The following is a 54,400-nucleotide window of genomic DNA, read 5'->3' on the forward strand; positions in this document are numbered from 1 at the left end:
TGCGGCGGACGGTGGTGATAGGGTTCACCGCGAAACAGGATGCTGCCGCCATCCGGCCGGTAGATGCCGGCAAGCGTCTTGATCAGCGTCGACTTGCCGGCGCCATTCTCGCCGAGCAGCGCCAGGATCTCGCCCTTGCCGAGATCGAGCGTCACGTCGGAGAGCGCGCGGGTGCCGCCGAACTCCTTCGTAATCGACTTGAACTCGATCAGTTTCTCTGCGGCCAAAACGCGTTCCTCCCGAGATCGCCAAATGATGTTATCGATAACATTTCTGAGCGTCAAGCAACAAAATCAGGGGCTCCCGATCAGCCGGTCTTGCCGTCGAGCAGCCGCATCATTTCGGCCGAATCCTTCGGTCCCAGACCGGCCGCGCAAAGCAGGCGATGGATCTCGACCAGCTGGCCGGTCATCGGCAGCGGCGTCTTCGTCTTCAGCGCAAAGGACTGCAATGAATCCAGATCCTTCAGCATGTTGTCGATGCGGCCGGTCGGCGAGAAATCGCGGGCGGCGAACTTCGCCATGAACTCCTGCATGATGCTGGAATCGGCGCGTCCGCCCTTGAGTGCGGCGGGGATTGCCTTGGGATCGACGCCACCGGCTTCGGCGAGTTTCACCGCTTCGGCGACGGCCTGGAACAGCACCGCGCAAAAAAGCTGGTTGATCAGCTTGGTCGTCTGCCCGGCGCCGCTCGGCCCCATCAGCGTGTAGTTGGCGCAAAGGTGCTGCATCACCGTGCGGGCGCGTTCGAAGTCCGCCGTTTCGCCGCCCGCCATGACCGTCAAACGACCGCCGAGCGCGCCCGGAACGCCACCCGAAAGCGGGCAGTCGACCCATTTCATGCCGGTCTCGGCCGCGAGCTTGCTGGCCATTTGCGCAGTGTCGGCGGGGTCGATCGACGACATGTCGATCAAGAGTTTTTCAGGCGAAGCAGCCGCCGCGACGCCGCCGTCACCGAACGCCGCCGAACGCACGATATCGGCATGGTTGAGGCTGAGAATGACGAAGTCGCTGGCCCGCGTCGCCTCGGCGACTGAACCAGCAGCGGCAGCGCCTTTCGCGGTCAGTGCTGCGACCTTGGCCTTGTCGAGATCGAACACCGTCACCGCCTGCTTGGTCTCGATCAGCCGGGTGGCGATCGCCGATCCCATTATGCCGGCGCCGACAATGGCGACCTTTGCTGGTGCTTCTTTCACCTCAACGAGCCTCTTTCCTGGTCCTGGCAGCGGGTGCGGCGCCGAGGGCGTCAAGTCGGTTCAGCGCCTGATCGACGATCCTGTCGACCGGAGCGTCGATGTCGACAGTGACGACCAGTTCCTCGCCGGTCGGAACTTCCAGTGCCGCCAGCTGGCTGTCGAGCAAGGCCGGCGGAAAGAAGTGCCCGCGGCGGTCGGCCATCCTGGCCTGCAGGACACTGCGCGATCCCTCTAGGAATACGAAGAACACAGGCCCACCCGCAGCGTGGCGAAGCCGATCGCGATAGGATCTCTTCAACGCCGAGCAGCTTATGACGAGCCCGCGCCCCTCCTCACGCGCCTGCCGCAAAGCCGCGCCCACCAGATCGAGCCAGGGCCATCGGTCATCGTCGGTAAGTGGGATACCCGCCGACATTTTCTCGACATTGCCGCGCGGGTGCAGCGTGTCGCCTTCGACGAAGGCAAAGCCGAGCCGCGCGGCGATGCCGATGCCGACGCTGGTCTTGCCGCAGCCGCTGACGCCCATCACCACGATGAGCCAAGGCTCAGAGGCAGGTTGTGATGCCGCCATCGACATAGAGCGTGTGTCCGTTGACAAAGGATGAAGCCGGGCCGGCCAGAAACACCGCCGCGCCGACCAGTTCGCCGACATCGCCCCAGCGTCCGGCCGGCGTGCGGTTGGTCAGCCAGGCCGAAAATTCGGGATTGTCGACCAGCGCCTGGTTGAGCGGCGTCTTGAAATAACCCGGCGCGATGGCGTTGACCTGCAGCCCGTGCTTGGCCCAGTCCGCGCACATGCCGCGCGTCAAATTGCGCACGGCGCCCTTCGTCGCCGTGTAGGGCGCGATGTTCGTCCGCGCCAGTTCGCTTTGCACCGAAGCGATGTTGATGATCTTGCCGCACTTGCGCGGGATCATGTGCCGCGCCACCGCCTGGCCGACGAAGAATACGCTGGAGATGTTGGTGCGCAGCAATTCGTCCCATTTATCGGCGGGAAAATCTTCCAGCGGCGTGCGGAACTGCATGCCGGCATTGTTGATGAGGATATCGATGGCGCCGATGGTGGTTTCGATTTCCTCGACACCTTTGGCGACCGCGGCATGATCGGTCACGTCGAAGACCGCGCCGTGGGCCTTGTGCCCCCTGGCCGTCAACGCTTCGACTGCGGCGGCGACCTTTTCGGCGCTGCGCCCGTTGAGCACGATCTCGGCGCCATGCTGCGCCAGCCCTTCCGCCAGCGCCAGGCCGATGCCTTGCCCCGAGCCGGTGACCAAAGCACGCATCCCGGTCAAATCGAACAAAGAACTGCTCACCTGCTCCTCCTAGGAATGTCGCCTGAAGCGGATACGATTTCCGCCGCGCCACCGCCAGTGCCTATTGACATGAATGTTATCGATAACATAGTCAATGGAAAAATTGCTGCAGGAGGAGACGACGCCGTGACCGAGATCTTGATGACCGGCCCCTATCCGGATTGGGACATGGCGGACCTGGAAGCGAGATATCATGTCCACAAGCTGTGGCAGGCCGAGGACAAGGACGCGCTGATCGCCCGCCACGCCGGCGCAATCCGCGCCATCGCGACACGCGGCGAGCTCGGCGCGAGTGCCGTGCTGATGGCAAAGCTGCCGAAGCTGGAGATCGTCTCATGCTACGGCGTCGGCACCGACGCCATCGACCTTGCCTATGCCAGGGAAAACAGCATCCGCGTCACCAACACGCCCGACGTGCTGACCGAGGACGTGGCCGATATCGGCATCGGGCTGCTGCTCTCCGTGGCCCGCAAGATCCCGCAGGCCGACGCCCATGTGCGCAATGGCAGCTGGCGCAAGGGCAACATGCAGCTGGTCACCCGCGTCTGCGGAAAGCGGCTGGGCATTGTCGGCATGGGCCGCGTCGGCGCCGCGGTGGCCAGGCGCGCGGCCGCCTTCGACTGCGCGATAGCCTATTTCGACCGGCACGAGCGCGACGACCTGCCCTACGCATTCGTCGGCGATCTGGTCGAACTGGCGCGGCAGAGCGAATTCCTGATCGTGACGCTCGCCGGCGGCGACAGCACCAGGCACATCATCGACGCGGCGGTTCTGGCCGCGCTCGGAGCGGACGGCATCCTGATCAACATTTCGCGTGGCAGCACGGTCGACGAGACTGCTTTGCTCGCCGCCCTGGAAACCGGCGCCATCAAGGGTGCCGGGCTCGACGTGTTCTGGAACGAACCGACCATCGACGAGCGCTTCCTCAAGCTTGCCCATGTCGTGCTACAACCGCACCACGCCAGCGGCACGGTGGAGACCCGCAAGGCCATGGGTCAGCTCGTGCGCGACAACCTTGCCGCCCATTTCAGCGGTCAGTCCTTGCTGACGCCGGTGGTTTGAGAAAGGATCGCGGTCATGAAGTCGATCGTCATCCACGCGGCAAAGGATTTGCGGATCGAAGAGACCGACCCGGGCACCCTTGGCACCGGACAGGTCGAAATCGCGGTCGAGGCCGGCGGCATCTGCGGCTCGGACCTGCACTATTACAACCATGGCGGCTTCGGCGCGATCCGCCTTCGCGAGCCGATGATCCTCGGCCACGAGGTCGCCGGCACGGTGAAGGCTCTTGGCGATGGCGTCTCAAGCCTCGCCGTCGGCGACCGCGTCGCCATCTCGCCCAGCCGGCCCTGCAATGCCTGCCGCTACTGCCTGCAAGGCATGCAGAACCAATGCCTCAACATGCGCTTCTACGGCAGCGCCATGCCGATGCCGCATATCCAGGGCGCCTTCCGCCAGCGCCTCGTCGCCGAGGCGTGGCAATGCCACAAGATCGCCGACCATGTTTCCATCAACGAAGCCGCTTTTGCCGAGCCGTTCGCGGTCACGCTACATGCCGTGAACCGCGCCGGCTCGCTGCTCGGCAAGCGGGTCCTGGTCACCGGCTGCGGGCCGATCGGCGCGCTGTGCATCCTCGCCGCGCGCGCTCATGGCGCGCGCGAGATCGTCGCCACCGATGTCATGGACGGCGTGCTGGCCAAGGCTAAGGAGATCGGCGCCGACCGCACCATCAATGTCGCCACCGACGGCGACAAGCTTGCCGCCTACAATGTCGAGAAAGGCAGTTTCGACGTGATGTTCGAAGCCTCCGGCAACGAGCGCGCGGTGCGGGCGGGGCTCGATGTCCTGAAGCCGCGTGGCGTGCTCATGCAGCTCGGCCTTGGCGGCGACGTGTCCCTGCCGCAAAACTTGATCGTCGCCAAGGAGATCGAGATGCGCGGCAGCTTCCGCTTCCACGGCGAGTTCGCCCTTGCCGTCGACCTGATCAACCGCCGCCGCGTAGACGTTAAGCCGCTGCTGACCGGCATCTATCCGATGGACGAGGCGGTCGCGGCCTTCGAGATCGCCGGCGACCGCAACAAATCGATGAAGGTGCAGATCGCATTTAGCTAGAGCATGGGCGCATTGCTCGACGGCAAGCGTCTTGACCAGCTCACCAGGTGGGATCCCGACCTTCGAGATCATCGTCCGGGACGACCTGCGGCTGGCGACGGAGACTGGTGTAGGGGGCCACGTAGGTCATGTTGAGCGCATCAGCCACCAAACCGGATATGGCGGCAAGCGATGCACCGATTTCGAGCCTCGGGAAGCTTGGCCGTGGCAGGTCAAGGCGGCGGATGATCGGGGCGGCGGTGGAGATGTCGGTCATGGTGTTCTCCCGTGACGGTGAGGATGACACCGCATCCCACTCAGGTCCTTGGCTCGGACCTGAATAGTCCTGAACAACCCTGAAGTTCGCCTTCAGGACCGTCTTGGGTTATCCTAGCCCCCGAGGGACGGGTTCTTGGCAATGGACTTGGAGTTCGGGAACTATCGCCTGAAACGCGCCGAACGGCTGCTGCTTGGGCCCAAGGGGCCGATGGTGCTTTCGGCGCGATCCTTCGACATCCTCGCCATGTTGCTGGAGAGACCGGACGAGGTGATCGGCAAGACCGAACTCTTCGATGCGGTCTGGCCCGGCCTGGTGGTGGAGGAGAACACGCTGCAGGTCCACATTTCGGCGCTGCGAAAACTGCTGCCCGCCGAGATGATCGTAACCGTGCATGGTCGCGGCTATAAATATGCCGGCCCCAAGCCCCTCGTGGCCACGACGGAAGCTCCGGCGCCGCCCAGACCCTCCATAGCCGTTCTTCCCTTCGACAACATGAGCGGCGACCCGGAGCAGGACTATTTCAGCGACGGGATTACCGAAGACATCATCGCCGAGCTCAGCAAGTTCAGGGAGTTCCTGGTCATTGCGCGGAACTCCTCCTTCCAGCTCCGCGGCAAGGCGAATGACGTGGCCGAGGTGGCGACGAAGCTTGGCGTCCAGTATGTCGTCGAAGGCAGCGTGCGGAAGATCGGCAACCGGGTCCGGGTCACCGTGCAGCTGATCGACGCGTCCTCAACGGCTCATATCTGGGGCGAGCACTACGACCGCGAACTCGATGACATTTTCGCCATCCAAGACGAAATCACCCAGATGATTGCAGCCCGCCTGGCCCGGCAGGCCAGAACCGCGATTGCATCGCGCGCCAGGGCCCGGCCGACCGACAATATGTCGGCCTATGAGTTTTACCTGCGGGCGCTGCAACTGGCAGCAGTCTATGAAACGGTGCTCGAGGCGGAACCGTTTCTGCGCCAGGCGGTAAAGCTCGATCCGCGGTTTGCTGCCGCCCACGCCATGCTCAGCTTTGTGGAGTCCTTCAAGTTCTACTGGGACTACAACAATCCCGGTCATTTGCATTCCGGACTGGAGATCGCAAGAACCGCATTTGGCCTTGACCCCGACGAGGCCTATGGGCATCTCGCCACCGGCTTCGCTCACTTGTACTTGCGCCAATTCAGGCAAGCTGAAATCAGTCTTGACCGGGCGGTTGCGCTCAATCCGAACGATCCGTTCATTCTTAGTATCCGTGCGATTCACCTGAACTACACGGACAGGCCGGATGAGGCACTTGTTGAAATAAACGAAGCCCAGCGCCGCGACCCATACGCTGTGGGATGGTATGAAGACTTTCGCGGCATCATACTGACCACGACTGGACGATATCGCGAGGCAACGGCCTGCTACGCGAAAATGGCAACTGTACCACCGTGGTCGCTCGTTCGTCTTATCGTCTGCCATTCCGAACTCGGCGAAAGCAAGCAAGCGCAAGACGTCCTGGCAAAAGTCAAGGCACATTATCCCGGACTAGGCCTTGACGAGATCGTTGATACGGAAGTGGACTTCTATGAGGACCCCGCCGTGTGCAGCCATTATCGCGCGATCCTGCAGCGCGTTGACAAGGAGGAATAGGCTTCACCACGGCCGCAGCCCGGGATGACCGGTCGGCAGATGTCGGCCCGACGGCGAGAAGTCCGAGCATAAACGCAGCGACCTTCGCCCACGGCCCATCGCGTCATTTCGCTGCGCGGCGAAATTTGGTCGCTATCGGGGCATAGCGGACTCTGACGAGCCGTTCACGCGACAGATTTATGGGTACTCAAGTGCTCTCACGCTCGACGATGCGGTAGCTGGTCAGGACGATTTCCTGTCCGCGCTGCTTCTCGCCGCCACGGATGACCTTGATGAGCCGGCGCGCCGCCTCGCGGCCGATTCCATAGCAATCGACGTTCACGGTGGTGATGCCGGGATGGCAGAAGGCGGCAACCTCGTAGTCGCCGAAGCCGGCAATGGCGATGTCCTGCGGCACCCGCATGCCCCGGCGCTTGCATTCCATCAGCGCGCCGAAAGCCGAAAGATCGGAGACGCAGAGCACAGCCTCGGTGTCGGGCCAGCGCTCGAGCATGGAGACGACGGCCTGGCCGCCCTGCTCGATGGAGATGGGCGGCACGCCGAAGGAAACCAGCCGGCCCGGCGGCAGGCCGAGTTCCTCGATGGCCCTTACAAAACCCTCGCGCCGCTGGCTGCCGCGCGTATCGCGCGACGTCGTGCCGCCGATATAGCCGAACTTGCGGTAGCCCTTCCTGGCCAGCGTCTTGACCAGTAGCCCCATCGCTTCCTCGTTGGAGAACCCGACCACCTGATCGATGGGCTTGGCCGGCAGTTCCCAGGTTTCGACCACCGGGATGCCGGCGCTCTCCAGCAGCCGCCGGGCGCGGTCGGTATGGGCGCCGCCGGTCAGGATGATGCCTTCCGGCCGCCGCCGCAGCATGGCTTCGATCAGCCTCTCTTCCTTCTCGACCGTATAGTCGGTGTAACCGAGCAGCAGCTGCAGCCCGGTGCTTTCCAGCTCATCGGTGATGCCGCGCGCCGTGTCGGCGAAGTTCGAATTGTTGATCGAGGGAACGATTGCCGCGACAAATCCGGTCTTGCGCGACGACAGGCTGCCGGCCGACTGGTCGAGCACGTAACCGAGCTCGTTGACGGCGGCCATGATCTTTTCGCGTGTCGCCTTGGAGACACGGCTGCCTTCCTTCAGCGCGCGCGAGACCGTCATCGCGGAAACACCGGCCCGCTCGGCCACGTCGGCCATCGTCGGCGCCTGGTTCTCCCCCGGTCTCGGCGATGCTGCCCTGCCCATCAGTCCTCCCCGCACGCCGACGGCGCCGGCCTCGAGCAATTCCAGGAACAGTGCGTAGCGGTTTTCCGTCCGGAATTGCGCAAAAACAAAGAATTGGGCCACGCGGATGCCGCGCCAGTGGACGGCAGCAGCATCGGGCGTCCGGCGTCGTTCATACATCCCCCTTGGAAATCGGATTGGGTTAGGTATGTTATCGATATCATATCGATCTGACAACAACCACGCCGCGAAGTTCGATCCCGGATTAGCAAAGCGCGCGGCAACGGGAAAGTGAAACGCGGCAGAGAGGCAATCGCAATGTTCGGAGAAATCGAGGGTACGGGATTCGAGGTGCTGGATCCGCGTTTCGGCAGCTGCTTCGTCGGCCATGCACGGGTCGAACGGCTGTGGACGGGCGGACGCTGGCACGAAGGGCCGGCGTGGTTCGCGCCCGGCCGCTATCTGGTCTGGTCCGACATTCCCAACAACCGCATGATGCGCTGGGACGAAACCTCCGGCGCCGTCTCGGTGTTTCGCCAACCCGCCAACAACTCGAACGGCAACACGGTCGACCGGCAAGGGCGGCTCGTCACCTGCGAGCACCTGACGCGGCGGGTGACGCGCACCGAGTTCGACGGGTCGGTGACGATTGTCGCCGACCGCTTCGAAGGCAGGCGTTTCAATTCGCCCAACGACGTCGTGGTGTCTTCCGACGGCGCAATCTGGTTCACCGATCCGTCCTACGGCATCATGCACGACTATGAGGGCGAGTATGGCGACGAGGAGATCGGCGGCTGCCACGTCTACCGGGCCGACCCGGCGAGCGGTGAAGTGGCGCGTGTTGCGGATGATTTCGCCAAGCCGAACGGCCTCGCTTTTTCACCCGACGAAACGCTTCTCTATGTCGCCGACACCGGCGCCTCGCATCTGCCGGATGGGCCGCGGCATATTCGCCGCTTCAAGGTCGGCAATGACGGCAGGCTGAGCGGCGGCGAGGTTTTCGCCGAATGCACGAACGGGTTGTTCGATGGGTTCCGCGTCGACATCAAGGGGCGCCTCTGGAGCAGCGCCGGCGACGGTGTCCATTGTTACGACCCGGACGGCACGCTGATCGGCAAGGTCCGCATCCCCGAGGCCGTCTCCAATTTGACCTTCGGCGGTGCCCGCCGGAACCGGCTCTTCATCACCGCGACGACATCGCTGTACGCGGTTTACGTCACCGCAAACGGTTCAACGCTGGGGTAACGGCAGACAAAACAAAGGGAGGGAACACGCGCGTGCTCCCTCCCTGAAAATGCCTCGACGAAAAGACTTACGCCGCGCCGACCACTTTCGCCGACTTCTCGAAACGCTTGCGCTCGTTCGGGTCGAGATAGAGCTTGCGCAGCCGAATGGTCTTCGGCGTCACCTCGACCAGCTCGTCGTCCTGGATCCAGGCCAGCGCGCGCTCCAGCGTCATGCGGATCGGCGGCGTCAGCTTGACCGCCTCATCCTTGCCGGCGGCGCGGATGTTGGTCAGCTTCTTGCCCTTCAGCACGTTCACTTCGAGGTCGTTGTCGCGGCTATGGATGCCGATGATCATGCCCTGATAGACCTTGACGCCCGGCTCGATGACCATCGGGCCGCGGTCTTCCAGGTTCCACATCGCATAGGCGACCGATTCGCCCTGTTCGTTGGAGATCAGCACGCCGTTGGTGCGGCCGGGCAATTCGCCCTTGTAGGGCTCGTAGGCATGGAACAGCCGGTTCATGACGGCGGTGCCACGCGTGTCGGTCAACAGTTCCGACTGGTAGCCGATCAGGCCGCGCGTCGGCGCGTGGAAGACGATGCGCTGGCGGTTGCCGCCGGACGGGCGCAATTCGACCATTTCGGCCTTGCGCTCCGACATCTTCTGCACGACGACGCCGGCGTGCTCCTCATCGACGTCGATGACGACTTCCTCGACCGGCTCCAGCAATTCGCCATTGTCGCCCTTCTGCATGACGACGCGCGGCCGCGACACGGCGATCTCGAAGCCCTCGCGGCGCATCGTCTCGATCAGCACGGCCAGCTGCAATTCGCCGCGCCCGGAGACGAAGAACGAATCCTTGTCCGGCGATTCCTCGATCTTCAGCGCGACATTGCCTTCGGCTTCGCGCAGCAGGCGGTCGCGGATGACGCGGCTGGTCACCTTGTCGCCTTCGGTGCCGGCCAGCGGGCTGTCGTTGACCAGGAACGACATGGTCACGGTCGGTGGATCGATTGGCTGCGCATGCAGCGGCTCGGTCACCGCCGGGTCGCAGAAGGTGTCGGCGACGGTGCCCTTCGACAGGCCGGCAATGGCGACGATGTCACCCGCCTGTGCCTCGTCGATCGGCTGGCGCTCGAGGCCGCGGAAAGCGAGGATCTTCGAGACGCGGCCGGTTTCGATCTGGGTACCGTCATGGTGCAGCACCTTGACCGCCTGGTTGGACTTCAGCGTGCCGCTCTCGATACGGCCGGTGATGATGCGGCCGAGGAACGGGTTGGCTTCAAGGATGGTGCCGATCATGCGGAACGGTCCGGGATGAACCGTCGGCTCCGGCACATGCTTGATGACGAGATCGAACAGCGGCGCCAGGCCCTGGTCCTTCGGGCCTTCAGGATTTTCCGAGACCCAGCCGTCGCGGCCCGAACCGTAGAGGATCGGGAAGTCGAGCTGCTCGTCGGTGGCGTCGAGCGCGGCAAACAGGTCGAACACCTCGTTGACCACCTCGACATGGCGGGCGTCCGGGCGATCGATCTTGTTGATGACGACGATCGGCTTCAGCCCGACCTTGAGCGCCTTGCCGACGACGAACTTGGTCTGCGGCATCGGCCCTTCGGCGGCGTCGACCAGCACGATGGCCGAATCCACCATCGACAGGATGCGCTCGACCTCGCCGCCGAAGTCGGCGTGGCCGGGTGTGTCGACGATGTTGATGCGGGTGTCCTTCCAGTCGACCGAAGTCGCCTTGGCCAGGATGGTGATGCCGCGTTCCTTTTCGAGATCGTTGGAATCCATGGCGCGTTCGGCGACGCGTTGGTTGTCGCGGAAGGAGCCGGACTGCTTCAGCAGCTGGTCGACGAGGGTGGTTTTTCCATGGTCGACGTGCGCGATGATCGCGATGTTACGAATTTTCATTTTACGGTCTCGGGAGCGTTACAGGCAGCAGGCCCAAAGGCGCAGCCTCTTTCGGTTGCGCGGCTCATACAGGGTTTTTCGCATTTGCGAAAGAGGAGGCTCGTCACCAAATACTCATCAAATCTTAAACATCCGCGTGTGAAATGATTTTGTTAACCAAGGCGGAACCTTTCAGGGCCCGGGCAGTTCGAACGTCATGACCGATCACGTCAGCAAATTCCGGCCGATTCTCGCTTGGGCGGCGCTCGCCGTCGTACTTGCGGCAGGTGGTGCGCAGTCCGCCGCGACGCTCAAGGGAAATCCCGCCTTGCCATCCGACACGCAGACGGCCGAGCAGCTCTACGCCGACGCCCCCGATGGCGTCGACCCGATCGTGACCGGCCCGGTCAGCGCCGCCTTCAAGCAGCAGCAGAAGGCATCCGGCTGCGACAGCGCGGTATGGCCTAAGATTCCCGTCGCCTGCTATCCTGACTAGAGCGCCGCGCGCCCCCTGGGCACGCGAATGGGAGGCTCCAGCACCTTTGAATCCCGCCACTCCGCAGCCTTACGCCGACCGCACAGGATCGAGGGTGACCTTGTAAAGCTCGTTGTCGTCGCGATCCATCAGCCGCACCGTCATCTGTTCGCTGGCGCCGTTGATGTCGACGAGGCCGAAGAACTGCAGCCCGGCCGACGGCGGCAGGTTCTGGCCCTGCTCGGCGGTCGGCGCCTTGATGAATTTCAGCTCCGGCCCGAAGGTCATGTCGAAATCATTGGGGCCGAACGTGCCGGCGTGGATCGGGCCGGCGACGAATTCCCAGAACGGGTTGAAGTCCTGGAACTGTGCCTTGTCCGGGTTGTAGTAATGCGCCGCCGTGTAGTGCACGTCGGCGGTGAGCCACACCGTGTTGCTGATGCCGGCGTTCTTGATGTAGCGCAGCAAATCGGCGATCTCGAGTTCGCGACCCTTTGGCGCACCATTGTCGCCATTGCTGACCGCTTCGGCGCCGGCCTTCTTGGCGGCATCGTCCCAGACGACGAGGCCGAGCGGCATGTCGGCGGCGATGATCTTCCAGGTCGCGTTGGAGTTGGCCAGCTCGCGCTTCAGCCATTTCGTCTGCTGTTCGCCAAGCATGCGCGACTGCGGCGTCATCGTGTCCTGCATGTCCGGGCTGTTGGGGCCGCGATAGGAGCGCATGTCGAGGAAGAACACGTCGAGCAGCGGCCCATAGGCGATCTTGCGGTAGACGCGGCCGGGTTCGGACGGCTCGTAGCGGATCGTCGTCATTTCGTGGAAAGCGCGCGCCGCGCGAGCCGCCAGCACATGGATGGATTTTTCCGTGTAGCGGTCGTCGGCGCTCAAATTCTTCGAGTCCGACCAGTTGTTCAGCACCTCGTGGTCGTCCCACTGGTAGAAGGTCGGGCAGATGGCGCTGAGGCCCAGCACGTGTTTGTCCATCATGTTGTATTTCCACTGGTCCCGGTATTCGTCCAGCGTCTCGGCGACCTTGCGCTTGCCGTCGATGAGCACGACGTTCTTCCACTTGCCGCCGCCGGGCAGGTCGACCTCGTCCTTCATCGCGCCGTCGGCATAGATGGTGTCGCCGGAATGCAGGAAGAAGTCGGGCGTGTGCTTGCCGATCGTAGCGTAGGTCTTCATGCCGGTCTCGTCGATGCCCCAGCCCTGGCCGGCGGTGTCGCCCGACCAGGCGAACTTGATATCGCGCTTGGAGGCAGGCGCCGTGCGGAAGCGCCCGACGATCGGCTCGGAGACGGCGTTGATGTCGGCGAGGTCGGCCGCCGTCATGCGGTAGAAGATGTCCTGGTCGGAGGCAAGCTCGGTGAGCAGCCGCTTCACCGTGTAGTCGCTGGCCGGCGACGTATCGAGCGGCGCAAGCCGCGTTGCATTGGCGAAACTCTCCGTCGTCGAGACTTCGAACATGACGTGCGACGGACGGTCCGTGCGCGTCCAAACCATGCCGCTGGTGGCATCGACATCGCCCGACTGGACGCCATTGGTGAAGTCCGGCCGCTGATTGGCGCGCGAATAATAGGGCAGCGCAAGACCCGATGCGCCGACCAGGCCGAGGGCGCTGGCGGAGGTGACGAAAGCGCGGCGGGAAATTCTGTTCATGGCTGTCTCCTGGATGGCTTCGAACGGTGCCCCCAAGGTCAAGCCTCAATGTTTCAGCCACATCTCCAAACCATGAAGGTTTCGTAACAACCAACAGGCGGGTGCGATCTGCTGATCTCCCCCACGAGGGGGGAGATTGGCAGCTTGACCGCCGCGCCTTAAGCCGCCTGCGGCTCCGGGTCGAACGCCGGCCTACTGGTGTTGATCAGCAGCGAGATACAGGCGGCGGCTATTGCCGTCATGCCGGCGATCATGAAGGCCAGTTCGTAATTGCCTTGCAGTTCGCGCATGGTGCCGCCGAAGAAGGCGGCGCTCGCTGCCCCCACCTGGTGCCCAGCGACGATCCAGCCGAACACGATCGGGCCGCTGCGGTCGCCGAACGCCTCGTTGGCAAGCCTGAGCGTCGGCGGCACGGTGGCGATCCAGTCCAGCCCGTAGAGCACGGCGAAGATGATCAGGCTGGTCGCCGAGAAACCGGAATAGGGCAGGTAGATCAGCGACAGGCCGCGAATGGCATAGTAGACGCCGAGCAGCTTGCGCGGATCGAAGCGGTCGGTGAGCCAGCCCGACAGCGTCGTGCCGATCAGGTCGAAGATGCCCATCATCGACAGCAGGCCGGCAGCCTGCACCTCGCCGATGCCCATGTCGCCGCAGAAGGCGATCAGATGGGTGCCGACCAGCCCGTTGGTGGTGAAGCCGCAGACAAAGAAGGTGGCGAACAGGTACCAGAAAACGCGGGTGCCGGCAGCACGACGCAGCGTGCCCAGCGTATGCGCCAGGAAATTGCCTTGCGATGCCGGCGATGTCGGGGGCACGTCGTCGGCCTCCGCACCGTAGCGCACCATGCCGATCGAGGACGGGCGCTCCGGCACCAGCAGCCAGACCAGAGGCACCAGAGCGGCAGTGGCGATCGCGATGGCGATGGCGACCGGCTTCCAGCCGCCCGCCTGCGCCAGCGCGGCGAGCAGCGGCAGGAACACCAGCAGGCCGGTGGCGCTGGAGGCCGACATCAGCCCCATCACCAGGCCGCGATTGGTCTTGAACCAGCGATTGACGATGGTGGCCCCGAGCACGGTGGCGACCGCGCCCGAACCGATGCCGGAAAACACGCCCCAGGTGATCAGCAGATGCCATGGCTTGGTCATCAGCAGGCTGAGCGCCGTCGAACCCGACATGATCAGCAGCGAGGCCAGCAGCGTGCGGCGCAGGCCGATGCGCTCCATCAAAGCCGCGGCAAACGGCCCGGTCAGGCCGTAGAGGAAGATACCGATGGCGGCGGCCAGCGAGACGACATCGCGCCGCCAGCCAAAACTCTCCTCCAACGGCAGCATCATGACCGAGGGTGCCGAGCGAAGCCCGGCCGCGATCAACAGGCAGAGGAAGATGACACCGACCACGACGAAAGCGTAGCGCTGGCCAAACGGACGGGATTGAGCTATCATGTTACTGACCGGTACGTTGCAATTGGGTGGCACTATCCATACGTACCGGTCAGTAACATTGTCAAGCGAGTCTTTTGCATGCCATCGGACAATAAAATTGAACCGTCCATCAAGGACCCGCACGCGTCGGCCCTGCCGAGAGCCGGCGAGAAGATCCTCGACGTGGCCCGCGACCTCTTCTACCGGCAAGGCATCAGGGCGATCGGCGTCGACGAGATCGTCAAGCGCGCCGGCGTCACCAAGCCCAGCCTCTACCGCAGCTTTCCGTCCAAGGATGAATTGGCCGCGTCCTACCTGCGGCAATACGACCTTGAGTTCTGGGGGCGCTTCGACGAAGCGGTCGATGCCCATCCCGGCAATCCGCGCGCCCAGATCAACGCTTTCCTGACCCGCGTCGGCAAGCGCACGCAAAGACCCGATTACCGCGGCTGCGGCATGACCAACGCGGCGGTCGAATATCCCGAGCACGGCCACCCGGCGCGCGTGGTGAGCGAGGCCAACAAGCAGGAACTGCGCCGCCGCCTGCGCGCCATGGCAACCGCCATGGGCGCTGCCGATTCCGACACGCTGGGCGATGGACTGCTGCTCCTGATCGAGGGCGCCTATATCAGCGGCCAGCTGTTCGGGTTAGGCGGGCCGGCGGCGTCGGTTGCCCGCAACGCGGACCTGCTGATCGAAGCCAGCTTGAAGAAATAGCGTTTGACGATACGCTGCGGCGGCTCAAAACGGAGTTGTCCGCATGCGCTCTCTTCTGATCCAGCTTGCCCTCGCCGGTCTCTGCCAGGCGGCCCACGCCGACGGCATATCCAGCGCCTACACCGACCTCGACTGGAAGAAGGATTGCGTCACCTATGCGAAGGCCGAGGAAGGCGAAGGCGACTGGGCCAATCTCGCCTGCTCGGGCTATCGTGGTTATCCGGTGCTGGTCGCCTATGACGACGCCCGCGAGTCGCTTTACTACGGCTTCCCGTCCGACGACATGACTGCGGTCTGGGAGAGCTTTTCCGGCTTCAACTCGGCCGGTCCCAAGGTCGAATGGCGCATCGAGACCAAGGGCGACGTCATCATCCCCTTCGCCGTCATCCACCGCCGTTCGATCGGCAATCCCGAGGACGAGAACAAGCCGACCGAGGTGCTCGTCGTCGCCAAGGTCGCGCAGCCGGAGGCCCATGACGGCTGCACCGTCGGGCTGGTGCTGGCCACCGGCAACCCGCAGGCCAACGACCAGGCGCGCAAGCTGGCCGACGACAAGGCGAAGAGCTTTGCCTGCGGCAAGGACAAGCGCGTGGTGATCGGCGACGCGCCCGATTTCGGTCGGGTTGACAACTGAGGCGTTGAAACGACCTTGTGCAAAGCGGTGGCTAAGATCGTCGGTTCGCGCCGCCCCTCATTGCCCTGCCGGGCATTTCTCCCCGTATAGTGACGGGGAGAAAGAAGCCATCATCGCAGCTTTCGCCAATCACATACGCTGCAGAATGAGAAGCCGGGGCCCGAGCTACTCCCTTCTCCCCGTCACTATACGGGGAGAAGGTGCCGGCAGGCGGATGAGGGGCAGCGCCATGCTTAGCCCTTGCTCGCACCCCTAGCGTCGTCGCCTACTTGCTCGCCTTCGCCCGCTCGATCGCGTCGACGATCATCTTCTTGGCATATTTCGAATCGTGCCAGCCTTCGATCTTGACCCACTTGCCGGGTTCGAGATCCTTGTAGTGCTCGAAGAAGTGCTGCACCTGCTGGCGCGTGATGTCGGGCAACTGCGTGTACTCGGTGACGTTCTCGTAGCGCAGCGTCAGCTTGGGCGACGGCACGGCGATGATCTTTTCGTCCTGGCCGGCATTGTCTTCCATGATCAGCACGCCGATCGGCCGCACATTGATGACGCAGCCCGGCACCAGCGCGCGCGTGTTGCAGACCAGCACGTCGATCGGGTCGCCGTCGCCCGACAGCGTGTGCGGCACGAAGCCGTAATTGCCGGGATAGCGCATCGAGGTGTGCAGGAAGCGATCGACGAACAGCGTGCCGGCCTCCTTGTCCATCTCGTACTTGATCGGCTCGCCGCCGATCGGCACCTCGATGATGACGTTGAGATCTTCCGGCGGGTTCTTTCCGGTGGCTATCGCTTCGATACGCATGGTTTTCCCTCTCTCGATTTCCGAGATCGATAGCGGGCGACGCGGCAGGGTGCAATGCGGCGAATGGTGCTCAGGACCTGGCGGCAGGCTTTCAGGCCGTCATTCCCAGACGAAAGCGACCTTCTTCAGCGCCTTCTGTTCGAAGATCTCGACGCCCTCGGCGACATCGCGGCCGCCGGCGCCGGCATAGAAGGAGAGCGCGTTCTGGTTGTCCTCCAGCGCCCACACCACCATGCCCTTCAGGCCGTGGTCGGCGAGCCGTGCCCGTGCTGCCTTGAACAGCCGGCTGCCGAGCCCGATGCCCTGATATTCCGGGCGCAGGTAAAGCTCGTAGATCTCGCCCTGCTGCCTGAGCTCGCGGGCGCGGTTCTTGCCGATCGTGGCGTAGCCGGCGATCTTGCCGCCGATTTCGACCACCAGCACCGTGGCGGCGCGGCGGATTGCGTTCGCCCACCAGTCGGCGCCGCGGCGGTTGATCATCGAAGTCAGCGTGCGGTGCGGGATGATGCCGGAATAAGCGCCGCGCCAGGCCTCCTGGTGCACGTCGGCGATGGCGCCGGCGTCGCGCGGCTCGGCTTTCCTGATGTCGATGGTCAGCGTGTTCATAATTGCTTAACCATAAACCCGCATCGGCCGATTGCAAAGAGTCCGGTCGCCGGCTGCAACGCTTTCGCACAGGTGATCGGCGGGCGAAAAACCGCGGTCGAGCCGTCTGGAAGAGTTAGATTTCGACCAGATGATCGTCCAGCTCGTTGGCGTCGCCGGCCGTGACCGGAAAATGCTCGGCCAGCACCGCGCCGACTGATCCGATCGCCTTGACGAAACCGTCGGCGAGCCGGTCGTCGCTGGCGTGCGCCGTAAGATCACGCACGACGCCGTCCCAGACATGCTGGCCGACCTTGGCATCGATGCCGCTGTCGGCGACCACTTCGGCATAGCGCTCGGCGATCGAGACGAAGACAAGCACGCCGGTGCGCGCCGTGGTGCGGTGCACGTTGCGGGCGAGGAACTGCTTGATGGCATTGGCATGCGCCGCCTGGTAGCGCAGCCGCCGCGGCACGAGACGGATGCGCAGGACGGGCAGCGCCCACAGCAGGACAAGAACCGAGGCCAGCGCCAGCAGCTGGTCGAAGACGAAATGCGGCAGGCGGATCGACAGCCACCATGCCTCCAGCCCGTAAGCGACGGCGAGGCTGACGATCAGCATGGCCAGCGTCGCCATGAAGGCGGCCGGAAAGAAATAGCCGTCGCTGGCCTGCGCCACCACGCAATAGATCTCGCCATCGGTCTTGGATTCGGCGGCGCGGATCGCCTCGGCGATGCGCTCATGGTCCTGCGGGCTGATCGGTCGTGTTGCCATCTCGTCTCACCAGCTCCCTGAAGACCCGCCGCCGCCGGACGAGCCGCCGCCACCTGAAAATCCGCCACCGCCGCTGCTCGAGCCGGAAGACCAGCCGCCGCCGGAACTGCCCGACGACCAACCGCTGCCGGATGAGGATCCCGTCACCCAGCCACCGCCGGAAGACGAAGAGCCCGGCCCTCGGCCATAGCGGAAGGTCATGCCGAGCCATTTATACACGCCCGGCGACAGCTTCGTGCCGAAGATCGGCGGCAGGAAGGCCATCGCCAGGCCGCCGAAGAACATCGTCGCCCACAGGATGAGGAACAGCGCGACGATGGGGTCGATGGGCGAGCTGTCGTCGGCCGGATTGCGCTTGCCGCGCGCCTCGAGCTCCTCCGGATTGCCCTCCAGCACCATGATCATGTCGTCGACGGCTTTGGAAATGCCGCCAGAGAAATTGCCGGCGCGGAAGGCCGGCACCATGTCGTTTTCGATGATCAGCTTGGTGTGCAGGTCGGTCAGCGTGCCTTCGAGACCATAACCGACCTCGATACGCATCTTGCGGTCGTTCTTGGCCACCAGCAGCAGCACGCCATTGTTCTCGCCGCCCTGGCCGAGCTTCCAGAAGCGGAACAGCCGGTTGGCGTAAGGCTCGATCTCCTCGCCGTCGAGGCTGGGGACCGTCGCGACGACAATCTGGTCCGAACCCTTTTTCTCGAAATCCTCGAGCTTCTGGGTCAGCGCTGCCTTGGTCGCGGCATCGATGATGCCGGCATTGTCGACGACCCGCCCGGTCAGCGCCGGCAGCTCAGCGGCGGCGAGAGCCGTAAAGCCGAGGAACAGCAGCATCGCCAGGCCCAGCAGGACCGTATTGATCCGCTTGGCGACTGGGCTGGATGTTGCGAGGGCGCGTTCCGTCATGCCGTCACCAGCTTCCCGAGGAGCCGCCGCCGCCGGACGAACCACCGCCACCGGAAAAGCCGCCGCCGCTAGACCCCGACGACCATCCGCCGCCGGACCTGCCCGAGCCGCTGGACGAGCGCCGGTGTGGCTCGAAGGTCATGCCCAGCCAGCGATAGCGGCCGGGTCCGATCTTCTGCCCGAAGATCGGCGGCAGGATCGAGGCAGCCAGGCTGCCGACCAGGATGGTGATCCAGATGGCCATGAAAATTGTGAAGAACAGGTCGTCGGAATTGAACGGCGCCTGCTGGTTGCGCTCACCGCGGGCTTCCAGCTCCTCCGGATTGCCTTCCAGCACCATGATCATGTCGTCGACGGCTTTGGAAATGCCGCCGGAGAAATCGCCGGCACGGAAGGCCGGCACCATGTCGTTTTCGATGATCAGCTTGGTGTGCAGGTCGGTCAGCGTACCTTCCAGCCCATAGCCGACTTCGATGCGCATCTTGCGGTCGTTCGGCGCCACCAGAAGCAGGGCGCCGTTGTTTTCCTTCGCCTGGCCGAGCTTCCAGAAGCGGAACAGGCGGTTGGCGTACGGCTCGATCTCCTCGCCGTCGAGGCTGGGGATCGTGGCGACGACGATCTGGTCGGAGTCCTTTTTCTCGAAGTCAGCGAGCTTTTGCGTCAGCACCGCCTTGGTCGCGGCATCGATGATGCCGGCATTGTCGACGACGCGGCCGGTGAGGGCGGGGAGTTCGGCGGCGAAAGCGGCGAGGGGGAGGAAAAGAAAGCTTAGAGTAGCGAACAGCAAGGCAAGGCTGGCGTTCCTTCGCGCGCCCCTCTGGCCAGCCGGCCCTCTCCCCGTCAAGGGCCAGGAGCGGCAGCGAAGGGCCGGGTTCGGCAGGACAGAGGGGGGTGCTGACACGCCTGCGTTCCGTCTTGTCGCCAAGAGTAGCTTTGCCGGCTTCGCTAATTACCCGCCCTGCTTCGTGCCGAAATCGACCTTCGGCGTCTGCAGCTTGTCTTCCTCGATGGTGAAGTTGGCGAACGGCTCGTTGCCGCGGAACCAGAACGTCGCCCACAGCACCGACGGGAAGGTCTTCAGCGTCAGATTGTAGTCCTTGACCGCGACGATGTAGTCGCGGCGGGCGACCGCAATGCGGTTCTCGGTGCCTTCGAGCTGCGCCTGCAGCGCCAGGAAGTTCTGGTTGGCCTTGAGGTCGGGATAGTTCTCCACCACCGCGAGCAGCCTGGACAGCGCGCTGGTCAGGCCGGACTGGCTGTCCTGGAACTTCTTGAAGGCTTCCGGATCCTTCAGCGTCTCCGGCGTCACCGTCACCTGCGTCGCCTTGGCGCGCGCTTCGACCACCGCGTCGAGCGTATCCTTCTCATGCGCGGCATAGCCCTTGACCGTCTCGACCAGGTTGGGGATCAGGTCGGCGCGGCGCTGGTACTGGTTCAGCACCTCGCTCCAGGCCGCCTTGGCATTTTCCTCAGCCGTCGGAATGGTGTTGTAGCCGCAGCCGGCAAGCAGCGGCAGCACGATCGCCATCATCAGGAAGGCCGGCAGAGTGCGGACAATGGAGGGTGAAGAGAGGCGCTGGGCAAACATGATTTGGATCCCTCGTCGGAAGTTGCACGCGAAGCATTACCACAATCTGCGCGCAAGAAAATGACCTCGGCCGGAAGCCTCCGCTGGCATCTATGCGTTCGGCACGAGGCCCTGTGAATGGCTTCGCGAACAGGCTAAGGTCCCGGCAAAACAGGATATTGCCATGGCGAAACGCCAGGAGAGCGACACCGAATCGCGCCGCATTCTCGAGCGTGTGGAACAGGAGACCGCGCCGGGAGGCAACTCGTTCGTCGCGCGGACCGCGAAGGGCGCGCGCGACCATGTCACGGCGGCGGACGCCGACCGCGCGGACCCTATCGAAATTTGGGGCACCCGCATCGGCCGGGGACTGGGGCTCATCATTGCAATCGGCCTGTTGGCCTGGCTCGTGTATTTCGCCACCCGTTAGGAACCAGGACCAATGAACGAAAAAGCCGACGCGCCGCGCGCGGTCATCGTCATTTCCAGCCATGTCGCCCGCGGCTCGGTCGGCAATCGCGCCGCCGTCTTCGCGCTGGAGACGCTGGGCTTTCCGGTATGGGCGGTGCCGACAATCGTCCTGCCCTGGCATCCCGGCCATGGCCGCGCCACCCGCATCGTGCCGCCGCTCGACCAGTTCAAGGCGCTGATGGCCGATCTCGAGCGCGCGCCCTGGCTGGGCGAGGTCGGCGCGGTGCTGTCCGGCTATCTCGGCGAGGCCGGCCAGGCCGAGGCCGTCGCCTCGCTGGTCGCAGCGGTCAAGGATAGGACACCAAACGCCGTCTATATCTGCGATCCGGTGATGGGCGATTCGGGCGGACTCTATGTGCCTGAAACAACGGCGGCTGCTTTGCGCGACCGGCTGATGCCGATCGCCGACATCGCCACGCCGAACCGCTACGAATTGGAGTGGATGGCCGGCGCGCCGCTGCCCGACCTCAAATCGGTGATCGCGGCCGCCCTTCACGCCGGACCCCGGACCATGCTGGTCACCTCGGCGCCGTCGATGATGGCCGGCGGCACCGGCAACCTTCTGCTCGACGCCAGCCAGGCGCTGCTTGCCGAGCACCGCCTCATCGACAAGCCGCCGAACGGGCTGGGCGACCTGACGGCGGCCGTCTACCTGGCGCGCATCCTCTCTGGCCAACCGGCGATCAAGGCGCTGCAGACGACCACGGCCGCCGTCTACGAGATCCTGGCGCGCACCGCCAAGCGCGGCGGCGATGAGCTGCAGCTCGAAACCGACGCGCAGAGCCTGTCGCACCCGATGGCGATGGTGCAGCTTCGCCACCTCCTGCATCCGGGGCGGGACAAGCGGGCGTGACTTTGGTCGGCGTCGACGGCTGCAAGGCCGGCTGGATCGCCGTCCGGCGCAATCCCGGCGCTCAGCCGTCGGTCTGCGTCTTGCCAAGCTTCGCGATGCTGGTCGACGCCCTGCCCGCCGATGCGGTGGTCGCCGTCGACATGCCGATCGGCCTGCCCGATCAATCGCAAAGAGGCGGGCGCGGGCCGGAAGCGCTGGTGCGGCCGCTGCTCGGGGCAAGGCAATCGAGCGTCTTCGCCATTCCGTCGCGCGCCGCCCTTTACGCAGACACGGATAACTTCAGCACGGTCGAAGCCTGGTATGTCGCGCATCGCCGCGCCAGCGAAGTGGCCAAGACGACCTCCGATCCGTCACGCGGCGTCTCGATCCAGGCCTTCGGCATCTTCGCCAAGATCCGCGAGATCGATGCCCTGCTGATCGCGCGGCCTGAGCTGCGCAGCCGCGTCTTCGAATCGCATCCGGAAGTCGCCTTCTGCCGGCTGAACAGCGGCCAGGCCATGTCGCTGCAGAAGAGGATCAAGGGTGCCGTCAATCCGGCCGGCATGGACGAGCGCAAGGCGCTGCTGTGCCGGCATGGCTATGAAAAGGACTTCCTCGACGGAGCGCCGCCGAAAGGTGCTGCAGCCGACGATTTCCTCGACGCGGCGGCGATGATGCTGATTGCCGGCCGCATCGCCAGCGGCGAGGCACGGCCGTTCCCGGACCCGCCGCTCGCCGACCGTTTCGGCATTCCCGTCGCTATCTGGGCGTGAAGCGGCGCCTGAGCTATGCGTGCCGCATTGCGTTTTGCGACGAAACCATCCGCAATTCGGCATTGCTCGCGACCGGCTTTTGCCGTTAGAGCCTTTCCCAGAGTTAGGTCTGTTGAGATTCAGGTCAGGCCGAGTTGAGAATGGTGGCTTCCGAGAACCGGAGCGGAGCGTACTTTGAGTACGTGAGCACCGGAAGCGCAGGAAGCCGCCATTAGCAGGCCGGCAGCACCTGAATATCAACGGACCGTGCCGCATCCAACCCGGAAAGGGTCCAGACGCCGCCCATGCCTCACCTCCCCGAACACCTTCTCGCCGGCTATCGCAATTTCATGAAAGGCCGCTACCTCGCCGAGACCGGTCGCTACCGCTCGCTTGCCCGCGAGGGCCAGGCGCCGGAAACGATGATCGTCGCCTGTTGCGACTCGCGCTCGGCGCCCGAGGCGATCTTCGACGCCGGGCCGGGCGAGCTGTTCGTGCTGCGCAATGTCGGCAATCTGGTGCCGCCCTATGCGCCGGACGGCCAGTTCCACTCGACCTCGGCCGCGCTCGAATTCGCCGTGCAGAGCCTCAAGGTGAAAAACATCGTGGTGATGGGGCACGGCCGCTGCGGCGGCATCCGCGCCGCGCTCGACACCAATTCCGCGCCATTGTCGCCTGGCGACTTCATCGGCAAATGGATGAGCCTGATCGCGCCGGCCGCCGAAACCGTTTCGTCCAGCACTTTCATGACGGCGACGGAGCGGCAGACCGCGCTGGAGCGCATCTCGATCCGCTATTCGATCGCCAATCTCAGAACCTTCCCTTGCGTCTCCATCCTCGAAGGCAAGGGCCGGCTGTCGCTGCACGGCGCCTGGTTCGACATCTCGACCGGCGAACTTTGGGTGATGAACAAGGAAACCGGCGATTTCGAACGGCCGGAGATGGCATAGACCATGATCCCGTAACCGAAGGTCCGTGTCAGCGAAAAGTGGGAGCTGGTTTTCGGATAAGATCATGGTCAAACATGGAGGTGGCAATGCGGAGTTGGCGTGCGATCACTTTTGTTGTGGCGGCACTGATACCTACGCTCACCGCCGCTCGCGCCGATGACGGTGCGATCATCGACCGCTGGTATTCGGCGCTGCTTGTCGCCGACCGCACCGAATTGTCGGACCTGCTCGCAGACGACGTGCGCATCAAGCTTGAAGATCTCGGCGTCGTTCAGACCAAGCAGGAGTTCATCGCCTCGATCGATAACTGGCAAGGTGCTGTCGCCGGCGCGGCAATCCGGCATCGCATCGCCAAGAGCGAGGGCGGCGTCACCACGGTGATCGCCTGCTACGACTTCCCCAACAACGACATGCTGATGCAAGAGACCTTCGCGGTCACCGACAACCGCATCATCGCCAGTTCGCAGGCCGCGATCGCGGAAAGCTGCGACGGTTACTGACGAAAGCCTTGACTGGCCGCGATGTTGCGCGCAACAGGCCCGCGCCCTACATCGGCGGCGACCCGCCCTGCTTTGCCGCCAACAGCCGAAAGATCATCCATGCCATCCACGAAGACCGTCGACCTCGCCGCTCATCCGCTGACTTCATGGCGAGGGCCGCTCGGCCTGCCCGACTTCTCCCGCATCGGCGACGGTGATTTTTCCGGGGTGTTCGACGCGGCGCTGAAGGCGCATGAGACCGAGATCGGGGCGATATCAGGCAATGACGAGGTGCCGACCATCGAAAACACGCTGGCCGCGCTCGAACTTGCCGGCGAGGCGCTCGACCGTGTCTCGTCGATCTTCTGGTGCCGGGCCGGCGCCCACACCAACGAGGCGATCCAGGCGCTGGAGCGCGACATTTCGCCGAAGATGTCGCGGCATTTCTCGGCGATCTCGATGAACGAGAAACTGTTTGCCCGCATCGACGACCTCTATCAGCGCCGCGAGACGCTCAAGCTCGACGCCGAGACGCTGCGCGTGTTGGAAAAGACCTGGAAAGGCTTCGTCCGTTCCGGCGCGAAACTCGACGCCGACGGCAAGAAGCGGCTGGCGACAATCAACGAGGAATTGTCCTCGCTCGGCACCAGCTTCGGCCAGAACGTGCTGGCCGACGAGCGCGACTGGGCGCTGTTCCTCGACGGGGCCGACCTTGCCGGCCTGCCCGACTTCCTCAAGAGCGCCATGGCCGAGGCGGCCGAGATGCGCGGCCAGAAGGGCCGCTATGCCGTGACGCTGTCGCGTTCGATCTACGAGCCGTTCACCACCTTCTCCGAACGCCGCGACCTGCGCGAGACAGCCTTCCGCGCCTTCACCATGCGCGGCCAGAATGGCGGCGCCACCGACAACACGTCCGTGGTGCGCGACATGCTGCGCCTGCGCGCCGAGAAGGCAAACCTGCTCGGCTACGGCTCGTTCGCCGCGCTGAAGCTCGACGACACGATGGCCAAGACGCCGAAGGCGGTGCACGCGCTGCTTGATCCCGTCTGGGAAAAGGCACTGGAAAAGGCCGCCAGCGACCAGACCGAACTGCAGCGGCTGGCGACCGCGGCCGGCAGCAACGAACCCTTCGCCGCCTGGGACTGGCGCTTCTACCAGGAGAAACTGCGCGCCGAAAAGTTCGCCTTCGACGAGGCCGAGCTGAAACCGTATCTGCAGCTCGAGCGCGTCATCGACGCCTGCTTCGACGTGGCGACACGGCTGTTCGGCATCACCTTCGAGGAGAGGAAAGGGATTGCCGTCTGGCATCCCGATGCCCGCGCGTTCGTGGTGAAGAACGCCGACGGCAGCGAGCGCGGCCTGTTCCTTGCCGATTATTTTGCCCGGCCTTCGAAGCGTTCCGGCGCCTGGATGAGCGCGCTGAAATCCGGCTACAAGCTCGGCGATGGCTCGAAGCCGGTGATCTACAACATCATGAACTTCGCCAAGCCGCCGGCCGGCGAGGCGGCGCTGCTGTCGGTCGATGAGGCAAAGACGCTGTTCCACGAATTCGGCCATGCGCTGCACGGCATGCTGACCGATGTCACCTGGCCGTCGGTGTCCGGCACTTCGGTGAGCCGCGATTTCGTCGAACTGCCCTCGCAGCTCTACGAGCATTGGCTGACGGTGCCGGCGGTGCTGGAAAAGCACGCCCTGCACGTCAAGACCGGCAAGCCGATGCCCAAGGCGCTGCTCGACAAGATGCTGGCGGCGCGGACCTTTGGCGCCGGCTTCGCCACTGTCGAGTTCACCGCTTCGGCGCTCATCGACATGGCCTACCATGCACGGCCGGACGCGCCTGAACAGCCGCTTCGTTTCGAGACCGAAACGCTGGACAAGCTCGACATGCCCGACACCATCGCCATGCGCCACCGCACCCCGCATTTCGGCCATGTCTTTTCCGGCGACGGCTATTCGGCCGGCTACTATTCCTACATGTGGTCGGAGGTGCTCGATGCCGATGCCTTCGCCGCCTTCGAGGAGACCGGCGACCCCTTCAACCCGGCGCTGGCCGAGCGGCTGAGGAAGAACATCTACGCCGCCGGCGGCTCAAAGGACCCGGAAGAACTCTACACCGCCTTCCGCGGCAAGATGCCGTCGCCGGAGGCGATGATGGTCAAGCGCGGGCTGGTGTAGCGCTGGTAATCTCCCCTCTTGAGGGGAGATTGGCAGCGTCCCCTTCAGGCCACCTCCCACGGATCCGCCACCCGCGGCCAGACCGGCCGCGTCAGCTTCATATAGTTGGTAACCGCCGGATTGCTCGGATACGAGCTCGGCGCCGAGACATAGATGATCTCGGCGGCGATCGGTTCGAAGCCGGCGTAGAAATGGTTGGTCGACTTGATCAGCAGGACATCCTTCGACAGCGGGTCAACGCCGATATTGGAAAAAATATCCGGCTCGAAGGTCTGCGTACGGTTGGTGTTGAGGATGATGTCGACCTCGGTGCCTTCGATGCGCACCAGCGCCGTCGGCCCAAGCGTCACGCGGCTCGGCCCGAAACTCTGCCACCCTTCCGTGACGGCCTTCAGCACCTTGACCCGCGCGTCGATCGGTTCGCCCGCCAGCGGGCCGGCCTTGCCGCCGAAGCGCAGATCGATGACGGCGCCCTCGCCAGCGGCCTGACAGAACGTCACCGCGATCGGATCCCAGATCGTTGCCACGCCGACATTGTTGACGCCGCGTTCCAGCATGGCACGCAGCACGACGGTACCGTCGCCGGCAACGCCGCCACCCGGGTTGTCCCAGATGTCGGCGATGACCACCGGTCTGTCCTGTCTTTCAGTACGCACGGCCAGTGCCCGCTCAATGCCGTCACTGGTGTTCAGCATCGTCATCGCCGTCTTTTCGCGCATCGCATAGAGCTCGCGTCCCAGTCTTTCCGCCAGTGCATCGCCCTTGGCCTTGTCATTGTCGGTAACGACCAGGATGCGCGTGCCCATCTCCGGCACATCCGCCGCCATGAAGCCGTGGATGACTGAGACCGACAGCACGCCGTCCTTGCCGTGCAGCGCCTTGATGCGGTCGACGAAGGAGCGCATCGGCTCGCGGCTGGTCGGCAGCACCTGGATCATGCGGCAGTCGAAGGTCGAGATGACAGGCCTGATCTCGCCGCGCGCCGCAGCCAACCCGAGTTCGACGACATGTTCGCCACGCTCGTAGAAGTCGGTGTGCGGGAATTCGAGGAAGTAGGCCATGATGTCCGATGCCGCGACGCGCTTCGGCGTCAGATGGCTGTGCGGATCGAACTCCGATGCGATCACCACCTTCGGACCAACGATGGCACGTACGCGTTCGAGCAGGTCACCTTCGCAGTCGTCATAGCCTTGCGCCACCATGGCGCCATGCAGGCCGAGGATCACCGCCTCGACCGGCAGCGCCGCTTGCAACTGGTCGAGGATCTCGTCGCGCAGCGCCTCATAGGTCTGCCGCTGCACCAGGCCGCCGGGCTCCGCCCAGGTGGCCGTGCCTTCGATAACGGTCAGCTCTTCTTTTGCCGCGCGCCGGCGCAAAGCAACGATCGGCGAAGAACACAAAGTCGGCGTTTCCGGGTGCTTGCCCGGCCCGGCATAGAAGGCCATCTCGAACGAGGCGCGGTCGGCCGGCACCGGCGAGAAGGTGTTGGTTTCCGTCGCCAGCGAGGCGGTGAAGATGCGCATGAAAGCTCCGTGGTAGGCTATTTGACGGCACCGAGCGCGAGGCCCCGCACGAGGTAGCGCTGCAGCCAGATGAACAGGATCGCCACCGGCAAGGTTGCCAGCAGCGTCGCGGCCATGACGTGGTGCCATTCGATCGTGTAGCGGCCGGCGACCAGCGAAAACACCTGGATCGGCAGCGTGTAGCTTTCCTGGCTGCGCAGCATGGTGAGCGCGACGACGAACTCGTTCCAGGCGTTGATGAAGGTGAAGATGGCCGTCACCGCGATCGCCGGCAGGCAGAGCGGCAAAAACACTTTGCGCAAGGTCAGCCAGCGGCCGGCGCCTTCCATCCAGGCCGCTTCCTCGAGATCGCGCGGGATGGTGTCGAAATAGCTTTGCAGCATCCACACGGTGAAGGCGACATTGAAGGCCATATATATGAAGCCAAGCGCCGTCGTGCTCTCGACCAGCCCCCAGGCGGCCATCAGCCGGAACAGGCCAAGCACCAGCACGATCGGCGAGATCATCTGCGACACCAGCAGGAACTGGCGGAAGGCACCGTAGCCGGCAAAGCGAAAGCGCGACATGGCATAGGCCGCCGGCACCGAGATCAATATGGCGCCGACGGTGGCGACCACCGAGACGTAGAGCGAATTCGCCAGCGCCTGGCCGAAACCGGTCGCCACCCACATGTCGGCAAAATTCGACCAGCGGAATTCGCTCGGCCACCAGGTCGGCGACAGCACTTCCTGCCGCGGTTTGACCGCGGTCAAAAGCATCACCGCGAAGGGAAAGATCGTCACCACGATCAGCGGCGAAAGCAGCAGCCAGGCAACGATCGAGCGCTTAAGCTTGCCGTTGCTCATGCGCGTTGCTCCCGCATCGCCAGCCGCACATAGATCATGGTGAAGACCAGCAATATGGCGAACATCACCAGCGACACCGCCGAAGCCTCGCCGAGTTTGCCGATGCGGAAGGCGAGTTTGTAGAGGTGGGTGACCAATATGTCGGTCGAATTGGCCGGACCGCCCTGCGTCATCACCCAGATGATCGGAAAGGAATTGAAGACGTAGATCGTGTTGAGCACGATGGCGATGTTGATGAACGGTTTTAGCAGCGGAAAGGTGATCTCGCGGAACTGCTGCAGCGGCGTCGCCCCTTCCAGTGCTGCCGCTTCGTAGAGGTCGTCCGGGATCGACGACAGGCCGCCGAGGAAGATCGTCGTCGTGAACGGCACCGTCACCAATATGCCGATCAGCACCTGCATCGGGAACGCCGTCTCGGCGCTCGCCAGCCACTGGATGTTCTCGTCGATCAGGCCGAGCCCGATCAGCGCCGAGTTCAGCATGCCGCTTTCGCCGTTGAGCGCCCAGCGCCAGACCACCGCCGTCATGGTCAGCGACACCGCCCAGGGCAGCATGATGATGACGCGGGCAATGCCGCGGCCGTAGAAATCGGTGTTGAGGATGATCGCCACCGGAATGGATAAAAGCAGCGCGCCGCCGACGACCAGCACCGTCCACAGGCCGGTGCGCCAGAGTGCTGCGGTGAAGTCAGGATCGGCGGTGAGCGCCCAGAAATTGGTCAGGCCGCTGAAGTCGCGCAGCTGGCCGAAGCGGCTGACCTCATGCGTCGAGATCTGGATCAGGTCCCAGACCGGCCAGAAGATGACGACGGCCGCCAGGAACAGGCTGGGCAAGGTCAGGAGATAGGGCAAGAAGCGATTTTGCATCGGCTGACCTGAGGGCGTCTGGGGGTGGCGCGCCCCGACGGGTGGGGCGCGCCACGGGCGTCGGGAGTGAACGCCCTATTTCTTCAGCACCGCATTGGCCTTGTCCGCTGCCTCCTTCAAGGCAGCCTCCGGCTCGGCGCTGCCGAGATAGATCTTCTGCATGGCATCCGAGGTGATTTGCGCGATCTCCTCCCAGCCCGGGATGACCGGTGCGAAACGGGCGTCGGGCAGCAGCGCCGTGAACGCCGCAAGGTCGGCATTGTTGACGTAGTAGTCCATTTTCGCCTCTTCCTTGTTCACCGGCAGGAAGCCTTCGCCTTGCGTGAACTTGGCGCGCTGCTCCGTGGTGAACAGGAAGTCGAGCAGCTTCCAGGCCTCATCCTTGTTCTTGGAGTTCTTGAACATGATGATGGAATCGGTGACGCCATAAGTGCCGCGCGCGCCGGTCGGCCCGGCGGGAATCGCCGCCACGCCGTATTTCAGGTTCGGCGCCTCGTCCTTGATCTGGTTGGACAGGAAGGGTGCCGTGATCATCATGCCGACCTTGCCCTGCTTGAACAGGTTCTGCACGTCCTCGCGGTTGTTGGAGGTGACGCCCGGCTCGGTCAGGCCTTCGTCGATCATCGACTTGTAGAGCTTGGCGGCTTCGAGCGCGCCCGGCGTGCTGAGGCCCGACGTGCCGTCCTTGTTGAGGATCTCGGTACCCTGGGACCACATCGCGTAGTAGTAATAAACGTCGGTCTCGATCTCCTTGCCTTGCAGGCCGAAGCCGAACGTGCCGGAGCCCAGCGCCTTGATCTTGCGGGCGTCCTCCTGCAATTCGGTCCAGGTCGCCGGCGGCTGGGCGATGCCGGCTTTCTCGAACAATTCCTTGTTGTAATACAAGGCGCGCGCCGAAGCCGCGATCGGCAGGCCATAGGTCTTGCCCTCCATGATCGACGGCGACAGGAAGGTGTCGATGAAGCGGCCCTTGAAGTCGGGCGTGATGTAGCCGTCGAGCGGCTCGGCGATATCCTGCTGGACGAAATCGATCAGCCAGCGCGTGCCGATGATCGACAGATCCGCATTGGTGCCGGCGGTGATGTCGGTGGTCAGCTTCTGTAAGAGAACTTCCCACGGCACGATCTCGAACTTGACGGTGATGCCCGGGTTGGCCGCCTCGAAGTCCTTCTTGACGCTTTCGAAATAGGGGCCAGTCTTGGCGCTGTATTCGGCGACAGTGACGCGCACCTCGCCCGCATTTGCCTGCGCGCCAAGCGCCAGCATGCTCATTCCGGCCATCAGGCCGACAGTCCATTTTGTCAGACTCATCTGCTCTCTCCCTTTGATGTGCTCCCGCGCGCTCCCATGCTGTCAGGCAGCATAGGTTTATGTGACTTTCCTACATTATCTATCATTCTGCGCTTCGCAAGCAGATTAATCTGTTGCTAAATTACATTTCGGCGAATAGCCTCACAGCCCCAACTGGGATCTGGGAGGAGCGTGCGCGGTGGTTTCGAGAACCGAGTTCGAAGGCAAGACAGTCGTGGTGACGGGCGCCGGCGGCGGCCTCGGCTCGGCGATTGTAACGCTGCTGGCCGAGCGCGGCGCGCGGGTCGTCGGCTGCGATCAGTCGGACGACGCCTTGGCCAGCCCGCATCTTGCCTCGCGCCACGTCTTCAACCTTCTCGACCGGTTCTCGATGGAAGCGGCAATCAGCGCGATCCTCGACAAGGACGGCGTTCCCGACATCCTGATCAACAATGCCGGCTGGACGCGCGCCGAGACGCTGCCGGCGCTGACCCCGGACAAGATCGAGCACGAACTCGACCTCAACCTGACCGGGGTGATGATTTTCGCCGACCCGCTGGTCAAGGCGATGGCCCGGCGCGGCTCGGGCAGCGTCGTCTTCATCTCTTCCGTCAATGCCATCGCGCATTTCGGCAATCCCGCCTATGCGGCGGCCAAGGCCGGCATCAACGCCTATGCAAAATCGATCGCGGTCGAACTCGGCCGCAGCGGCCTGCGCGCCAATGTCGTCTGTCCCGGCTCGATCCGTACCGCCGCCTGGGATCATCGCCTTGCCAAGGATCCCGAAATCCTCGGCAGACTGCAGCGGCTCTATCCGCTCGGCCGCATCGTCAATGCTTCTGAAGTGGCTGAAGCAGTAGCCTTCCTTGCCTCCGAACGTGCATCGGGCGTAACAGGCGTGGTGATGCCGGTGGATGCCGGGTTGACCGCCGGCTGCCTGCCCTTCATCGACGACATTTTGGGAGCGTGACCATGACTGATGTCCAGTTTCGCAACCTGTCGAAATCGTTCGGGCATCACAAGATCCTCGAGGACATCAACCTCGAGATCGACAGCGGCGAGTTCGTCGTGCTGGTCGGCCCTTCGGGCTGCGGCAAGTCCACCTTGCTGCGCATGCTGGCCGGGCTGGAACCGATCACGTCAGGCGATCTCATCATCGGCGGCCTGCGCGCCAACGACTTGCCGCCGCAGCAGCGCAACATCGCCATGGTCTTCCAGTCCTATGCGCTGTTTCCGCATCTGAAGGCCTCCGACAATATCGGCTTCGGCCCAAAAATCCGCGGCGAGAACCGCGCGGCCATTGAGGAAAAGGTCAAGAAAGCGTCCGGCGTCCTCAACCTGTTTTCCTATCTCGACCGCTATCCCAGGGAATTGTCGGGCGGCCAGCGCCAGCGTGTCGCCATGGGTCGCGCCATCGTGCGCGAACCGTCGGTGTTCCTGTTTGACGAGCCGCTGTCCAACCTCGACGCGCAATTGCGCGTGCAGATGCGCACCGAGATCAAGGCCCTGCACCAGCGGCTGAAATCGACCATCGTCTATGTCACCCACGACCAGATCGAGGCCATGACCATGGCCGACCGTATCGTGGTGATGAACCTCGGCCGGATCCAGCAGGTTGGGGCACCGTTGGAACTCTATGACCGACCGGCCAACAAATTCGTCGCCAGCTTCATCGGTTCGCCCTCGATGAGCTTCGTTTCCGGCGCCCTCAAGACATCTGCCACCAACGCCTGGTTCGAGACATCAGGCGGTGGCCGCCTGGCGTTGCCCGGCAAGGCCGTGCCAGCCGGCAGCACGGTGGAAGCCGGCATCCGCCCCGAACATTTCGTTGTCGGCGGCGCCGAAGATGCGATGGCCATCAATGTCGACGTCGTCGAACCGACCGGCGCCGAAACCCATGTTTACGGCGCGATAGGCTCCGACACGGTGCGCGCCGTGTTCCGCGACCGGCTGCAGATCAAGCCGGGCGACCGCTTGCCGGTCAGCGTCGATCCCGCCCACATCCATCTGTTCGACAAGGCGACGGGCCTGCCCCTGTGAGGACACCGGTATGAAGACGCCGGCCGACATCATCACGCGGCTGCAACTGATGTCGCAGGACGGCACCAAGTCGGACCGCAGGCTGGCCGGCCTCGTGCTTTCCGATCTCGACTTCGCCTCCAAGGCGGCGATCTCGGAGATCGCCGCGCGCGTCGGCGTCAGCGAGCCGACGGTGACCCGCTTCTGCCGCAACCTCGGCTGCGAAGGCCTGCGCGACTTCAAATTCTATCTGGCGCAGGCCATCGCCATCGGTGCCCAGTACCTGTCGCCGGAGCCGCTCAACCGCGACGTCCGCGAGCAGCGCATCGCCTCGGCCATCACCGAGGCAGCGATATCCGCCATGCAACGCGCCAGCGAGAACCTCGACATGAAGACGCTGGTGGGTGTGGCCGCGCGCATCGCCAGTTCGGGCAACGTGCTGTGCATCGGTTCCGGCGGCATTTCCTCGATGATGGCGACCGAGATGCAGAACCGGCTGTTCCGGCTCGGCCTGTCGGCGCTGGCGCAGGTCGACGGCCAGCTGCAGCGCATGTATGCGGCGGTCGCCACGCCGGAGACGACTGTGGTTGCCTTCTCGGTGTCGGGCTACGCGCGTTCGGTCATCGAGGCCGTGCAAGTGGCGCAGCAGTATGGCGCCACCACCATCGCCATCACCGCGCCGGACTCGGCGCTTTCCAAGGCCGCCGACACGGTGATCCATTTCCAACCGCTCGAGGATGGCAACATCTACAAGCCGACATCGTCGCGTTACGCGCTGATGGCGATCGTCGACATGATCGCCACTTCGGTTGCCGAAACACGCGGGCCAAAGGTTTTGGAAAACCTGCGCCGCATCAAGCAGAGCGTGAACACGCTGAAGGTCGACGATCCGCGTTTGCCGCTTGGGGACTGAGGAGCGGTTTGTTCCCCGCTTTCATGGGGGCCAAATGAGTTTGTTTCGCCGCAAAATGCGCCAATCCAGGAACGTCTGCGCTGCCCCTCATCCGCCTGCCGGCACCTTCTCCCCGTAAACGGGGAGAAGCCCGCTGGCCGTGACTTTATCGCCCATTCCGCAACGCTGGTGATTGGCGAAACCATCTGTGACGGCGTCTTTCTCCCCGTCACTATACGGGGAGAAATGCCCGGCAGGGCAATGAGGGGCAGCGCGGACCGACCGGCTAGCCGCCGCCCAACGCCTCAACGCCCTTCACTAGCGCCGCCGGGTCACCCGCGACGCGCAGCGTCTTCAGCCGCGCCGTGCCGCCGGCCACCACCGACACAGCCGATGCCGGAACCCCAAGCGCCTTGGCGAGCAGCTTCTCAAGTGCCTGATTGGCGGCGCCGTTTTCCGGCACGGCGCGCACGCGCGCCTTGAGATGGCTGCGCCCATCGGCCGTCGTCTCAACGCCTTCGAGCCTGTCCAGCGCTGCCTTCGGCGTCAGCCGGACGAACAGATCGATGCCGTCGTCACGCAGGCGAAACGGCGCAGCCATCGAATGGATGTCTCAGACCACCAACGACAGCACGGTGGTGAGCAGGAACTGCCGGAGGAAGAAAATGAGCAACAGCAGAATGATTGGCGAGATGTCGATGCCGCCGAGATCCGGGATGAACCGGCGGATCGGCCGCAGCGCCGGCTCGGTCAGCCGGTAGAGCGTGTTGCCGATGGTGCCGACGAACTGGTTGCGCGAGTTGACGACGTTGAAGGCGTAGAGCCAGGAAAAGATCGCCGAGGCGATGATGATCCACCAGTAGATGTCAAGCGCCATGACGATGGTTTGAATAAGGGCGATCATGCCGGTCTCCAATTGTTGCCGACATGTAGCCATTGCAGGCGAAGGCGGCAAGGGCCGGCTTCCGCCACATGCCGGACTGACGGCCATTTCACCTTGACAGGAAACCGCTGCCTTCGATAAATGCGCCATCCGTTGGACGGGGCTGTAGCTCAGCTGGGAGAGCGCGTCGTTCGCAATGACGAGGTCAGGAGTTCGATCCTCCTCAGCTCCACCATCGGATCAATCACCGAAATGAACCCACGACCATCGATCGGGTCGAATTTCAGATGGCGGCAAGATGTCCGCCGCCGAAATCCCTGAGCACCAGTTTCGTTGTTGCCTCGCCGACTCTTCTGGTCGAATTCGGAATTTCCCGATCGAGGCGGGCGAAGCGCTGCCGGCGCCTGGCGGGATCGAGCACCTTCGATCAAGTGCATGGTTCGTGCACGCCAATCTCGTTCCCATCGCTGCAGAACGTCTGAACGCCGTGTGAGATATGTCATAGTTTATTGCTGCGCGCAGGTATTATTGGCACGGTCACATGTTTCGCCGTGTGGGAGAAAGCAATGCCTTATTCACAAAGCGATGTGCGAGCTTATCTGGACAGCTATGGCGGTCTTTTGGGAACCAGCGTTGAGATGGTTGAGACGGACAGCCAATGCTTTGTGCGGGTCATCGAGGACGACGAGGAACGCACCTACTCATTCGAGCCGGGATCCTCCGCCCTGGCCTTCGCTGAGCGCCAGCGAATGCGCCTTAAGCTGCCCGCAATCGCGCGCCCTTTAGCGCAGCCGAAAAATCGTGGCCCTGGCCGTGTCAATGCTAAATCCGGCGTATCGGACCAGGCGTCCTCAGGCCACCCGGATATAGCTCGTCATTCCCGATTTCTGGTGCTCGATGATGTGGCAGTGCAGTAGCCAGTCACCTTGGTTGTCGGCGACGAAACCGAGCTGAACCTTTTCTTTAGGCTGGATGAGATAGGTGTCGGAGATCATCGGCTGCACCGGGCGCGTCGAGGACGACAGCACCTTGAAACTCATGCCGTGCAGATGCATCGGATGCAAATGCGGCGTCAGGTTTTCCATGTCGATGACATAGCTTTTGCCGAGCTTCAGTTCGGCCAGCGGAGCGGTCGGATCCGGCGTATCGCCCGGCGACGGCACTTTGTTGATGGCCCAGAAACTGTATCCAAGCGAGCCGCATATGCCATCGCTCGGGACGTTTTCCGCCGTGGCGCTGAGCGACAACGAAATATGCTCGGCGGCGGCGAGATCGACTTGCTGGACCGGATTGACCTCCAGCGGTGCAAGGTCGCGAAGGTCGCGTTTGAGAGACCTTCCAACGGCACGGAGCGTCGCCAGGATCTTGGGCTTGGTGCCCCTGACGTCTCCCAGGCTGACGATTGCCCCCTCTTCGTCGGGCATGCGAATGGCGAGCTCCAGCCGCTGTCCGGGTCCGAGCTGCAAGGCATCGGGCGCAAAGCGCTGCGGCACCGGATTGCCGTCGAGCGCGATCACCGTCGCCTCGGCACCCTCGACGCGAAAAGCATAGACGCGCGTGACGTCGGTGATGGCGGCCCTGAGCCGCACCAGCCCTCCGGCCGGCGCGTCATATTGCGGCTGGTCGAGCCAGTTGGCGGTGCGCACCGTGCCGTAAGTGCCGGATCTTGCAGCATCGCGCGGCCGGAATTGTTCGATGAACTGGCCGTCGTCGCCGAGGCGCCAGTCGCGCAGATTGATCACCACCTCGGCATCGAATTTCGGATCGTTCGGGTTCTCCACCACGATCACGCCGGTCAGTCCGTGGCCCATCTGCTCCAGCGTGTTGCAATGCGGGTGATACCAGAAGGTGCCGGCATCAGGCGGCGTGAAGGCGTAGTCGAAATGATCGCCGGTGTAGACATAGGGCTGCACCAGGAATGGCACGCCGTCCATCTTGTTGGGAACGCGAATGCCGTGCCAGTGGATCGTCGTCGGATCGTCGATGGCATTGATCAGCCGGGCGGCGAAAGGCTCGCCTTTTTTCATCCTGATCACCGGCGGCATGCCGGCGTCGCCATAGGTCAGCACATTTTTGGTCTGGCCGACATCCATCAGCTTCGCCTGGATCCCCGCCGCCTTCAGCAGCACCGGCTCGGGCGTAGCCGCGGCCCAACTGCCCAATTTGCCCACGGCAGAGAGCCCGACCCCACCTGCGCCGGCAATCGCGGCAGTTCTCAAGAGTTTGCGACGTGTGAGGACCGTCATATGCGCTCCAGCTGAAAGGCCTCGAGGCCGGGCACCCACATGGCATAAGCGACGAACCGGCGCCATCGCGGCGTAGCGGATCGCTGTGATCCCCGATTGACCCAAACACAGGAAGCCAATCAAGTCACATTCGCCTGACCGAAAGAGCCGCTCTTGGATACCGGCTCGTCGTCCAGATTCCAACCGGCTTAGCCTGCGGCAACGAGATGCCCGCCGCCGACATCCGTCAAGTCAGTCGCGGCGGAGCCTCGCAGATCCTTCGCGTCGAGCTCGGGATTTCCCGGTCGCTAGTCGCGCAGGCTGAAAACGAAAGGCGCCGTGCGGGTAACGCGCGCGCCGAGCTCCGCCGGTGGCGAGGGCACCGTGGCACCCTGCAGCGCGCTGAGTGCCGCGCGGTCGAGATCGGCGTCGCCCGAAGAGCGGGCAAGCCGAGCAGAGACCACTCTGCCGGACGCGTCGACGATGAAGGTCACGTTCGGGGTGCCTTCGGCCCGTCTGGATTTTGCCGCGCTCGGGTAGCGCGTGTGCCGCCGGATCCACGCCGCCAGGCTGGCATTCCACCGCGACGGGCTGATGCTCGACCGCGGCACCGCATCGGACGATTTCGGCGCGGCGGCCTTGGCCGCCGCCTTGGCGTAGATGCTGGCAGTCGTCACCGTCTTGGGCGGAGCCGCTTTCTCCTTCTTCTTGCGCTGTTTCGGCTTTTCGACAGGCTTCTTTTCCGTCGTGTTCTTCGCTTCGACCGGCCTGTTCGCCTTGACTTCCGTCTGGACCGGTTTCGGCTGCGGCAGTGGGATGACCACGTCGGGCGCGACCGTCTCGACGATGTCGGGCACGACCTCTTCGAGCGGCGGCGGCTGCTCGCTCAGCGCCGCAACCGTCGGCTCCGCCGGCTCGGGCGCCGTGGCCTCTTCGGCTTCGACCGGCTGTTCGGCGACCGGCTCCGCTTCTTCCACGACCGGTTCCGGCACTGGCCCGGTTACCGGCTTCACCTCTGCGATGGTCTCATCGACCGGATCGGCTCGGTCGGGCGTCACCACATCCGACACCGGCGTCTCTTCCTGAACGGCGGGCGCGATCACCATAGGCGACATCTCGATCGCCAGCGCCGGGGGCGGTCCGCCATCCGGCATCTCGGCGAAGCTCAGGCCCTGCACGGCATAGGCGACCGCCACATGCGCGACCAGGACCAGGGCTGCCGCACCTGCCCACAGGCCGGCCGCGCGTGCGCCGAAGCGCGGCGGATCGATCCTGGGCAGGGCGGCGGCTTCAGTCATTGGATTGGGCCGCCGTTTGGGGCCGGTGCCGGGCTTCCGCTCACGGCCGGCGCGGTGGCATCGGCGGCAGGCAATGTCTCCAGCCCGACCAGCGCGATCTTGAGATAACCGGCGCCGCGCAGGAGGTTCATCACCTCCATCAGCTCGCCATAGCCCACCGTCTTGTCGGCACGCAGGAAGATGCGCGTCTGCTTGTCGCCCCTGGTCCTGCCGTCGAGCACGGTGGCGAAGGTGGGGCGCGGCACGCTGTCATTGCCGATCGCCAGGGTGAGATCGCTTTTCAGCGTCAGGAAGATTGGCGTCTCGGGCCGTGGCGCCGGTGTCGCCGTCGAGCCGGGCAGGTCGACATTGACATCGACCGTCGCCAGGGGTGCTGCGACCATGAAGATGATCAGCAACACCAGGATGACATCGATGAACGGCGTGACGTTGATCTCGTGGCTTTCCTCGAGATCGTCGCCTGCCGCTTCGCGAATTCTAGCCGCCATGGCCGCTTACTCCGCTGCCATCGCGCTTGCCGGCGGCACGGTGCGGAAATCGAGGTCGCGGCTGACCAGCCGCTCGACGCCCGCCGAGGCATCGGCAAGGATCTGCCGGTAGCCGGCTATCGATCGCGCAAAGACATTGTAGATCACCACGGCCGGGATTGCCGCGACCAAGCCCATGGCGGTGGCGAGCAGCGCTTCGGCGATGCCGGGCGCCACGACGGCGAGATTGGTGGTCTGCGCCTGCGAGATGCCGATGAAGGCGTTCATGATGCCCCAGACGGTGCCGAACAGGCCAACGAACGGCGCGGTCGAGCCTATCGTCGCCAGCAGGCCGGTGCCGCGCGACATGCGCCGCGCCGCAGCCGCCTCGATGCGCGAAAGCCGCGACGTGACGCGCTCCTTCAGGCCCTCGCCCGAAACGTGGTTCAGCGCGCCCGCCGAAAGCGCCGCCTCTTCCTCGGCTGCGCGCACCAGAAGGGCGCCGGGGCCGTTGTTATGGCCGAGCGCACGCCCGGCCCGCATCAGCGTCGCGGCATTGCCGATGGCGTTGGCCGCGCGGCGGGCCCGCAGCTTGCCGCCAAGAATCTCCAGCGACTTGGCCAGCCAGATCGTCCAGGTGACAAGAGATGCGAAAGCGAGACCGATCATCACCGCTTTGACGATGATATCGGCGGCCATGAACATGCCCCATGGCGACAGATCATGCGGCAGCGTCAGCGAGATCGCCGTCGACGGCTCACCAGCGGCAGGGGGCGCCGGCTGAACGCCCGGCTGCGGTTCCGCCGGCGCGGCTGCGGCCGGCGCATTTGCGGCGGGCGCGGAGGGTGCTTGTGCCGCCGGTGCTTGCGTTACCGGCGCCTGCACTGCTGGAGCCGGCGTTGCCGGTTGTTCCTGCGCCGCGACGGCGCCGGCCGACAGGATGAGCGATGCGGCCAGCGCCGCAAAGAGACCGTTTCTGGACACGCTTCGTCCTCGCTTTGTCATTGCACGTAACCGATCGGCTGGCCGGTGACGGGATGCGCAAACACCCCCATCTCGACGCCGAAAATGCCTTTGAGCACGGCACCCTGCATGATCTCGCCGGGCGTTCCGCGGGTCAGCAGCCTGCCGTCCTTCAGCGCGATCAGCTCGTCACAGTAGCGCGCCGCCATGTTGGGATCGTGCAGCACGACGACGACGCAGAGGTCGCGCTTGCGGCTGAGATCCTTGACCAGGCGCAGCACTTCGACCTGATGCGCGATGTCGAGCGCCGAGATCGGCTCGTCGAGCAGCATGACGCCGGCATTCTGCGCTACCAGCATGGCGAGCCACGCGCGCTGGCGCTCGCCGCCGGAGAGTTCGTCCACTAGCCGGTCGGCAAAACCGGCCATGTCAGTCAGCGCCAGCGCCTCTTCGACATGCCGCTTGTCCTCATGGCCGAAGCGGCCGAGCGCGCCGTGCCAGGGATAGCGCCCGAGCGTCGCCAGTTCGCGCACGGTGAGGCCGGTCGCCGCCGGTGTCGTCTGCGGCAGGTAGGCCAGCGCGCGCGCCAATTCGCGGGCGCCCCATTTGGCCAGCGGCCGCTCGGCGAAGCTGATGGCGCCAGCACTTACCGGCTGCTGGCGCGCCAGAAGCTTGATGAGTGTCGACTTGCCCGAGCCATTGTGGCCGATCAGCCCGTAGACGCGCGAACGCTCGAGTTCGAGCGTGACCGGACCGAGCAGGGTCCGCTCGCCGACGGCGAAACGCACCGCTTCGATACGGAAGGCAGTCTGAGTGTGAATTTCAGCCACGGTCTTGGCCTGGTTTCCATCTGTCGTCGCCCGGTTGAGTATGAAACATGACTTTGATAGTCAACATTGAAGATGAGATTTTGGGTCAACAAAATGGCATGACAGGTGCCGTCGCCGAAAAATTTGGACTGCGCAATTGGGCGCAGGGTCAACGGACCTTTCTGCCAATCCATACCGATTTCCGGTCGCTTCTCGCCGGGCTAGGATAGCGCCGGCTGATCGCGGCAGCACGCGCGGCCGGCCTCAGGATCATCCACACCAGGCAAGGCTACCGGACCGACATGGCCGACATGACGGCTTACGAAAAATGGCGCCGCAAGCGCGCCGGTCTCGACGGCACCGACATCCTGCTGCGGTCCGGTTCCGGCTTCCAGATCGTGCCCGAGATCGACGTCGCGCCTGAGGACATCATCGTCGACAAGACCTGCAACGGCGCCTTCACCTACACCGATCTGGAACTTGTCCTGCGTGCGCAAGGCATCACGCATCTCTTGTTTTCGGGGTGCACGACTGATGTCTGCGTGCACACAACGCTGCGCGAGGCCTGCGATCGGAATTTCCAGTGCCTGACGATTTCGGATGCCTGCGCCAGCGGCGACAGATACGCGCATGAGGCTGCACATGGTCACCGTCGAGAACGGCGTCTTTGGTGCACTGGCAGACGCGAGTGCCGTTATCGACGCCTTGTCGCGTCTCGACGGCAAGGCAGGCCAAAGCGTCTGAGAGGGGGGCTCACCCCGCCGCGCGAATGTCCGGCACAGCGCGGGATACAAAAGTCCCAGGCTGCACCACCTCGGCCTCGCGCCGCGCCATCGTATTGCCGAGCAGCGTCACCGTTTCCCGGCCCACCGTAGCGATTTCGCGCGACCGGTCGATGCCGGCGATCATGAACTCATGCACCCCGAGCGCCGCATAGGGCAGCAGCGACAGCGCGATCTGCCCCGGCGGACCTGAAACTTCGATCGCCTTGTGGTCGGCGGTGGCTGCCTTGCCTTCGGAACAAATCCGAACCGGCAGTGCGAACCGCACCTTGCCGGCGCGACCGTGTTCGGCAGCAGCACTGCGCACGCGCTGCATCAGCTGCCTAACCTCGTCCAGCGAACCGGCGGCCAATTCGAAGACATCCGCATGCCGCCCGGCGACCTTGATCGCGGTTCCGGACTGTCCGCCCATGCGGAAGGTCACGCCGTGCGGCCCCTTGCGCGGCACGTAACCGCCTTTGACGCTGTAGAAGGCGCCTTCATGGTCGAAAGGCCTGTCGTTCGACCACAGCCGCTTCAGCAAGACCAGATATTCGTCGATGCGTTGCCAGACCACGGTGTGGCCGACCGGGCGCGCCTCGGCATCGTCGTCGCTCAGCGGCTCGCTGAGCATCCTGAGCGACAACCGCCCGCCGCTTTTGCTACCCAGCGCCGCCAGTTGCCGCGCCGCCACGGTCGGCTCGATGACGCCGGCCCAATGTGTCAGCACCACTTCGAGCGACGAGGTGCGGTCCAGCGTCTGGGCGGCAATGTCCATATTGGTCAAAAGGCCGGCCTGATCGTCGACAATGATCTTCCTGAAGCCGGCATCCTCGACCAGCGAGAGTTTGTTCGCTGTCTCGACGAAATCATAGAAAAAGCTGGCGTCCTGCGTTTTACCGGGAACATGCGTGAACTCGATCGGCATTGCCATCTCCTCCATCACGTTGGGGAATCGCCGATGCGGCGAATTCGAATCCGCATCAGCCGGGCGCGCGAAAACGCACCGCGATTAGGGTTTTTCAAACTCCGGTTGCCTGAAGGCGGTAGGCCGCCACCCGTAACTCAGGGAATAAGGCCGAGAACGACCGCCCCGGTGAACACGAACGCGAGCGCGAAGACGAGATAGGCGAAGGCGCCGGCATAGGCCGGGCGAAAGGCCTGGCCATTGGTCAGCCTCTGGCCGGTGCGATCAGTCTGAGCGTTCTGGATATAGGACATATCGACCTCCGTCTCGCTGATTAATCTATAAAATCAGTAGACTTTGTCGAGTGCTATTTTTGAGCGATTGTTGGAACAATTTTCTCCAATAGGTGGAAAAATTGGTTCCACCTTGCTGAGCGCTGCGTCATCGCGATCGATCGGCCCAAAGCAGCGACATGCGCTTCTGACCGAACGGCCTATACCCTCGCCTTTCTGCCCTGTTTCATGCATTGGCCATCCAGCGCTTGAAGGATAGCATCATCGCAGACGGCAATGTGAAGCGATCAAAACAGGACACGGAGAGAAAAAGGCATGGGCGAAAGACTGGCGGGCAAGGTTGCCATCGTTTCAGGCGGCGCGACCGGAATGGGTGGGGCGGCCTCGGAGCTGTTCGCGGTGGAAGGCGCCAAGGTGGCGATCATCGACCGCAACGGCGAAGCCGCGGCTGCGACGGCCGCAGCGATCCGGGCGCGCGGCCATGTCGCCGAGCATTTCGTGGCCGACGTTTCCGACGAAGCGCAGGTCGAGGCCGCGGTGAAGGGCGCGAGCGAAAAACTCGGCCCGATCACCGTCCTGTTCAACCATGCCGGCACCATCGTCATCAAACCCTTCCTGGAGACGACAGTTGAGGAATGGGACTGGCTGCATGCCGTCAATGTGCGCTCGATGTTCCTGATGACGCGCGCCGTGCTGCCCGGCATGATCGCCGCAGGCGGCGGTTCGATCGTCTGCACCTCGTCGATCTCGGCGGTGGCGGCAACGCCGATGGAAGTGCTCTACGACACCACCAAGGGCGCTTGCCACATGTTCGCGCGCGCCATCGCCGTCGAGTTCCGCGACCGCAACATCCGCTGCAACGCGGTCTGCCCCGGCTTCATCCGGACACCGCATGGGATGCGCGAGGTCGCCGATCTGGGAAAACTCGGCGTTGATGTTTCCGATGCGGCACTCGCCGCGCAGCAGGGCCGCATCGGCGAGCCGGAAGAGGTGGCGAAGGCCGCGCTGTATCTGGCCAGCGACGAGTCGAGCTTCGTCACCGGCGCGCATCTGTTCGTCGACAACGGCTTTACCGCGATGTGAACCAAGGAACGCTGACCGTGTGCGACTGTCAGCGCTCCTCGCGTCGAAACGGCTTGAGCAGCGCCGACGGCGCCACCGCATTGCGCGACATCACCGCCATGGCGACGATGGTGAAGATGAAGGGCAGCATCAGGAACGCTTCATAGGGGATGTGGCCGAGCCCGCTCGCCTGCATGCGCAACTGCAAGGCGTCGACAAAGGCGAACAGCAGCGCAGCACCGGCAGACCGCCACGGGTCCCAGCGGCCGAACACGACCAGCGCGATCGCCACCCAGCCGCGCCCCGAGACGACGCCGAAGGTGAAGGCGTTGAACTGCGCCATCGACAGAAAGGCGCCGGCCAGCCCCATCAGCGCACCCCCGAGGATCACCGCCTGGAAGCGCGTGGCAATGACGCCGACGCCCGCCGAATCGGCGGCGCGCGGGTTCTCGCCCACCATGCGCACCGACAGGCCCCATGGCGTGCGGTAGAGCACGAAGGCGGCAAGCGGAATGGCGATGATCGCCATGTAGACCAGCGAGAACTGGTTGAACACTGCGGGTCCGAGTACCGGAATTTCCGACAGAAGCGGAATCGGCAGTGTCTGAAAACCCTTGATGTTCGGCGGCACCGACTGCTGGCCGAAGATCAGCCGGTAGAGGAAATAGGCAAGCCCTGAACAGAACAGCGTGACGCCGATGCCGCAGACATGCTGGCTGAGGCCGAGCGCCACCGTGAACAGCGCATGCAGCGCCCCCATCAGCGCGCCGGTGAGAACGGCGACGAGCACGCCGAGCCAAAGGCTGCCGCTCAGGCTGGTGGCGGTGAAGCCGGTCATCGCCGACAGCAGCATGATGCCCTCGATGCCGAGATTGAGCACACCCGCCCGCTCGGAAAACATTTCGCCGAGCGTCGCAAAGGCCAGCGGCGTGGCGATGCGAATGATCGCGGCGAGGAAGCCGACCTGAAGGATCTGTTCGAACAGCGCGCTCATCGGGCAGCTCCGACGCGGCGGATGCGATAGGCGGTGAACAGCAGCGCCACCAGCATGGCAAGCAGCGCCGTGCCCTGGATGACATCGCTGAGGAAAGCCGGCACGCCGGTCGCCCGCGACATCGCCTCGGCGCCGGTCATGACGGCCGCCAGAAAGATCGCCGCCGGCACCACGCCGAGCGGATTGAGCCTGGCCAGCATGGCGACGACGATGCCGGAATAGCCATAGCCTGGCGAGATGTCGCTCATCACCTGGAAATGCACGCCGCCGACCTCGCCGACCCCGGCAAGCCCGGCCAACGCGCCGGAGAGCAGCGCCGTCGAGATCAGCACGCGCTGGACGTTGATACCGCCATAGCGCGCCGCTTCGGCGTTTTCGCCGATGACCCTGATCCGGAAGCCGAGCGTCGTGCGCGCGATCAGGAACCAGATCAAGGGTGCCGCGATCAGCGCCACCACCACGCCGAGATGCAGCCGCGTGCCTTCGAGCAGCACCGGGAAGTTCGCCGAATCCTCAATCGGCGGCGAGATCGGATAGCCGCTGAAACTATCCTTCCACGGCCCCTCGATCAGTGCCATCAGGGCGTAGAAGATGACCGAGTTGAGCAGCAGCGAGCTGACCACGTCGTCGACCTTGAATTTCACCCTGAGCGTCGCCGGTACCAGCGCCACCGCGGCGCCGGCGGCAGCACCAGCCAGCGCCATCAGGAGCATGGCGAGCGGCCCCGGCATCGGTATGGCACCGACGGCGCAGCTTGCCACCGCACCGGCCAGCAGTTGCCCTTCAGCACCGATATTCCAGAACTTTGCCCGGAAGGCTATCGCCACGGCAAGTCCGGTGAAGATCATCGGTGTTGCCCGAACCAGCGTTTCGGTGATGGCGTAGCTGTCGCCGAGCGAGGCCGAAAACATCACGCCATAGGCTTCGACGACGCCGGCGCCAGCCAGCGCAATGAGGCCGCTGCACAGGACGAGCGTCACCCCGATCGCCAGCAGCGGCAGGGCCAGATTGAACCAGGCGGGCGTCGAGGTGCGGGCTTCGAGGCGAAACATCAGGCGGCCTCCTCTGCCTGCCCAGCCCCGGTCATCAGCAGGCCGAGCCGCGCAACGGTAGCGTCCGCGCTGTCCAGCGTACCTGCGATGCGGCCCTCATACATCACCGCGATGCGGTCGCAGAGCATCCGCAATTCCTCGAGATCCTCGCCGATGACGATGATGCCGCAGCCCTTGGCGCGCATGTCTAAGAACTTTTCGTGGATGAAGCGGGCCGCGCCAATGTCGAGGCCGCGCGCCGGTTGTGAGACGATCAGCACTTTTGGGTCGAAGGCAAGCTCGCGCGCCAAAAGAGCCTTCTGCAGATTGCCGCCGGACAGTGCGCCGGCACGCGTCATCGGCCCGGGGCAGCGTATGTCAAAAACCTTGATCTGTTCTTCGGCAAAGGCGCGGATCGCGTCCGGCCTGAGCAGCCCCTTGCGGCTGAATGCGTCGGTGCCGATACGCGGCAGCACCATGGAATCGGCGAGCGGCAGATTGGTGACCAGCCCGGTCGTCATCCGGTCTTCCGGGATGCGCCCGAGACCGAGCGCCTGCACCTCGCGCGGCGAGAACCGGGATACTGCTTTGCCGGCTATCGTCATCTGTCCGGCATCGGGTGCGAGCACGCCGGAAATGACATCGGCCAGCGCCCGCTGGCCGTTGCCGGAGACACCGGCAATGCCGAGGATCTCGCCGGCTCTGACCAAGAGCGACACGTCGTATAGCGCCATACCCGAATGATGCGACGTCGAAATGCCGTCGAGGGTGAGCACCGCCGCACCCGGCGTCGATGGTCCTCTGGCCGGCGGCACGATCTCGTGGCCGCACATCAGTTGCGCCATCTCGGACGAGGTGGTGGTGGCAGGCGTATCGACGCGGCCTGCGACACGTCCATGCCGCAGCACCACGCAGCGATGCGTCAGCGCCCGCACCTCGTTGAGCTTGTGCGAGATGAAGATGATGCCGAGCCCCTGCACGACCATCGAACGCAGCGCCGCAAACAGCCCGTCGACCTCCGTCGGCGCCAGCACCGCCGTCGGCTCGTCGAGGATCAAAAGCCGTGCGCCGCGAAACAGCGCCTTGACGATTTCAAGCCGCTGCTGCTCGCCGACCGACAAAGCTGACACCGGAAGGTCCGGATCGAGCGTCAGTCCGTGCTGCTGGCCGATTTCGGCCAGCCGCGCCAGCCCGCCGGCGCGGTCGATGCGGCCGGACTTGCCGGGAATGCCGATCAACAGGTTCTCCAGCACCGACAGCCGGGGCGCGAGGTGAAAATGCTGATGCACCATGCCAATGCCGGCGGCCAAAGCATCGGCCGAGCTGTTGATCCGCACCGGCTGGCCCCGGATCAGGATTTCGCCGGCATCCGGCGCATAGGCGCCGAACAGCACGTTCATCAGCGTCGTCTTGCCGGCACCGTTCTCACCAAGCAGCCCGAGGATTTCGCCGGGCGCAACGCTGAGATCGACAGCCTCGTTCGCCTTGACAGTGCCAAAGCTCTTGGTGATGCCGCGCATTTCGATGAGAGGGGCGGACAAGATGGCTCCTGGTGAGGCTTTACCCTCCCCCTTGTGGGGAGGGTCGGCGCGGAGCGCCGAGGTGGGGGGTACGGCGCCGCCCCCACCCCGCTCCGCTTCGCGAATCGACCCTCCCCACAAGGGGGAGGGTAAAGAACTCAATCCGAAACCGGCGTGTTCTCATCCACATCGACGCGGAAATTGCCTTCGAGGATTTCGGCTTTCTTCTTTTCGACCAGATCCTTGACCTCAGCCGGCAGCGTCTTGTCGAATTTGTGGTACGGCGCCAAAGAGGAACCGCCCTTGGCCATGCGTGAGAAATCACCATAGTCCTGCGCGGTGAAGACGCCGGCCTTGACCAACTTGATCGCCTGTTCGACGGTCGGATACATGTTCCAGACCGGCCCAGTGATCACCGTGTCGGGGCCGAGGCTCGACTGGTCGGACATGTTGGAGATGGCGAGGATCTTCTTCTCCACCGCCGCTTCGATGACGCCGAAGCGCTCGGCATAGATCACATCGACGCCGGCATCGATCTGGGCGATCGCCGCTTCCTTGGCCTTCGGCGGGTCGAAGAAGGAACCGATGAAGGCGACCTTCTTCTTGATGTTCGGATTGACCTCCCTGGCGCCGGCAAAGAAGGCGTTGACCAGCCGGTTCACTTCCGGAATGCCCATCGCCGCCACGGCGCCAATCGTGCCCGATTTCGACATCTTGCCGGCGATCAGGCCGGAGAGATAGGCCGGCTCGTGGATCCAGTTGTCGAAGACGCCGAAATTCGGCTCCGCCGGTCCGGCTCCCGAGCCGAACAACCAGGCGGTCTTCGGGAACTGCTTGGCGGTGCGGCGCGATTCACGCTCGGCGGCGAAAGCATCGCCCAGCACCAGCTGGTAGCCGCCTTGCGCATATTCGCGCATGACGCGGCTGAAGTCGGCGGTCTGCACCTTTTCCGACCATTTGTACTCGATGCCGAGTTCCTTCTCGGCCTTCTGCAGAGCGACATGGATCTGGTTGTCCCACGGCTCCTCGATCGGCGTGGCGAAGATCGCCGCCACCTTCAGCTTGTCCTTGGCGAAGGCATTGCCCGGCAGCATGGCGGCAGCCAGGCCAAGCGCGCCCAGTTCCAGCACGTTGCGTCGCGATAAACCCGCGCGTTGCGATTGGATTTTGCTCTTGTCGTTTTTCATTGAAGTGCCCCTCTGGTTGACAGCCGTGTCGAGCCGGCCGTTCTCAGGAATGAAGACAGGGAACTATGGAACGGCGCCCGAGTTTTGTCCACGTGGTCAAATTTGGCGACGTTGCGGCGGTATTGAGGTTGCGAAGCGTCGGCGGGACAGCGCCAGCGCTTGTTCCTGGAGGCTGTACTATCCGCCGACCGCGCCTTCCCACGACCCAGTCTCCGCCATATGCCTCAGCAGCGGCGCCGGCTGGAATATCGGCCTCCCGGTGCGCTCGTGCCAAGAATCCAGCCGCTCGACGATCTTGCCCGCCCCCTCAAGCCCGGCCCAGAACATCGGTCCGCCCTTGCCGACCGGAAAACCGTAGCCATTGACCCAGACGACATCGATGTCGGACGCGCGGGCCGCGATCTCTTCCTCGAGGATCTTGGCGCCTTCGTTGACCAGCGGATAGAGCGTTCGTTCGATGATCTCGTCTGCGTCGATCGCGCGCGGCGCGATGCCTTTTTCGACCGCCTTGGCGCGGATCAGCGCCTCAACCTCCGGGTCGGGAACCGGTGTGCGAGAACCGTTCTCGTAGCGATAAAAACCGCTGCCGGTCTTCTGGCCGAAACGTCCCTGCTCGCACAGCGTGTCGGCGATCACGGCCGTCAGCCCGCGCGCCTTGCGGTTGCGCCAGCCTATGTCGAGGCCGGCAAGATCGCCCATCTGGAACGGCCCCATCGGCCAGCCGAAATCGGTGAACGCCTTGTCGACCTGGCTGGGCGTCGCGCCTTCGAGCAGCAGCGCCTCGGATTCCGCACCACGCGCCGCCAGCATGCGGTTGCCGACGAAGCCGTGGCAGACGCCGACCACCACCGGCACCTTGCCGATGCGCCGTGCCAATTCGATGACAGTCGCCAGCGCGTCCGGCGCGGTCTTGTCGGCACGCACGATCTCAAGCAATTTCATCACATTGGCCGGCGAGAAGAAATGCAGGCCGACGACATCCTGCGGCCGCGACGTCGTGGCGGCGATGGCGTTGACGTCGAGATAGGAGGTGTTGGTTGCCAGGATCGCGCCGGGCTTGGCCACTGCGTCGAGCTTGCCGAACACTTCCTGCTTGACCGCCATGTCCTCGAACACCGCCTCGACGATCAAGTCGCAATCGGCAAGGTCGGCATAGTCGGTGCTGCCTTTGAACAGGCCGAGCCTCTCACGCTTGGCATCTTCCGTCAGCGAGCCGCGGCTGACCGAAACGGCATAATTCCTGTCGATGGTCGTCAGCCCGCGCTCCAATGCTTCATGGCTGGTTTCGAGCAAGGTCACAGGAAAGCCGCCATTGGCGAAGGCCATGGCGATGCCGCCGCCCATCGTGCCAGCGCCGATGATCCCGACCCGCGCCATCTTGCGTCTGGCGACGTCCTTGCCAGGACTCTTTGCCGCCTCACGTTCGGCAAAGAATAGGTGCCGCTGCGCTCGCGACTGGTCGCCGGCGACGAGTTTCAGGAACAGCGCGCGCTCCGCGGTAAGCGCCTCGTCGAAGGACAACGAAATCGCGTTGCGGACCGCCTGCACGCAGGCTACCGGGGCTTCGAGGCCCCGCGCCTTCTTGCCCAACTCCGCCGCCTGCCTGTCGAAGGCGGCGAGATCGGTCTTTCCCAGACGATCGTTGCGGTCACGCACGGGCAGGAATGGTCCGCGGCTGGCCGCCGTTTCGCTAGCGAAACGAACTGCATGCGCGAGAAGATCGCCATCGAACACCGCATCGACCAGACCCGCCTCCAGTGCCTCGGCAGCACCGATCGGCGTCCCCGAGACGATCATGCCGAGCGCCTTCTCCGCGCCGACGAGGCGCGGCAGCCGTACCGTGCCGCCGCCACCCGGCAACAGGCCGAGTTTTACTTCCGGCAGGCCGAGTTTCGCATTGCTGTCGGCGACGCGGAAATGGCAACCAAGCGCCAGCTCCAGCCCACCGCCGAGCGCGGTGCCGTGGATGGCGGCGACCGTCGGCTTGGCGATGGTTTCCAGCAGTGCGATGATGGCGCGCAGCTCCGGCTGCCGGACCGGCTTGCCGAATTCGGTGATGTCGGCGCCGGCCACAAAAGTCCGCCCGGCGCAGGCTATCACGATGGCCGCGATTGAGTGGTCGTCGCGCAGCGCGACCAGCGCCTGGTGCAGCGGCTCGCGGACATGGAAGCTCATGGCGTTGACCGGCGGATTGTCGATGGTGACGATCACGACGCCACCGTCCTTCGCAACGCTGACGAAATCGGACAAGACGAACCTCCTGCAAGTGCGAACAGCCCGCGGGGTTTACAGGGCCGATATCCGGATGGGAACCGGATTTCCGACAGGGCCGGTATTCTCCCGGCGCTGAATCAGCCAAAGCCGCCCGACCTCAGCGTAGCGCCTTCTGCCCGCCGGCCACCGTGATGACGCCGACGATGATCAGCCCGGTCAGCAGCAGGCGGACACCGGCGCTGACACCGAACGTGTTGAGCATGGTGAGCAACAGCACCAGGAACAGGGCCGCGCCCCACACGCCCGGCACATTGGCCTTGCCGCCAGCCACCGACGTGCCGCCGATGACGACGACGGCGATCGAGGCCAAAAGGTACTCATTGCCGATATCGACATTGGCGCCGCGGAAATAACCGGCGAGCAGCGCCCCGTCGAGGCCGCCGAGCGCGCCCGACAGCGTGTAGGTGAGGAAGCGGATGCGGCCGACATTGACGCCGGCCAGCCAGGCGGCGCGGATGTTCTGGCCGATCGCCAGCACCGAACGGCCATAGATCATGCGTTGCAGCGCGATGGCTGCACCTATGGTGAACAGCACCGTCAGGATCGCCAGCACTGGAATGCCAAGGACCTGCCGGTTGGTGAAATCGGCGAAGCCCGGCGGCGGCTTGATCTGCAGCCCGCGTCCATAGCTGATGTCGATCGACTGGATGATGAAGCTGGCCGACAGCGTGGCGATGATCGGCGGAATGCGCAGCGCCCATATCAGCAGATAGTTGGCGGCGCCGACCGCCATGCCACAAGCGAGCGCCGCCAGCAGCCCGACGACGATCATCGAATCATTGCCGTCCATCACCTTCATGGCGACGGCACTGGCGAGGCCGATATTGGCCGGCAGCGACAGGTCGACATTGCCCGGCCCGAGCGTGATGACGAACATCTGGCCGACGCCGACGATGACGGTGAAGACGGCGAGCGAGAGTGCGGCCGTGATCATGCCGCCGCCGCCATAGCCGCCGGTGAAGGCGACCGTCGCCAGCCACACCAGAGCCGCGCCGATGAAGGACCAGATCCACGGTTTGGCGAGCCATATCCGCAGCGAGGCCATCGCTCACCTCTCCCGGCGGCTGATCAGCACGCGGGCCGCCAGCACGATGATGAGGATGGCGCCGTTGGCCGCGACCTGCCAGTCGGGCGGAATGTGCATGAAGGTGAGCAGCGGCGAAGCGGCCAGCGCCAGCGTCAGCGCGCCGAGCACCGCGCCGATCGGCGACACCCGGCCGCCGACGAATTCGCCGCCGCCGAGGATGACGCCGGCGATCGCGAGCAGCGTATAGCCATTGCCGATATTGGCATCGGCCGAAGTGGTGATGCCGATCAGCGCCATGCCGGACAGCACGCCGAACAGGCCGGTCAGCGCGAACAGCACGACCTTGGTCTTGAGCAGCGACCAGCCGGCGCGCTTCAGCGCCGCGGCGTTGCCGCCGGAGCCGCGCAGGATGACGCCGTAGGAGGTGCGCATCAGGCCGAAATGCACGATCGCCGCGATCAGCAGCGCCGCGATGATCGGGAAGGGGATGAAAGGCGGCTTGAACGCCATCAGCGACAGCAGCCAGTCTGGTGCCTTGCCGCCGGGCTTCGGCAGGATGAGGATGGCAAGACCTTGCCAGACGAAACTCATGCCGAGCGTGACCACGATCGACGGCAGATTGCGCAAATGGATCAGCGCGCCGAGCAGCGCGTAGACGCCGATCGAGCCGGCGAGAACGACGATGCCGAGGAGCGGCGCGTCCTTCAGCCATGTCGCGGTGACGCAGCCGACGAAGCCGACAAAGGTGCCGATCGACAGATCCAGTTCGTTGCCGGCGATGACGAACATCTGCGCGATCGTCGCCAAGGCGATCGGGATCGCCAGGTTCAGCATCAGGCTGAAGCCGAAATAGCTGATGGCGCGCGGGTTGAGCCAGGCGATGGCCAAGAGCACAAGCGCCAGCGACAGCGCCGGCAGCAGGCTGCGTAGCATGCGTGCCCGCGCCGCCGCGTTGCGCGTCGAAGCGCCCTTGAGCTGGTTTTCGATGGCCGCGGCTGTCATCTCAGGCAGCGTCGCCGAACGAGGACTGGATGATCTTTTCCTCCGTCAGTTCATCGCGCCTCAGATTGGCGACGATCCTGCCGTTCTTGAACACATAGACATGATCGCAATTGTCGAGCTCTTCGGTTTCGGTGGTGTACCAGAGGAAGGTGCGGCCTTTGCGTGCCTCTTCGCGCACGAGGTCGTAGACTTCAAGCTTGGTGCCGATGTCGACGCCGCGCATCGGATCGTCCATCAAAACGATCTCGGCGTCGGAGCCGAGCGCTCGGGCGAACAGCGTCTTCTGCTGGTTGCCGCCGGACAGCGAGAAAATGTTGTTGGTCATGTCTGGGGTGCGGATGCCGATCTTCTTTTGCCAGAAGTCGGCGAGTTCGGCCTCGCGCTGCGGTGAGATCAAAAACCCGCTGCGCAGCCGCGCCAGCGAGCGGATGCCGATATTTTCCGATATCGACCATTGCGGAAAGATGCCGTCCGACTGGCGGTCGCCGGCGACCAGCGCCACCGGCGCGGTCACCTCGATGCCGGCCTTGGCGCGCTGGGCGGCGGTGAAGATCGCCAATAGCAGATCCGTCTGGCCATGGCCGGCAAGCCCGGCCAGGCCGATGATCTCGCCGGCATGCGCGACAAGCTCCTTGCCGTCCTGCTGCCGCACGGGCCGCGCGCGGACCCGCAACGGGCCGGCCTCGGTCTTCGCGGTCTCGGCCGCTGCCTTCTGATGTCCCTCGGCGCCGCCCATGGCCGTGACCAGCCTGTCGCGGTCGAACGCCTTTGCCGCGTCGGCGGCGACAACCTTGCCGTCGCGCATCACCACGATGCGGTCGGCGTTCTGCAGCACCTCCCCCAGCACATGCGAGATCAGGATGCAGCTGCCGCCCGCGGCGACGAAGCGGCGCACGAAGGCTAGCAACTGGCCGGCCGTATGCGCATCGAGCGAGGAGGTCGGCTCGTCGAGGATGACCAGTTCGAGCGGATCCTGCGTCAGCGTGAAGGCGCGCGCCACTTCCACCATCTGCCGCCTGCCGATGGAAAGGTCGCCGGCGATGTCGAAGGCGGAAATGCCGTGGTCCGGAAAAATCTCGTCAAGCTTGGCGGCAATCAGGTCGGCCGCCTTGCGCCGCCAGCCGAAGCCGGTGAGCGACGGGTGGTTGATGCGCGTGTTCTCGGCAACGCTGAGGTTCGGGCAGAGCGACAGTTCCTGGAACACGCAGCGTATGCCGAGCTGCTGCGCGCGCGGCACCGAATAATTGTCCTCGGTGGCCCCGCGCACCACGATCTTGCCGCTGTCGGGCACCAGCGTGCCGGCCACCATATGCATGAGCGTCGACTTGCCGGCACCGTTGTGGCCGACGAGGCCGACGCATTCGCCGGCGCCGACATGGAAGTCGACGCCGCTGAGAGCCCGGACGGCGCCGAAATGTTTTTCGGCGCCGTCCAGTCTGATGATGAAAGAGTTGGCGGCGCCGAAATGTTTTTCGGCGCCGTCCAGTCTGATGATGTCCGCGTTTGCCTGAGGCATGCTCAACGATATCCGGTTGGCAATGCGGCTGGCAACGATCGTGCCATGCTCACTTGATGTTGGCTTTGATCGCCGCGATGGCGTCTTCCTGCGTGTATTCGTGGCTGGCGACGCCACCCTTGACGATCTTCGGCAGCGCCGCCTCGAAATCGTCCTGGGTGAAGGCGAGATACGGCACCAGCAGGTCGTGCGGGATGTCGGTGCGGCCGTCGAGGACCTGCTGCGCCACCCAGAAGGCGAGAGACGAGACACCGGGCGCGATCGACGCCGACCAGGTCTGGTAGCCGTCCTTGTCCTTCTGTTCCTTCCACCACTGCAACTCGTCCTGGCGGTTGCCCATGATGATGGTCGGTCGCGGCTTGCCGGCAGCGGCGAAGGCTTGGGCTGCGCCATAGCCGTCACCACCCTGGTCGACGATGCCGACGATGTCGGGCAGCGACGGCAGGATCGTCGCCACGGCCTTCTGCGCCGTGGTCTGGTCCCAGTCGCCGGTGACCGAACCGACGATCTTGAACTCGGGATGGGCGGCGACGCCTTCGAGGATGCCGGCATGGATGGCATCGTCGATCGACGTGCCGGCCAGGCCACGGATTTCCAGCAAATTGCCGCCCTTGGGCTGGAACTTGGCCATCTGCTCGACTTCCTGCCTGCCCATGTCCTTGAAGTCGACGACGACGCGGTAGGCGCAGGGCTCGGTGACGATGCCGTCGAAGGAGACG

General features: G+C 64.3%; 56 protein-coding genes, 1 tRNA gene and 1 pseudogene (2 of these 58 running past the window's edge). 21 read left to right on the forward strand and 37 right to left on the reverse strand.

Features of this window, described 5'->3' with window-relative positions; genetic code table 11:
- The 4 genes from ACSQ3Z_RS02120 to ACSQ3Z_RS02135 form a co-directional block, all read right to left on the reverse strand.
- A protein-coding gene (locus tag ACSQ3Z_RS02120) for a sugar ABC transporter ATP-binding protein (protein WP_436169741.1) crosses the window boundary here: on the reverse strand, positions 1-227 show its beginning. The gene continues 1,270 nt to the left of window position 1, outside the view; only the first 227 of its 1,497 coding nucleotides appear in the window; it begins with the start codon at positions 225-227; its stop codon lies off the left edge, out of view.
- Positions 228-307: 80 nt separating this feature from the next.
- On the reverse strand, positions 308-1,195 hold the full coding sequence (locus tag ACSQ3Z_RS02125; protein ID WP_436169742.1) for an NAD(P)-dependent oxidoreductase: 888 nt from the start codon (positions 1,193-1,195) through the stop codon (positions 308-310).
- A gap of 1 nt (position 1,196) precedes the next feature.
- Positions 1,197-1,772, reverse strand: a complete 576-nt coding sequence (locus tag ACSQ3Z_RS02130) for a gluconokinase (RefSeq protein ID WP_436169743.1) — start codon at positions 1,770-1,772, stop codon at positions 1,197-1,199.
- Complete coding sequence (locus ACSQ3Z_RS02135; RefSeq protein ID WP_436171815.1) at positions 1,741-2,478, reverse strand: SDR family oxidoreductase; 738 nt, start codon at positions 2,476-2,478, stop codon at positions 1,741-1,743. Before ACSQ3Z_RS02135 ends, ACSQ3Z_RS02130 begins: the two co-directional genes overlap by 32 nt.
- 171 nt (positions 2,479-2,649) lie before the next feature.
- Between ACSQ3Z_RS02135 and ACSQ3Z_RS02140 the strand changes: the two genes are divergently transcribed.
- Positions 2,650-3,570 (forward strand): 2-hydroxyacid dehydrogenase, encoded by a 921-nt coding sequence (locus ACSQ3Z_RS02140; RefSeq protein ID WP_436171816.1) that lies wholly within the window; start codon positions 2,650-2,652, stop codon positions 3,568-3,570.
- A gap of 15 nt (positions 3,571-3,585) precedes the next feature.
- On the forward strand, positions 3,586-4,620 hold the full coding sequence (locus ACSQ3Z_RS02145) for an L-idonate 5-dehydrogenase (protein WP_436169744.1): 1,035 nt from the start codon (positions 3,586-3,588) through the stop codon (positions 4,618-4,620).
- 40 nt (positions 4,621-4,660) lie between these two features.
- Here the strand turns inward: ACSQ3Z_RS02145 and ACSQ3Z_RS02150 are convergent, their stop codons facing one another.
- A complete protein-coding gene (locus ACSQ3Z_RS02150) occupies positions 4,661-4,876 on the reverse strand; it encodes a hypothetical protein (protein ID WP_436169745.1) in 216 nt (71 codons plus the stop codon).
- Positions 4,877-5,017: 141 nt separating this feature from the next.
- Between ACSQ3Z_RS02150 and ACSQ3Z_RS02155 the strand changes: the two genes are divergently transcribed.
- Entirely contained in the window at positions 5,018-6,505 is a 1,488-nt protein-coding gene (locus tag ACSQ3Z_RS02155) for a winged helix-turn-helix domain-containing tetratricopeptide repeat protein (protein ID WP_436169746.1), read from the forward strand.
- Positions 6,506-6,692: 187 nt separating this feature from the next.
- Here the strand turns inward: ACSQ3Z_RS02155 and ACSQ3Z_RS02160 are convergent, their stop codons facing one another.
- A complete protein-coding gene (locus ACSQ3Z_RS02160) occupies positions 6,693-7,685 on the reverse strand; it encodes a LacI family DNA-binding transcriptional regulator (RefSeq protein ID WP_436171817.1) in 993 nt (330 codons plus the stop codon).
- Positions 7,686-8,030: 345 nt separating this feature from the next.
- Here ACSQ3Z_RS02160 and ACSQ3Z_RS02165 point away from each other — a divergent pair, with 345 nt between their 5' ends.
- Positions 8,031-8,957: an SMP-30/gluconolactonase/LRE family protein gene (locus tag ACSQ3Z_RS02165; RefSeq protein WP_436169747.1), complete on the forward strand. Its 927-nt coding sequence runs from the start codon at positions 8,031-8,033 to the stop codon at positions 8,955-8,957.
- Positions 8,958-9,024: 67 nt separating this feature from the next.
- Here ACSQ3Z_RS02165 and typA read toward each other — a convergent pair whose 3' ends face one another.
- Positions 9,025-10,854, reverse strand: a complete 1,830-nt coding sequence (gene typA / locus ACSQ3Z_RS02170) for a translational GTPase TypA (protein WP_436169748.1) — start codon at positions 10,852-10,854, stop codon at positions 9,025-9,027.
- A gap of 196 nt (positions 10,855-11,050) precedes the next feature.
- Here typA and ACSQ3Z_RS02175 point away from each other — a divergent pair, with 196 nt between their 5' ends.
- Positions 11,051-11,329 carry a hypothetical protein gene (locus tag ACSQ3Z_RS02175; RefSeq protein ID WP_436169749.1) on the forward strand — a complete coding sequence of 93 codons (279 nt, stop codon included), beginning with the start codon at positions 11,051-11,053 and terminating at the stop codon, positions 11,327-11,329.
- Between the two features lie 69 nt (positions 11,330-11,398).
- Here ACSQ3Z_RS02175 and ACSQ3Z_RS02180 read toward each other — a convergent pair whose 3' ends face one another.
- Entirely contained in the window at positions 11,399-12,967 is a 1,569-nt protein-coding gene (locus ACSQ3Z_RS02180) for an alkaline phosphatase D family protein (RefSeq protein WP_436169750.1), read from the reverse strand.
- A 158-nt stretch (positions 12,968-13,125) separates the two neighbouring features.
- Positions 13,126-14,409, reverse strand: a complete 1,284-nt coding sequence (locus tag ACSQ3Z_RS02185; protein ID WP_436169751.1) for an MFS transporter — start codon at positions 14,407-14,409, stop codon at positions 13,126-13,128.
- 78 nt (positions 14,410-14,487) lie between these two features.
- On the opposite strand from ACSQ3Z_RS02185, the gene ACSQ3Z_RS02190 reads away from it, so the two are divergent.
- Together ACSQ3Z_RS02190 and ACSQ3Z_RS02195 are read left to right on the forward strand one after the other, a co-directional pair.
- The gene (locus ACSQ3Z_RS02190) at positions 14,488-15,105 is read left to right on the forward strand and encodes a TetR/AcrR family transcriptional regulator (RefSeq protein WP_436169752.1); all 618 of its coding nucleotides are present in this window, start codon (positions 14,488-14,490) and stop codon (positions 15,103-15,105) included.
- A gap of 43 nt (positions 15,106-15,148) precedes the next feature.
- Positions 15,149-15,739, forward strand: a complete 591-nt coding sequence (locus ACSQ3Z_RS02195; RefSeq protein ID WP_436169753.1) for a hypothetical protein — start codon at positions 15,149-15,151, stop codon at positions 15,737-15,739.
- A 265-nt stretch (positions 15,740-16,004) separates the two neighbouring features.
- Here ACSQ3Z_RS02195 and ppa read toward each other — a convergent pair whose 3' ends face one another.
- The 6 genes from ppa to ACSQ3Z_RS02225 all read right to left on the reverse strand — a co-directional run bounded on the left by ppa (position 16,005) and on the right by ACSQ3Z_RS02225 (position 20,389).
- Positions 16,005-16,538, reverse strand: a complete 534-nt coding sequence (gene ppa, locus ACSQ3Z_RS02200) for an inorganic diphosphatase (protein WP_192181930.1) — start codon at positions 16,536-16,538, stop codon at positions 16,005-16,007.
- A gap of 99 nt (positions 16,539-16,637) precedes the next feature.
- On the reverse strand, positions 16,638-17,144 hold the full coding sequence (locus tag ACSQ3Z_RS02205) for a GNAT family N-acetyltransferase (protein WP_006201203.1): 507 nt from the start codon (positions 17,142-17,144) through the stop codon (positions 16,638-16,640).
- 115 nt (positions 17,145-17,259) lie between these two features.
- Entirely contained in the window at positions 17,260-17,898 is a 639-nt protein-coding gene (locus ACSQ3Z_RS02210) for a TPM domain-containing protein (protein WP_436169754.1), read from the reverse strand.
- Positions 17,899-17,904: 6 nt separating this feature from the next.
- Complete coding sequence (locus tag ACSQ3Z_RS02215) at positions 17,905-18,801, reverse strand: TPM domain-containing protein (protein WP_436169755.1); 897 nt, start codon at positions 18,799-18,801, stop codon at positions 17,905-17,907.
- 4 nt (positions 18,802-18,805) lie between these two features.
- Entirely contained in the window at positions 18,806-19,645 is an 840-nt protein-coding gene (locus ACSQ3Z_RS02220) for a TPM domain-containing protein (protein WP_436171818.1), read from the reverse strand.
- Positions 19,646-19,750: 105 nt separating this feature from the next.
- Entirely contained in the window at positions 19,751-20,389 is a 639-nt protein-coding gene (locus ACSQ3Z_RS02225) for a LemA family protein (protein ID WP_436169756.1), read from the reverse strand.
- A 163-nt stretch (positions 20,390-20,552) separates the two neighbouring features.
- Here ACSQ3Z_RS02225 and ACSQ3Z_RS02230 point away from each other — a divergent pair, with 163 nt between their 5' ends.
- From ACSQ3Z_RS02230 to ACSQ3Z_RS02255, 6 genes are all read left to right on the forward strand, one after another.
- Positions 20,553-20,798, forward strand: coding sequence for a hypothetical protein (locus ACSQ3Z_RS02230; protein ID WP_436169757.1), 246 nt, complete (start codon positions 20,553-20,555; stop codon positions 20,796-20,798).
- 12 nt (positions 20,799-20,810) lie between these two features.
- The gene (gene pdxY / locus ACSQ3Z_RS02235) at positions 20,811-21,692 is read left to right on the forward strand and encodes a pyridoxal kinase PdxY (protein ID WP_436169758.1); all 882 of its coding nucleotides are present in this window, start codon (positions 20,811-20,813) and stop codon (positions 21,690-21,692) included.
- Positions 21,689-22,444 (forward strand): DUF429 domain-containing protein, encoded by a 756-nt coding sequence (locus ACSQ3Z_RS02240; RefSeq protein ID WP_436169759.1) that lies wholly within the window; start codon positions 21,689-21,691, stop codon positions 22,442-22,444. Before pdxY ends, ACSQ3Z_RS02240 begins: the two co-directional genes overlap by 4 nt.
- Positions 22,445-22,728: 284 nt before the next feature.
- A complete protein-coding gene (locus ACSQ3Z_RS02245) occupies positions 22,729-23,373 on the forward strand; it encodes a carbonic anhydrase (protein WP_436169760.1) in 645 nt (214 codons plus the stop codon).
- Positions 23,374-23,459: 86 nt separating this feature from the next.
- On the forward strand, positions 23,460-23,873 hold the full coding sequence (locus tag ACSQ3Z_RS02250) for a nuclear transport factor 2 family protein (RefSeq protein WP_436169761.1): 414 nt from the start codon (positions 23,460-23,462) through the stop codon (positions 23,871-23,873).
- A 99-nt stretch (positions 23,874-23,972) separates the two neighbouring features.
- Positions 23,973-26,027 carry a M3 family metallopeptidase gene (locus tag ACSQ3Z_RS02255; protein ID WP_436169762.1) on the forward strand — a complete coding sequence of 685 codons (2,055 nt, stop codon included), beginning with the start codon at positions 23,973-23,975 and terminating at the stop codon, positions 26,025-26,027.
- Between the two features lie 44 nt (positions 26,028-26,071).
- On the opposite strand, the gene ACSQ3Z_RS02260 is transcribed toward ACSQ3Z_RS02255, so the two are convergent.
- From ACSQ3Z_RS02260 to ACSQ3Z_RS02275, 4 genes are all read right to left on the reverse strand, one after another.
- On the reverse strand, positions 26,072-27,550 hold the full coding sequence (locus tag ACSQ3Z_RS02260; RefSeq protein ID WP_436169763.1) for a M81 family metallopeptidase: 1,479 nt from the start codon (positions 27,548-27,550) through the stop codon (positions 26,072-26,074).
- A gap of 17 nt (positions 27,551-27,567) precedes the next feature.
- Positions 27,568-28,395, reverse strand: coding sequence for a carbohydrate ABC transporter permease (locus ACSQ3Z_RS02265; RefSeq protein ID WP_436169764.1), 828 nt, complete (start codon positions 28,393-28,395; stop codon positions 27,568-27,570).
- Positions 28,392-29,261, reverse strand: coding sequence for a carbohydrate ABC transporter permease (locus ACSQ3Z_RS02270; RefSeq protein ID WP_436169765.1), 870 nt, complete (start codon positions 29,259-29,261; stop codon positions 28,392-28,394). The genes ACSQ3Z_RS02265 and ACSQ3Z_RS02270 overlap by 4 nt, the downstream gene beginning before the upstream one ends.
- A 75-nt stretch (positions 29,262-29,336) precedes the next feature.
- On the reverse strand, positions 29,337-30,572 hold the full coding sequence (locus ACSQ3Z_RS02275; protein WP_436169766.1) for an ABC transporter substrate-binding protein: 1,236 nt from the start codon (positions 30,570-30,572) through the stop codon (positions 29,337-29,339).
- 178 nt (positions 30,573-30,750) lie between these two features.
- Between ACSQ3Z_RS02275 and ACSQ3Z_RS02280 the strand changes: the two genes are divergently transcribed.
- From ACSQ3Z_RS02280 to ACSQ3Z_RS02290, 3 genes are read left to right on the forward strand one after another with little or no spacing between them, the layout of a single operon-like run.
- Positions 30,751-31,521: an SDR family NAD(P)-dependent oxidoreductase gene (locus ACSQ3Z_RS02280; protein WP_436169767.1), complete on the forward strand. Its 771-nt coding sequence runs from the start codon at positions 30,751-30,753 to the stop codon at positions 31,519-31,521.
- A gap of 2 nt (positions 31,522-31,523) precedes the next feature.
- Positions 31,524-32,591: an ABC transporter ATP-binding protein gene (locus ACSQ3Z_RS02285; RefSeq protein ID WP_436169768.1), complete on the forward strand. Its 1,068-nt coding sequence runs from the start codon at positions 31,524-31,526 to the stop codon at positions 32,589-32,591.
- 10 nt (positions 32,592-32,601) lie between these two features.
- On the forward strand, positions 32,602-33,483 hold the full coding sequence (locus tag ACSQ3Z_RS02290) for a MurR/RpiR family transcriptional regulator (RefSeq protein WP_436169769.1): 882 nt from the start codon (positions 32,602-32,604) through the stop codon (positions 33,481-33,483).
- 265 nt (positions 33,484-33,748) lie between these two features.
- Here ACSQ3Z_RS02290 and ACSQ3Z_RS02295 read toward each other — a convergent pair whose 3' ends face one another.
- Both ACSQ3Z_RS02295 and ACSQ3Z_RS02300 read right to left on the reverse strand, forming a co-directional pair.
- Positions 33,749-34,063, reverse strand: a complete 315-nt coding sequence (locus ACSQ3Z_RS02295; RefSeq protein ID WP_436169770.1) for a DUF167 family protein — start codon at positions 34,061-34,063, stop codon at positions 33,749-33,751.
- Positions 34,064-34,075: 12 nt separating this feature from the next.
- Entirely contained in the window at positions 34,076-34,366 is a 291-nt protein-coding gene (locus ACSQ3Z_RS02300; protein WP_006201184.1) for a YggT family protein, read from the reverse strand.
- 138 nt (positions 34,367-34,504) lie between these two features.
- On the opposite strand from ACSQ3Z_RS02300, the gene ACSQ3Z_RS02305 reads away from it, so the two are divergent.
- From ACSQ3Z_RS02305 to ACSQ3Z_RS02315, 3 genes are all read left to right on the forward strand, one after another.
- Positions 34,505-34,580, forward strand: a tRNA-Ala gene (locus tag ACSQ3Z_RS02305).
- 63 nt (positions 34,581-34,643) lie between these two features.
- Positions 34,644-34,838 (forward strand): hypothetical protein, encoded by a 195-nt coding sequence (locus tag ACSQ3Z_RS02310; RefSeq protein ID WP_436169771.1) that lies wholly within the window; start codon positions 34,644-34,646, stop codon positions 34,836-34,838.
- Between the two features lie 73 nt (positions 34,839-34,911).
- Positions 34,912-35,262, forward strand: a complete 351-nt coding sequence (locus tag ACSQ3Z_RS02315) for a hypothetical protein (RefSeq protein ID WP_436169772.1) — start codon at positions 34,912-34,914, stop codon at positions 35,260-35,262.
- Here ACSQ3Z_RS02315 and ACSQ3Z_RS02320 read toward each other — a convergent pair.
- From ACSQ3Z_RS02320 to ACSQ3Z_RS02340, 5 genes are all read right to left on the reverse strand, one after another.
- A complete protein-coding gene (locus ACSQ3Z_RS02320) occupies positions 35,197-36,591 on the reverse strand; it encodes a multicopper oxidase family protein (protein WP_436169773.1) in 1,395 nt (464 codons plus the stop codon). The two genes, ACSQ3Z_RS02315 and ACSQ3Z_RS02320, sit on opposite strands and share 66 nt — an antisense overlap.
- A gap of 287 nt (positions 36,592-36,878) precedes the next feature.
- Positions 36,879-37,868 (reverse strand): TonB family protein, encoded by a 990-nt coding sequence (locus ACSQ3Z_RS02325; RefSeq protein ID WP_436169774.1) that lies wholly within the window; start codon positions 37,866-37,868, stop codon positions 36,879-36,881.
- Positions 37,865-38,356 carry a TonB system transport protein ExbD gene (exbD, locus tag ACSQ3Z_RS02330; protein ID WP_436169775.1) on the reverse strand — a complete coding sequence of 164 codons (492 nt, stop codon included), beginning with the start codon at positions 38,354-38,356 and terminating at the stop codon, positions 37,865-37,867. The genes ACSQ3Z_RS02325 and exbD overlap by 4 nt, the downstream gene beginning before the upstream one ends.
- 6 nt (positions 38,357-38,362) lie before the next feature.
- A complete protein-coding gene (gene exbB / locus ACSQ3Z_RS02335) occupies positions 38,363-39,319 on the reverse strand; it encodes a tonB-system energizer ExbB (protein WP_436169776.1) in 957 nt (318 codons plus the stop codon).
- A 17-nt stretch (positions 39,320-39,336) separates the two neighbouring features.
- On the reverse strand, positions 39,337-40,128 hold the full coding sequence (locus ACSQ3Z_RS02340; protein ID WP_436169777.1) for an ATP-binding cassette domain-containing protein: 792 nt from the start codon (positions 40,126-40,128) through the stop codon (positions 39,337-39,339).
- A gap of 212 nt (positions 40,129-40,340) precedes the next feature.
- On the opposite strand from ACSQ3Z_RS02340, the pseudogene ACSQ3Z_RS02345 reads away from it, so the two are divergent.
- A pseudogene (locus tag ACSQ3Z_RS02345) lies at positions 40,341-40,851 on the forward strand (cysteine hydrolase family protein); the annotation flags it as partial.
- Between the two features lie 9 nt (positions 40,852-40,860).
- Here ACSQ3Z_RS02345 and ACSQ3Z_RS02350 read toward each other — a convergent pair.
- Complete coding sequence (locus tag ACSQ3Z_RS02350) at positions 40,861-41,796, reverse strand: LLM class flavin-dependent oxidoreductase (protein WP_436169778.1); 936 nt, start codon at positions 41,794-41,796, stop codon at positions 40,861-40,863.
- A gap of 137 nt (positions 41,797-41,933) precedes the next feature.
- Positions 41,934-42,089 carry a hypothetical protein gene (locus ACSQ3Z_RS02355; RefSeq protein ID WP_436169779.1) on the reverse strand — a complete coding sequence of 52 codons (156 nt, stop codon included), beginning with the start codon at positions 42,087-42,089 and terminating at the stop codon, positions 41,934-41,936.
- A 294-nt stretch (positions 42,090-42,383) separates the two neighbouring features.
- Here ACSQ3Z_RS02355 and ACSQ3Z_RS02360 point away from each other — a divergent pair, with 294 nt between their 5' ends.
- Complete coding sequence (locus tag ACSQ3Z_RS02360; RefSeq protein ID WP_436169780.1) at positions 42,384-43,151, forward strand: SDR family NAD(P)-dependent oxidoreductase; 768 nt, start codon at positions 42,384-42,386, stop codon at positions 43,149-43,151.
- Between the two features lie 28 nt (positions 43,152-43,179).
- On the opposite strand, the gene ACSQ3Z_RS02365 is transcribed toward ACSQ3Z_RS02360, so the two are convergent.
- The 9 genes from ACSQ3Z_RS02365 to ACSQ3Z_RS02405 form a co-directional block, all read right to left on the reverse strand.
- Complete coding sequence (locus ACSQ3Z_RS02365; protein ID WP_436169781.1) at positions 43,180-44,124, reverse strand: ABC transporter permease; 945 nt, start codon at positions 44,122-44,124, stop codon at positions 43,180-43,182.
- A complete protein-coding gene (locus ACSQ3Z_RS02370; protein ID WP_436169782.1) occupies positions 44,121-45,176 on the reverse strand; it encodes an ABC transporter permease in 1,056 nt (351 codons plus the stop codon). Before ACSQ3Z_RS02370 ends, ACSQ3Z_RS02365 begins: the two co-directional genes overlap by 4 nt.
- Complete coding sequence (locus ACSQ3Z_RS02375) at positions 45,176-46,696, reverse strand: ABC transporter ATP-binding protein (protein WP_436169783.1); 1,521 nt, start codon at positions 46,694-46,696, stop codon at positions 45,176-45,178. The genes ACSQ3Z_RS02370 and ACSQ3Z_RS02375 overlap by 1 nt, the downstream gene beginning before the upstream one ends.
- Before the next feature lie 137 nt (positions 46,697-46,833).
- Entirely contained in the window at positions 46,834-47,862 is a 1,029-nt protein-coding gene (locus ACSQ3Z_RS02380) for a BMP family protein (RefSeq protein WP_436169784.1), read from the reverse strand.
- 177 nt (positions 47,863-48,039) lie between these two features.
- Positions 48,040-50,112, reverse strand: coding sequence for a 3-hydroxyacyl-CoA dehydrogenase NAD-binding domain-containing protein (locus ACSQ3Z_RS02385; RefSeq protein ID WP_436169785.1), 2,073 nt, complete (start codon positions 50,110-50,112; stop codon positions 48,040-48,042).
- A 121-nt stretch (positions 50,113-50,233) separates the two neighbouring features.
- Entirely contained in the window at positions 50,234-51,181 is a 948-nt protein-coding gene (locus tag ACSQ3Z_RS02390; RefSeq protein WP_436169786.1) for an ABC transporter permease, read from the reverse strand.
- 3 nt (positions 51,182-51,184) lie between these two features.
- Positions 51,185-52,165 carry an ABC transporter permease gene (locus ACSQ3Z_RS02395; protein ID WP_436169787.1) on the reverse strand — a complete coding sequence of 327 codons (981 nt, stop codon included), beginning with the start codon at positions 52,163-52,165 and terminating at the stop codon, positions 51,185-51,187.
- Between the two features lies 1 nt (position 52,166).
- Positions 52,167-53,681: a sugar ABC transporter ATP-binding protein gene (locus tag ACSQ3Z_RS02400; protein WP_436169788.1), complete on the reverse strand. Its 1,515-nt coding sequence runs from the start codon at positions 53,679-53,681 to the stop codon at positions 52,167-52,169.
- Positions 53,682-53,730: 49 nt separating this feature from the next.
- A protein-coding gene (locus ACSQ3Z_RS02405; RefSeq protein WP_436169789.1) for an ABC transporter substrate-binding protein crosses the window boundary here: on the reverse strand, positions 53,731-54,400 show its 3' portion. 344 nt of this gene lie beyond the right edge of the window; 670 of the gene's 1,014 nt are visible here — the last part of the coding sequence; its start codon lies beyond the right edge, outside the window; it ends in the stop codon at positions 53,731-53,733.

The organism is Mesorhizobium sp. LjNodule214 (assembly GCF_964252735.1).
GTDB lineage: Bacteria > Pseudomonadota > Alphaproteobacteria > Rhizobiales > Rhizobiaceae > Mesorhizobium.

What these genes read in the sequence shown, in the direction of transcription:
- ACSQ3Z_RS02360 (WP_436169780.1), top strand. Translation starts at nt 42,384, where the DNA reads ATGGGCGAAAGACTGGCGGGCAAGGTTGCCATCGTTTCAGGCGGCGCG.
- exbD (WP_436169775.1), bottom strand. Translation starts at nt 38,356, where the DNA reads ATGGCGGCTAGAATTCGCGAAGCGGCAGGCGACGATCTCGAGGAAAGC.
- ACSQ3Z_RS02225 (WP_436169756.1), bottom strand. Translation starts at nt 20,389, where the DNA reads ATGTTTGCCCAGCGCCTCTCTTCACCCTCCATTGTCCGCACTCTGCCG.
- ACSQ3Z_RS02320 (WP_436169773.1), bottom strand. Translation starts at nt 36,591, where the DNA reads ATGACGGTCCTCACACGTCGCAAACTCTTGAGAACTGCCGCGATTGCC.
- ACSQ3Z_RS02140 (WP_436171816.1), top strand. Translation starts at nt 2,650, where the DNA reads ATGACCGGCCCCTATCCGGATTGGGACATGGCGGACCTGGAAGCGAGA.
- ACSQ3Z_RS02290 (WP_436169769.1), top strand. Translation starts at nt 32,602, where the DNA reads ATGAAGACGCCGGCCGACATCATCACGCGGCTGCAACTGATGTCGCAG.
- typA (WP_436169748.1), bottom strand. Translation starts at nt 10,854, where the DNA reads ATGAAAATTCGTAACATCGCGATCATCGCGCACGTCGACCATGGAAAA.
- ACSQ3Z_RS02260 (WP_436169763.1), bottom strand. Translation starts at nt 27,550, where the DNA reads ATGCGCATCTTCACCGCCTCGCTGGCGACGGAAACCAACACCTTCTCG.
- ACSQ3Z_RS02350 (WP_436169778.1), bottom strand. Translation starts at nt 41,796, where the DNA reads ATGCCGATCGAGTTCACGCATGTTCCCGGTAAAACGCAGGACGCCAGC.
- ACSQ3Z_RS02160 (WP_436171817.1), bottom strand. Translation starts at nt 7,685, where the DNA reads ATGGCCGACGTGGCCGAGCGGGCCGGTGTTTCCGCGATGACGGTCTCG.
- ACSQ3Z_RS02185 (WP_436169751.1), bottom strand. Translation starts at nt 14,409, where the DNA reads ATGATAGCTCAATCCCGTCCGTTTGGCCAGCGCTACGCTTTCGTCGTG.
- ACSQ3Z_RS02390 (WP_436169786.1), bottom strand. Translation starts at nt 51,181, where the DNA reads ATGGCCTCGCTGCGGATATGGCTCGCCAAACCGTGGATCTGGTCCTTC.
- ACSQ3Z_RS02270 (WP_436169765.1), bottom strand. Translation starts at nt 29,261, where the DNA reads ATGCAAAATCGCTTCTTGCCCTATCTCCTGACCTTGCCCAGCCTGTTC.
- ACSQ3Z_RS02210 (WP_436169754.1), bottom strand. Translation starts at nt 17,898, where the DNA reads ATGGCAACACGACCGATCAGCCCGCAGGACCATGAGCGCATCGCCGAG.
- ACSQ3Z_RS02155 (WP_436169746.1), top strand. Translation starts at nt 5,018, where the DNA reads ATGGACTTGGAGTTCGGGAACTATCGCCTGAAACGCGCCGAACGGCTG.
- ACSQ3Z_RS02365 (WP_436169781.1), bottom strand. Translation starts at nt 44,124, where the DNA reads ATGAGCGCGCTGTTCGAACAGATCCTTCAGGTCGGCTTCCTCGCCGCG.
- ACSQ3Z_RS02195 (WP_436169753.1), top strand. Translation starts at nt 15,149, where the DNA reads ATGCGCTCTCTTCTGATCCAGCTTGCCCTCGCCGGTCTCTGCCAGGCG.
- ACSQ3Z_RS02355 (WP_436169779.1), bottom strand. Translation starts at nt 42,089, where the DNA reads ATGTCCTATATCCAGAACGCTCAGACTGATCGCACCGGCCAGAGGCTG.
- ACSQ3Z_RS02325 (WP_436169774.1), bottom strand. Translation starts at nt 37,868, where the DNA reads ATGACTGAAGCCGCCGCCCTGCCCAGGATCGATCCGCCGCGCTTCGGC.
- ACSQ3Z_RS02300 (WP_006201184.1), bottom strand. Translation starts at nt 34,366, where the DNA reads ATGATCGCCCTTATTCAAACCATCGTCATGGCGCTTGACATCTACTGG.
- ACSQ3Z_RS02370 (WP_436169782.1), bottom strand. Translation starts at nt 45,176, where the DNA reads ATGTTTCGCCTCGAAGCCCGCACCTCGACGCCCGCCTGGTTCAATCTG.
- ACSQ3Z_RS02135 (WP_436171815.1), bottom strand. Translation starts at nt 2,478, where the DNA reads ATGCGTGCTTTGGTCACCGGCTCGGGGCAAGGCATCGGCCTGGCGCTG.
- ACSQ3Z_RS02165 (WP_436169747.1), top strand. Translation starts at nt 8,031, where the DNA reads ATGTTCGGAGAAATCGAGGGTACGGGATTCGAGGTGCTGGATCCGCGT.
- ACSQ3Z_RS02190 (WP_436169752.1), top strand. Translation starts at nt 14,488, where the DNA reads ATGCCATCGGACAATAAAATTGAACCGTCCATCAAGGACCCGCACGCG.
- ACSQ3Z_RS02285 (WP_436169768.1), top strand. Translation starts at nt 31,524, where the DNA reads ATGACTGATGTCCAGTTTCGCAACCTGTCGAAATCGTTCGGGCATCAC.
- ACSQ3Z_RS02395 (WP_436169787.1), bottom strand. Translation starts at nt 52,165, where the DNA reads ATGACAGCCGCGGCCATCGAAAACCAGCTCAAGGGCGCTTCGACGCGC.
- ACSQ3Z_RS02180 (WP_436169750.1), bottom strand. Translation starts at nt 12,967, where the DNA reads ATGAACAGAATTTCCCGCCGCGCTTTCGTCACCTCCGCCAGCGCCCTC.
- ACSQ3Z_RS02150 (WP_436169745.1), bottom strand. Translation starts at nt 4,876, where the DNA reads ATGACCGACATCTCCACCGCCGCCCCGATCATCCGCCGCCTTGACCTG.
- ppa (WP_192181930.1), bottom strand. Translation starts at nt 16,538, where the DNA reads ATGCGTATCGAAGCGATAGCCACCGGAAAGAACCCGCCGGAAGATCTC.
- ACSQ3Z_RS02310 (WP_436169771.1), top strand. Translation starts at nt 34,644, where the DNA reads ATGTCCGCCGCCGAAATCCCTGAGCACCAGTTTCGTTGTTGCCTCGCC.
- ACSQ3Z_RS02380 (WP_436169784.1), bottom strand. Translation starts at nt 47,862, where the DNA reads ATGAAAAACGACAAGAGCAAAATCCAATCGCAACGCGCGGGTTTATCG.
- ACSQ3Z_RS02205 (WP_006201203.1), bottom strand. Translation starts at nt 17,144, where the DNA reads ATGAACACGCTGACCATCGACATCAGGAAAGCCGAGCCGCGCGACGCC.
- ACSQ3Z_RS02245 (WP_436169760.1), top strand. Translation starts at nt 22,729, where the DNA reads ATGCCTCACCTCCCCGAACACCTTCTCGCCGGCTATCGCAATTTCATG.
- ACSQ3Z_RS02315 (WP_436169772.1), top strand. Translation starts at nt 34,912, where the DNA reads ATGCCTTATTCACAAAGCGATGTGCGAGCTTATCTGGACAGCTATGGC.
- ACSQ3Z_RS02265 (WP_436169764.1), bottom strand. Translation starts at nt 28,395, where the DNA reads ATGAGCAACGGCAAGCTTAAGCGCTCGATCGTTGCCTGGCTGCTGCTT.
- ACSQ3Z_RS02400 (WP_436169788.1), bottom strand. Translation starts at nt 53,681, where the DNA reads ATGCCTCAGGCAAACGCGGACATCATCAGACTGGACGGCGCCGAAAAA.
- ACSQ3Z_RS02145 (WP_436169744.1), top strand. Translation starts at nt 3,586, where the DNA reads ATGAAGTCGATCGTCATCCACGCGGCAAAGGATTTGCGGATCGAAGAG.
- ACSQ3Z_RS02215 (WP_436169755.1), bottom strand. Translation starts at nt 18,801, where the DNA reads ATGACGGAACGCGCCCTCGCAACATCCAGCCCAGTCGCCAAGCGGATC.
- ACSQ3Z_RS02250 (WP_436169761.1), top strand. Translation starts at nt 23,460, where the DNA reads ATGCGGAGTTGGCGTGCGATCACTTTTGTTGTGGCGGCACTGATACCT.
- ACSQ3Z_RS02295 (WP_436169770.1), bottom strand. Translation starts at nt 34,063, where the DNA reads ATGGCTGCGCCGTTTCGCCTGCGTGACGACGGCATCGATCTGTTCGTC.
- ACSQ3Z_RS02175 (WP_436169749.1), top strand. Translation starts at nt 11,051, where the DNA reads ATGACCGATCACGTCAGCAAATTCCGGCCGATTCTCGCTTGGGCGGCG.
- ACSQ3Z_RS02230 (WP_436169757.1), top strand. Translation starts at nt 20,553, where the DNA reads ATGGCGAAACGCCAGGAGAGCGACACCGAATCGCGCCGCATTCTCGAG.
- pdxY (WP_436169758.1), top strand. Translation starts at nt 20,811, where the DNA reads ATGAACGAAAAAGCCGACGCGCCGCGCGCGGTCATCGTCATTTCCAGC.
- ACSQ3Z_RS02130 (WP_436169743.1), bottom strand. Translation starts at nt 1,772, where the DNA reads ATGTCGATGGCGGCATCACAACCTGCCTCTGAGCCTTGGCTCATCGTG.
- ACSQ3Z_RS02275 (WP_436169766.1), bottom strand. Translation starts at nt 30,572, where the DNA reads ATGAGTCTGACAAAATGGACTGTCGGCCTGATGGCCGGAATGAGCATG.
- ACSQ3Z_RS02255 (WP_436169762.1), top strand. Translation starts at nt 23,973, where the DNA reads ATGCCATCCACGAAGACCGTCGACCTCGCCGCTCATCCGCTGACTTCA.